This window comes from Arcobacter sp. LA11 (assembly GCF_001895145.1).
Classification (GTDB): domain Bacteria; phylum Campylobacterota; class Campylobacteria; order Campylobacterales; family Arcobacteraceae; genus Halarcobacter.
In genome coordinates this window covers 230,686-288,356 of sequence record NZ_BDIR01000002.1, presented here as the reverse complement: position 1 = coordinate 288,356, position 57,671 = coordinate 230,686, and the positions used below count along the sequence as shown (strand labels likewise).

The following is a 57,671-nucleotide window of genomic DNA, read 5'->3' as shown; positions in this document are numbered from 1 at the left end:
ATCATAGGCTTTTACTTTTGCTTCAGTAGTAGAGATAATAGTAACTTTTTTACCTTCATGAAAAGAGATAAACTCTTTTACATTTGCAGGGGCGATCTCTTTATAATCTTTTGCATTAAAAACTTGAGGAGTAGATAAAAATTTATCTTTGTTAATTCTTTTATCTTCAAAAACATATGCTTCATCTAATTCATCAAGAGCATCTTTTGTAATAAATGAATTTAAATTATGAGGTAAATATTCACCTAAATCATTTAAATACCAAAACCCTAAAGAGTGAATATCTTTTATGAAAGCATCAGACTCTACAGTTTCTATTTGTTCATTTATCTCTTCTAAAGATGATTCATCAAGTGCTAAAAAAGCAGGAGTTATTTTAAAACTTTCAATCTCTTCTTTCTCACTTTTTTGATCTTCAATATCAAACTTACGAATACTTTCAACCTCATCATCAAAAAGAGATACTCTAAAACCAGTTTCACTTCCCAAAGGACAAATATCTATAATATCACCACGAATAGAAACCTCTGCTTCTGAAGTAACAATATCCACAAAATAGTATCCCCAATTGAAAAGCTTATTTTTAAACTCTTCTATATTTATAGTATCAGCAAAATTTATTTCAAAAGAATCAAAACATTTCTCTTTTGGCATAGGAAAAGATATTGTTCTAATAGGTGAAATTAAAATTTTATTTTGTTTTTTATAAGAGTAGTAGCCATTTAAAGCTTTTGTAATATCTTGTAACTCAGTAGAAAAAGACAATAAATCATCGCCAAAATTTGCTCTAAAATCAGATAAAACAAAAGGAGTAAATCCTAAAAAAGAGACAATATCAGAAGCTTCTTGAGCTTGTTTATCATCATTTACTATTAAAAGTTGACATTCTTTTAATCTTTTCTCATCACTTAAATTTTTTAAAAATTCATAAATATTATTCACTATTTATCTTCTTTTGGCTCTTCAACTAGTTCAAAATCATTTGTATTTTTATCATAATAATAAGCAGGATAAGGAGTTTCGTTTAAAAGAAAAATAAGATTTGCATCACCTTGAAAATCTTGCTTTTGTAAACCTTTTTTAAATACTTCTAAAATATATGCTTTTGTAGAAAATGTTGTTGTTGATGATTTTGCAGTATATACAAAATTTTCTTCTTCAACTACAATAAAACCCTCTTTTACAACATGTTTCTCAAATTTTTCTTTATCTTCTAAACCTGCTACATCTAATAATACTAGTACCTCTAATTGATCCATCTATAATCCTATCTTTTATTTTATAACTAACGAACTTGCAAGTCCAATTAGTCCCCCAAAAACTGCACCCCAAATAACTAACCATCCAAGATGCTCTTTAATCATATTTTGTATAAGTTCTTTTACCATTTTTGGTGTAAGTTCATCAAGTCTTGCATTTACTATTGAACTTAATTTTTTATGAATATCATCTGAGAAATCATCAGATTTTAATGCCTCACTTAATATAACTTGAAAAGAATCACTCTTTGATATATCTACAATTGAAGCTTGTAATTTTGTAGTAAAAGGTTCTCTTAATGGTTCTAATGCAGCCTCTCCTCCAAACATACCAAGCATCCCACCAAAACTTGATTCCATAACTGCTTCTTTTAAAGAATTATATGCAGGAGTAAAGTCTGTCTTATTTAAAACTTTTTCAAAATCTATTGTATTTTTTGCACTACTTACTTCATCTTGGAAAAATCTCTTTAAATTCTCTGGAGTAAAAAATTGATTCATAAGTAAGTTATGTATAGATTCTTTAAATTGTTCAAACTTCTTTTCAATAACGCCCGAACCATAAAGATAAGGAACCTTCTCAAAAAGCATATGAATAGCAAGTGTATTTGTAACTGCTCCACTTAATGCAAAAAGTCCAACCATAAAAATTACGTTATTATCATTTGAGTAACCAAATGCCATTATTAAGACTGTTAATAAATTTGTAATATCTGTTTTAGTCATTTGAAAAAATCCTTTTTTAAATAAAAAAGGATTTTATCATAAGTTTTGTAAAAAAATTTACTTAATGTTTAATAGGAGTTATCCCTGTAGATTTATCTATTTCAAGTTCTTTATGTACTGTTTCATCTAAAGGTTTAATATGTGCATCTTTTCCATAAATATAACTTTGCTCATCAACTATAACTTTATATGCTTTATTTAACGTTATAGCTCTACTAACACTTGGATAGATTAAATAAGTAATATCATCTTTTATTTTTTCTACTTCACTATTTATTAAAGCTCCACTTCCATCAAAAAACTTTGATTTTATTTCATCATTAGCTCTAAATTCATCACCTGCTTTATTTTGTTCAAGATAGTAAGCAAATTCACCTTTACCATTTTTTAAAATTCTATCTTTAAGTCCTACTAAATCTTTTTGACTCCAATGATACCAGCCCTGATTGTGGTTATTGTCTTTTCGTGGAAAAGCAAAAGTAGAATCTGTAATTGCACCAATTCCAGAATGACAGCCAATACATGATAATGTTTCTTCATATGATTGAGGTCTTAAATTACCTTTAATATCTTCTATAAAACCTTGATATACCCATCCTAAACCTGTGTCTAAACCATTTTCACTATTCCCTGAAATAGTTCTTAACCTATCAGGAAAAGCATCTTTTTCTTTTATCTCAGCATTAGCTGCATTATTTAGTTTTGTATAATTATTCCAAGATGTTTTCTTAGCATATCTTAACTCTTTCATTCTATTTGCTAATTTAATACCAGATTTATCATCTTTAATACCTATATATCTAACAGAGTGTAAAAATTCCGTTCCATTTGGATATAGCCCTGGAGAGATATGGATATTATTTATTTCAAGTTCTTTTTTTGCAAGTCCAACATAATAGTTTTTATATATAACCTTGGGATAAGAGCTTAATGTATCAGGAGTATTCCATTTAAATACAATTTGTGTAGTTTTTTCTAAAGTTCCATTATGATTTAAATCAACTCCGTAATCATTTTCATCAACTTCATCTATTGTAATATCTTCTTTTTTTATCATTGATTCAACAATTGCTAAATTTATTTTATATATTTCTTTAGAAAAATTACCATCAGAATCTTGCATCATTGAAGAAGGAAGTCGAATAAGAACATCATCAGTACTTCCATTTGTTGGCCAAAAAGTTCCTAAAAATGGAGTATATCCAAAAGCTCTCCAACCCGTATAATTTCCATTTTTATCTTTATCAAAACCTTCATCATCAAAATTGAAATAACAATCAGGAGTATATCCATTCCATTTACCATCTTTACTTCCATTGTATGAGAAATCCCACTCTTTAGGTAAATCATATTTCAATTTATTTTGTAATATAATATTTCCGTTTCCATCTTTATAATTATCTTCATTGATATAAGATAATATTTCTTCATCATTTATTTTAGCAACTAAAGAAGTCCTATCTTTAAAACTATTAGTAAATGGATTCTTTTTACTATTTTCACTAAAAGCATATGACTCTTGTAAATCAAAATCATCTATAAAATTTGGAGCTTCAGAATTGATATGACAGGAATAACAAGGGTTATGTACATTTTTATCCATATCTTCTGTTTTAGTATAACATTGAGCAGAAATATATGCACTTTTTAAGTTTACAATTGTTTTAGATGTAATATCGGGTCCTGTATATTTAGGAAGATTTAAAGTTGTATCCTTTAATGAACTAATATTCTGAACTATTTTTGATTCATGAAGTTTTAAAAACTCTTCTGGTGTTAAATTTGCATACTCACTACTAGTTAAATCTACTCCAATAAACTCTTCTTGAATATTTAATTCATTATTATCTATCTTAGTTAACACTTCAGATGGTTCTAAACTATCATCTAACTGTAACTCTTTAAAAATTAAATTAGATAATAAAGCAGTTTTTTTATCTTTTGAAGGCATCAATAATAAATCATCTGATGAAATCGAAAATTTTTCACTAAGATTTTTTATATTTGTATCTCTAATTGTTTTACTAGGATTTGCAATAATTGTTGAAAGCAATGTAATCGTACTACCTTCATATGTAGTCAAAAGAAAATCTAAATCTAAATCATCACCATTTTTAATACCATTTCTATCAATATCAATAAATCCACCAGATACTGTTACTGGATATGTAACTTCATTAGCAAACTCATATTCATTTGTATTTCCTATAGATGTTGCAACTTGCCCCTTGGCATCAGTAACTACAGCATTTATAACTGCACCTCTTTCAACTGTAAATATTGAACTAACAGAAGAGGAACTAGAAGAACCCCCTCCTCCACAAGCTATAAATAACACTACAATAGAACTAATTCCTAAAATAAAAAAAACTTTTTTAAGCATTTTTTTTCCTTTAAAATATTTAAAAAAATCTATTTATAAAGAAGTGGATAAGCCACTTCTTTATATTTTCAATTACTTAATTTCATATGCTACAGTAGAGCCACTAACTTCAAAAGCAACTAATAATAGTGCATTTCCAGTAGGACTGTCTTCTTTAGAGATAAACTTCATACCTTCAGGAGAGATATCTGCAGTTTTTGTATCTATATATCTAACAAACTTTGCATTCTCAGGAGTTGATATATCGTAAATAACAATTGCACTTTGTCTTTCTAATCCAACAAAAGCATAAGTTTTATCATTTACTTCACCTACGGCTAAAGCCTCAGGTTCAACACCTTTATTTCCACTTCTTCCATCTTTTTCTCCATCATCATGGTTAAATAATTCAGGTTCAAATTTAGAAGTTAATTTTGCTAATTCATTTTTACTATCAAATACTAAAGCACCCATTTCATCCCAAATTGAAAATGATCTTGCTCCAAATGTATATAATTTAGTATATGAATCATTAACTTTTCCTAGCTCATTATTTACTTTTAAATCGTTTTCATCAGTATATGCAGAAGCTATTGAAGAATCTAAACTTAATTTAGAGATTTTAGTTTCATTTTCATAATCACCATATTCTCTTCCATCACCCTCATTTGCAGTAACTAAGTATGTTTTAGTTCCAATTTTATATGAATCAATTGAATCTGGTTGATACATTCCATAAAGACCTGTATATGTTTTTAAAAGCGTTTCACCTTCTTCTTCAATATCAATTGAATTTTCTTCTAATGAATGATCCTTAAATCCTAAAGAAACAACAGAATCAACACTATTTGTAGAAATATCTACTATTGCTAATGCATTATTTTCTTGAAGTGTTACATATGCTTTAGTTCCTGAAATTGTGATATATTCAGGTTCTAAATCTAAAGAAGCATCAACACCATCTTTTAGAACAACCTCAGCAGGAATAGTCACTCCATCAAAACCAATATCAGTATAGGCATAGTCACTTGCAATATCAATAACACCAACTGTTCCAACTGGATCATAAGAGTAATCTGAATTTGGTTCACCTTCATTTGCAACAACAATTTTTGTACCATCTTCATTGAAAGTAACCATATCTGGTAAATAACCAGCTTCCACAGTTTTAAGATGTGTTCCTGTAGTATCAAATATTACAACTGAACCTTTTAATTGCTTTGAATCATCAACTGAATCAACTTTTTCAACAGCAACTGCAACTTTTCCATTTGAAACAGCAACAGAATTTACACCATCTCCATAAGTTGATAAATCAATTGAACTTACTTTTACAATAGTTGTAGCTTTTGTTTCACTATTATAAGTCAATGTTGAGATATCTAAAGCATTAGCATCACCATTTGTTGTATATACTTTATTTGAATCTTTATCAAATGCTACAATTTCACTTCCACCTTCTACTGAAGTTTCATATGAAGCAATTTTATTGATAGAATTAATCGAGTTAGATTCTTTTAAATCAGCTAAGTTTTTAAATGGTCCAACATATCCAATTGCAGATTCTTTATCATCATTATCTGGATGTTGTGTAACAACTGACATATATCCAAATCCATTTTTTAAATCACTATACCAAAATGGTGAAGTAGTCTCTGCCCCAGTTGGAGTTGTAAATGTTCTAGTTAATTCTTTAGTTTTAACATTGTAAGCCCAAACAACATTATTTTCATGTTTTGAAGTATCCTCTCCAATCATCAAAATATCTGAGTTATCTAAAAATGCAACATTATCTGGATTTGAAATTCCATTTACATCACAAGAGTTTTCTGCATAAATAGAAGTATCTGCATATGATACAGGAGTACCTTCAATTATTGATTTCATATTCTTAACAACAAAAGAAGAAGATATAGTATTATCATCTGTATCCATTGCAGTTTGAGTATTTACATCTAAAGCATAAACAGCTCCACATTTGTTGTACTCAACTTTAATATCATTATTTCCACCAATATCATATTTAGTATTATCTACACCACTTTTTTTATTATCTTCCATACCTCTTTCAACTGAACTCATAGCAACATATAATTTTCCAGAGTTTTTATCAAAAGTGATACCTTCTTCTTTTCTAAATTCAGTAGTAGCTCCCATAATTGCTGCGTATCTTCTAGTTTCTAATCTAGACGCTGCTTTTTCCATTCCAGTCTTAACCTTTAAACATTCATCATAATTTGAGCTTGTATTAACTGCCGTATAACCAGTAGCACACGTTCCACTTGACGGTTCTACAGTTTCAAAGATATCAGAGAACACTAAAGCATCATTCGTTGAAATATCATTATCAGGATCTAAGTAAGCTCTAATCTCAGTATTAGTTGCATGACCTAAATTAATCCAAGTAATATTTGCTTCTCCAGCTCCTACTCCAATTTCTGAAACTTGGTTCCATTTTGCTGCATATAGTGTTCCTGTACTTAAATCTTTTGCTGTATCTGCAATAAACATAAAGAAACCTACATTTGTTCCATCATCTGATAAATATACAGTTTTTTCATCTGGCATCACATATGATAACTCATGAGAAAATCTACCCATTGAATAATGCTTAGAGTATTGAGCATTTCCAGATGAATCAATTTTTACTTCAGGAGTCCAACCATAATAATATGGAGACATTAATGTTGCATCGTTTTTCCAAAACTTTGCAGTTTCATCATAATATTTACTTCCAGTTACACCATTTTCATCGGCATCTTCTTCAACACCTCTTGCATCTGTCTCATACTCTTCTGAACCTAAATGAGATTCCCAAGGAGTTTTTTGACCAGCACAATGAACAAAACCACCAAATTCATCTTTTTGAGAAATAAATTTTAGAGTTCCTTCTTTAGCACTTAATGCACCAGTAGTTGCATTTTGTTCTAACTCTGTCATATACATTGCACCAATTTGACACTCAAACTGAGATACCATATACAATTTATCATTTACATTTAAAAATGAAGAATAATCAAGACCTGAACCAACTCCATCATTTGTTCCATTACAAATATATGGTGAATTATCACCTTCAAATGTAATTGCAGCATCTGTGTAATCTTTAACTAAACCAAAGATTTCACTATTATCAGTATCTCCTGTTTTCATAATAGTCGTATAACCAATTGATTGTTCCGTACCATTAATAGTTGCTTTACTAGATGCTTGTTGTGTTGTTTTTGTTTCTTCTGTAGTTGGTGTTGCAATTTCTTCAAATTTTACTTCTACTTTATTTGCAAACTTAGTTCTAATATCAAATTTAACAGTCTCTACTTTATCTTTTAAATCAGATGGTAAATCTTCTATTAAACTATCCATAGAAGTAAAATCTAAAGGACTTCCAGTATCACCTTCAATATCTTCTGGCAAAGTAAATGTATCAGGAAGATTATTTATATCATAAGTCTCTCCTGATTTTTTACTCATTTTAGCAATAATATATGCAGCAAGTGCATCACTTGATACATTTTCATTAGCTTCTGCAATTTTTTCAATTGTTAAATTAGAACTAGGTGTTGCACTTAACTCTAATCCTCCAATTGTAAAAGTACAAGTATCTCCTGATTTATAACTATATTCACCATTTGTTCCTGTAACACCAGAAATACTTCCACAAGTATAATCAATATTTGCAAGATTTGGGTTAAGACTTAAAGTTCCTGAAGAAGTTGAAGAAGATGAAGAACCAGAAGAACTCCCTCCACAACCAACAAACATAAAAGTTGCTAAAACAGCACATGCACTAAGACTAAGATACGATTTCTTCATTTAGATTTCCTTTTATAATATTTTCTTATAACGTATTATTAAAAATACGTATGATTTGGGAATTATAAAAGTGAAAAATTACAAGTTGGTAACATTAAATATTATGGTTACCAAAGCTGTCACTTAAATAATTCATTGCAGCTTTCAGTATATAAGGAGTTTAAAAAATTAATAATTTTCAAAAAATAATTATTAATTTTCTTCATATTATTTTTAAATCTCTTTCATATTAATAATTGGCAATATGTAACTTAGTTGTAATACTCTTTTTCTAAAATTCAATATTTAAGGAGTAATAATGATAAATGTGCAAAAAGAGATAGAAAAAAAGTTCCCAAATATTGCTAAAAACCCGAACTTTTTGAATAAATCCCTCATAAAGCTTGCAAAAAAAGTGGTACATGAAAATTCAATCAATGATTTTTTAGAGAAAAATTCACATTTAAAAGGTTTTGAATTTGTAGATGCAGTATTAGATTATTTTAATTTTGATTATACTGTTTCAAGTAATAATTTACAAAACATACCTAGTTCTGGAAAAGTTGTAATCATTGCAAATCACCCTCTAGGTGGTCTGGATGCTTTATCTTTATTAAAATTAGTAGGTACAGTAAGAAGTGATGTAAAGATTGTTGCAAATGATTTTTTAGTTGGTATTGATGCTTTGAAATCCCTTTTTATTCCAATTGATAATTACAAAATGAGACAATCAAAACAAGATATAAAAAAAGTATATGAAGCCTTAAACAATGAAGAAGCTATTATTATATTCCCTGCTGGAGAAGTTAGCAGGGCTTCAGCAAAGGGAATTAAAGACCCTTATTGGAATAAAGGCTTTCTAAATTTTGCATTGCATTCAAATGCTCCAATTTTACCTATTTTCATTGGAGGTAAAAATTCTAAAACATTTTATACTATCTCAGTAATAAATAAAACATTTTCAACTCTTCTGTTATCAAATGAAATGTTCAAGAAAAAATCAACAAATATTAATATGAAAGTAGGAGAGATAATTCCAAATGAGCATATTAAACCAAGAGGATTAGATAAAAAATACATAATCAATTTATATAAAAAACATTTATACTCTTTAAAAAGGGGTAAAAAATCTTATTTTGTCACACAAAAAGCAATTGCCCATCCTCAAAAAAAAGATGATTTAATAAAAGAGTTAAAAAAATCTCAACTTATTGGTGAAACAGGAGATGGGAAAAAAATCTATTTATATGATTATGAAGATGATTCTGTAGTTTTAAAAGAATTAGGTAGATTAAGAGAGTTGTCTTTTAGAAAAGTTGGTGAAGGAATAAATAAAAAAAGAGATACGGACAAATACGACATCTATTATCAACATATTATTCTTTGGGATGAAAATGACTTAGAAATTGTAGGTTCGTATAGAATTGGAAATGGTGACTTTATAAATAAAAATATTGGAGTTAAAGGTTTTTATTCTAATACCTTATTTAAATATCATGATAAATTCAATCCTTATTTAAAAAACTCTATTGAGCTAGGAAGAAGTTTTGTTCAACCTAAATACTGGGGAACTAGAGCTTTAGATTATCTATGGTATGGAATTGGTGCATACTTAAAAAACAATCCAAATATAAAATATATGTTTGGTCCTGTATCTATTTCAGGGACGTTTCCTAAAATTGCAAAAGATATGTTGATATTCTATTATTCTCATTATTTTAAAAATGAAGAAGAGATGATTGAAGCAAAAATGCCATATCAATACTCTTCACATATTCAAGATTTAAAAGGAATTTTTGATTTAAATGATAGAAAAAAAGATTTTAAGATTTTAAAATCAAGTTTAAATAGTATGGGTGTTACAGTTCCAACTTTGTTTAAACAATACTCCGATATTTGTGAAGAAGGCGGCGTAAAATTTTTAGGATTTAATATAGACCCAGACTTTTCTGATTGTGTAGATGGTTTTATATTAGTAGATGTTACAAAAATAAAAGCAAATGCTAGAAAAAGATATATCGGAGATTAACTCTGATTTATCTTTTCTTTTTCTCTTTCAAAATCTAACATACACTCTTTTGTTTCATCAACAAGGGCACGTGCAACGATATCATCTTCAACAATTATATGTTCAAGATGAAGAGATTTCAATTCTTCTTTTTCAGAAAATCTAGTTACTTTTACTATAGTCTTTGTATTATGAGTTAAGTCATCTATTACTTCACAAATTAAATGTACTTTTTCTTGATTATCAATGGCAACTATAACTGCACAAGCATCTTTAATATTTACAGATTCTAATATATGCTTATGGGCTGCATTTCCAAAAATTATAGGCTCATCAGCTTTAAATCCCATTTCAAAATATTTTAAATTATGTTCAATAATTACATACTCATGTCCATCGAGTCTAAGATTATGTGCAATTTCTTGTCCTAAATGTCCAAACCCAAGAACAACAATATGTCCTTTTGTATCCTTTTCTATATTATGATTACTTGTAACATTCATTTTATCTTCAGGGACTAATTTTGCCGCAAGAGGAGAGATATTTTTAAGTACAATAGGAGTTAATATCATTGATATTACTATTGTTACTATTAAAATTTGAGAATGAGTAGGATCTACAAGATCATTACTTCTAGCAAGTTCTAAAATTGCAAGTGAAAACTCCCCAATTTGAACTAAAGACAGCGCAGTTTTAAAAGCAACTCTTTTTGTATCATCAATTCTTACTAAACTATAAATTATAATATATTTTAAAATTAAAAGGATTGGTAAAAGCAATAATATCATAAAAATATTTTCTGCAATAACAATAAAATCTATTTGCATACCAACTGTTATAAAAAAGACACCTAGTAATAAATTCCTAAAAGGGGTTAAGTCAGCCTCAACTTGATGTTTAAATTTTGTTTCACTAATCATCATACCGGCAACAAAAGCTCCAAGTGAATATGTAAATCCAAAATAATGAGCCAAATATGATGCACCAACAGCTATTAAAAGTACTGAAGCTACAAATAATTCATCAGACTTTGAACGTGTAACATGTTCAAAGAAAGGTTCTAATAGATATTTTCCAGAAACATATAAAAGTGCTATTAATATAATAGCTGCAATTGTAGTTTCAAGAATTAGACTGAATACACTTTTTTCATCACCCATTGTAAAGAACGATATCATAAGTAATATTGGGATTACTGCAATATCTTGCATAATCAAAATACCAAGAACTCTTTGCCCATGTCTTTTCTTAATATCATTTGTTTCATTATAAGTTTTCAAAACAATTGCAGTTGAAGATAAAGATAAAGCAGCACCAATTATCAATGAAGTTTTAAAATCAAAACCTATTACAAGAGTACAAATTGTTACTACAAAAACTGTAGTCACTAAAATTTGTAAACTTCCTGTAAAAAATACTTCCATTCTCATTTTCTTAAGATGCTCAATTGAAAACTCTAATCCAATTGTAAACATCAGAAAAACAACACCAAATTCAGCGATTTCTTTTAACTCATGATTATGAACAGCACTATGTAAACCAAAAGTATAAGCAATAATGGTTCCAGTAAATATATAACCAATAATCGTAGGTAAATGAAATCTTTTTAATAAGAGATTAACAACTATCGCAATAAGCAAAGTCCAAACTATAATTCCTAACATTTTTTCCTCTTAAAATTTTAAATATAATGCATCTGCTTATAACCTTCAACTCTTTTTTTGTAAGCTGAATTTAGCATTGCATTTTTATAATCAAGAAAATCAATTGCTAAACACTCTTGATTTCCCCTGCCTATTCTTCCTAAATATTGAACTAATCTTCCATAATATGAAATTGGTGTCGCAAAAATAATTGTATTTAAGTGTGGAAAATCTATACCCTCACCAAAATATGAAGTTGTAGCTAAAATTAGCTCTTTACTTTCAACCAAATTCATCTTTTCTGTTTGTTCTTTTTTATTCATACTTCCATGAATAGAAACAAAATCAAAGTTTTCACTCTCTAACATTTTTTCTAAAACATTTATATGTTCAATTCTATCGGTTAAAACTAAAATTTTCCTGTCATTATAACGTTTAATATATTTTATTATTTGATTATTTCTATTTTTATCAACACAAAGTTCATTAATTAGTGTCGCATAATTATCTGCGTTACTTATAAACTCTGTTTTTACAATTTCCAATTTATTGTTAAACGTTTTTTTCTTTTTATATTCATAAGCAATTTTTCCTAATTGTTGGAAAAGGATTGGCTCTAAACCATCTTTTCTATTAGGAGTTGCACTTAATCCTAGAATATATTTACCAAAAAACTGTTTTACTATCTGCTCAAACGTTATTGCAGGAATATGATGACACTCATCTACTATTACAAAAGAATAATTATTTATTATATCAGGATTATTTTTTAAACTTTGCATTGTTGCAATATCTATTTTACCATTTAATTTATTATCACCTTTTCCTAAATAACCAATATCTTTTTTCGTATATCCAAAATAATCAACAAACCTATCTATCCATTGATTTAAAAGCATATTTTTATTTACTATTATTAAAGTAGAACAAACCCTTAATTCAAACATTTTTGCACCAATTAAAGTTTTTCCAAACCCAGGTGGTGCAACACAGATACAAAAATCATTTTCCATAATTCTATCTATAGCAACTTTTTGTTCATCTCGAAGATTAAATTTTACCTTTTTAGTTTCTACTCGCTCAAAAAAAGTTTTATTTTGAAGTTCAAAAGAGAGACTATTTTCTAAAAAGAAATCTTCCAATTGATATATTAATCCTCGTGGTAATTTTAAATATGTTTCATCTTCTTCAAAATTCTTAATAACTCTTGGAGTATTATATAAAGGTTTACGAAGACTTAATAAAATTTTAATTTGAGGGTTATCAAAAGTTGCAAATGATTTTAATTTGTTTATAAATGATTTTGATAAATTTTCTGTAGGAATATATAAATAATCATATACTTTAATAGCCAATTTAAATGTTGGAAAATCAATATCCTCAAATATTAAATTTGTTCTATTTACTTTTTCAAACTCAATATATTTTTCTACTTCTTCTTGTGTAACTTTTTTTATATTTTGTAATATTTCCCATTGATTTTCAAAAATTTTATCTGTTTTACTATCAAAAAAAACTGTTTTATTTTCATCTCTAAATTTCCAATGTAAAGGTAATTCTATCAAATCACCTAAACTTGCATTTGTCACAAACTCTTTATTCGGATAGATTTTTGCACGAGTATTAGATTTTTTTATTATATATTCTGCAAATTTTTTAAGTTTTTTTGTTTCTATTACTTCTTTAAAAAACACCCAAACTAATATGGAGTTATATGAACTATATTCAAAAAGAGCATTTATTGATAATTCTTGAAAAGCTTTATTTAATCTATTTTTATCTTGTTGAGTAATTTCAAAAACTATATATTTTGATTTATTTTCTTTATTGATTAAATATGAAGCAAGTTGTATTTGTCCTCTTAAATGTAACTCTATATCTTTATTAGTTATAGGTATAAAGTCATTCCCTTTAAAAGTTTGTGTTACAGGATAAAAACCTTGTTTAGTTCCATCTTTGCTAATCCATTTCTTAGCAAAAATATCTTCTCTTGAAACAAATAGAGTTTTAAATAACTCTATTTTTTCATCTTTTGTTAATTGTTTATTCTCTTTTTTTTGAAGTTTTGATTCAAGTTGTTTTATCTCTATTTCAATTTTTTGTTTTTGAAGATAAAGTTCTTTTAATCTATCATGTATCTGATTCATGCTCAATTTGATGTGATGGAGTTACTAAGATATTACTAATTTTATTTTCAATTTCATCATATCGGCTTTTTAGTTTAGAACCTTTTCTAACACCTTGGCCTTCAAATTTACCCTCTTCTTCAATAATAAGCTCATTGTATTTCATATTTCCAATAACTTTACCATGAGGTAAAATTTGTACTTCATTACAATCTATTTTTCCATCTAAAAGACCGCTTACTATTAGATTATTTGCTTTTATATCCCCTATTACTTCACCTGTTTTACCAATTGAAATAACATCAGCTTCAAGAATTACACCTTCAAACTTTCCATCTATATGAACTGTACCTTCAGTGCTTATTCCACCAATTATACAAGTCCCTTGTGCTATTACTGTTGCACCATTTTGTGCTGTTCGTTTATTAGCTTTACCAAAGATTCCCAAGGTACTCTCCTCTCTTTTTTTAATATTCTATCATAATTACCAAGCTGCCACTTTATAAATTCTTTTGGATTCAATAATTTTGAGCCATATCTTAACTCATAATGTAAGTGTGGAGCAGTACTTCTTCCACTATTTCCTGTTAATCCAATTAATTGATTTTTCCTAACAATATCCCCTACTTTAACATTTGTTTTATTTAAATGTGCATAAAGTGTTTCAAAACCAAAGTTGTGTTGAATTTTAATCAATCTACCAAAATCACCTCTATTTTTAGGTTGCACAAAACTTACGATACCATCTGCTGGGGCATACAATGGTGTTTTTCGTGCTGCTTTTAAATCAATTCCCCTATGAAACTTTTTCTTTTTTGTAATTGGGTGAATTCTATATCCATAATTTGATGTAACTTTTGTACTTTCTAAAGGAGCACCATTTGGAATTGTTGTTAACATATACATTTTCATTTTCTCATTAATAGAGTCTAATGTTTCTTTTGTTATTTCTTCTTTTTTCTCTTCTTCATTTTTTAGACCAATCATCTCTTCAATATGATCAAGTTTTGAACTAAGAGCCTCAATATCTTGTACTTTTCCTTTTATTTGCATAGAGTAAAATTGATTTTGTGCTTGGAGTTTTTTCTCTTTTTCACCTAATGCATCAATTTCTTTCTCTTTTAACTCTATTTCTCTCTCTTTTTGAATTCGTAAAGAATCCATTCTGTCATTTAATTCAGAGATAAACCATGAGCCTCCACCAATAACTAGTATCACAAATAAAATAATACCTACAATTAATTTTTTCGCTATTTGATGTACATTGAATGCTCTTGTGCCATGTACATCTGAAACAGTAATAATTAATCTATTTTTCATCAATCCCCATATCTTTTATAAATTTTTCTACAACTAAAAATGAACCAAATACTAAATATTCTTCATTTTCATTAATTTTTTCTAATTTAGTTATTATTATATTTAAACTTTTACAAATATCTAATAAATTATTTTTATCTACTATTCTTTTATCATCAATATCTAAGATTGTTATTTGTTTAATAATAGGTTTTAAAATATTTAAAACCTTTTCATAATCTTTATCTTGATACGAATTATAAACCAAATGTATTTTTTTATCCTCAAACTCTTTCAGTAAAACAGAAGCTGCCAAAGGGTTGTGCCCAACATCGATAGTAATATTCTTTTTAATTCTTTGACATCTACCAAAAAGCTCAACATCATCAAATAATTCTAAATCTATTTCGATATTTAACTCTTTTAAACACTCAATTACTAAATGTAAATTAGTTTTCAAATATAATGCAAATTTCTTATTTAATTTATATTTATCAAATACTTTTACATTTTGTATAATTATTTCTTTATTGAATTCTTTTTTTAATTCTTCTTTTACAATTTCTGCTGTTTTTAAAACTTCCTCATGAATTTGATAACCAAGAAGCATTTTATTATCCACTGAACGCATTTTTGTTCTAGCAATTTTTTCTACAGTATTTCCTAAAAAGCTTTGATGATCTAGATCTATAGTTGTAATAAGAGAAAGATTATTTGGTACAACATTTGTTGCATCAAACTCTCCACCAAGTCCTGCTTCTAAAACTAAATAATCTAATCCATCTGACAAAACTATCGCAAGTAGTGTTGTATACTCAAAATATGTTAGCTTTTCTAAAAGCCCTATATCTAATAATTTTTGAATCTTTTTATGTGCAAAATTTAATTCATCATCACTTGAATCTTTTCCATTTATCCAAATTCTTTCATTAAATTTTAAAATATGAGGAGAACTATAATGTAGAGTCTTAAAAGATTTTTTTACTAAATAATGAGACAAAAATCTTCCCGTACTTCCTTTTCCATTTGTTCCTACAATATGTATTACATATGGAATTTTAATATTTGAAGAGAGAATATCCCATGATTTTTTAACTATAGAGAAATCAATTTTATCATAATACATTGTCTTATGATTTAATAATTTCTCTAAAGAAGCACTTTTAAAATCTATCATTTATTACTTTATTTTTTAAAAGAGTTCACAGCCAACTTAGAAATAATTTCTTCTAAAGCCTCACTTGCAGCATTTTTAATAGCTTCAAATCTTTTTGTATCAGTAATTGTTGTTCCATTATCAATAGAGAAATCATAATCCCCTGAAACAGTAAATGATTTTTTTCCTTTTTCATTACTATAATCAACAAGAACACCTACAACTGCTTTATAAAGTTTATTATAACCTTGGGCATCATCTTGTAAAACTTGCATACGTACAGAATTTAGTTTTACATTCATTACTGTATCGGCAAGTTTTCTATCATATACTATTTTTGAATCTAGTCTATGAACTATTAATTCATTCATTGCATCTTTAATTAAAACTGCATTTCTTGGATCTTCTAAATCTATAATTAGATTTACAAAGATTTTACCATTTAATTGTTCTTTTGCATAATGACTTGAAGGTTTATATCCACAAGCTGTAATTGTAAAGATTAATACAATATGAAAAAATAGAAGACTTAATTTCATTTTATCCCTTTATTACTAGGTTAACTAATTTATTCGGTACAACAATCTCTTTGATGATTTCTTTACCTTCTATCCACTTTTTAGATGCTATTTTAGCTTCTGATAAAATTTCATCTTTAGACGCATCAGGAGTAACTTCAATTTCACATCTTTTTTTACCATTAATAGTAACAGCAAGTGCAATAGAATCTAAAGCAAATACCTCTTCTTTGATTTTTATATTATTTTTAAAATTCTTTCTTTTAAATAAATTATCTGCAATTTCCCAAGATAAGTGAGGGATAATTGGCTCTAAAATATTTGTTAAAATATAATAACCTTCTGCCCATACTAAATCGTTTTCTTGTACTTGTAAAGCATTCATAGCTTCCATAGAAGATGCAATTAAAGTATTAAAAGCATATGTTTTATTAAATACATCATTTGATTTTTGTAAAGCTTCATAGACTTTTCTTCTAGCTTCTTTCTCTTTTTTATCTAAAGATGAATGGTCAATATTTTCAAAAGAGTTTACAGCCTCTTGTGTAACATGAGAAGCTCTTTCATTAAACTTTCTAATAAATCTAAATGCACCATCAACAGCTGAATCATTCCATTCTAATTCTTTTGTAGGAGGAGCAGCAAAAAGCATAAATAATCTTGCAGTATCAGCTCCATATTTTTCCACAATAGAATCAGGATCTACTACATTCCCTTTTGATTTAGACATCTTTGCACCATCTTTTAAAACCATACCTTGAGTAAGAAGTCTTTTAAACGGTTCTTTAGAATTTGTATAACCTAAGTCATTTAATGCTTTTGTAAAAAATCTTGCATATAAAAGGTGTAAAATAGCATGTTCAATTCCACCAATATATTGATCAACATCCATCCAATAGTTACTATCAGATTCATTAATTCCTTCTTTGTTCCATTTTTTAGGATTTGTTGCATATCTTAAAAAATACCAAGAAGATTGTACAAAAGTATCTAAAGTATCTGTCTCTCTTATAGCATCTTTCCCACACTCTGGACATTTACAATGTTTCCAAGTAGGATGAGTATCTAAAGGATTCCCTTCTCCTGTAATTTCAACATCTTCAGGTAATGCGATTGGTAAGTTTTTAGTTTTTTCAGGAACTAGTCCACAATCATCACAATGTACAAAAGGAATAGGAGCACCCCAATACCTTTGTCTAGAAACACCCCAGTCTCTTAATTTAAAATTGATTTGTTTTGTTCCAAAAGAATTTTGTTCAAAATGATAAATAATAGCTTTTTTTGCTTTTGTATTTTTTATATTTGTAAAACTTTCAGAGTTAATTAAATCACCTTCACCAGTATAAGCTTCAGTCATTTTTTCAATCAATCCATCTGGTCCTACGATTACTTGTTTTATAGGTAAATCATACTCTCGTGCAAACTCAAAATCTCTTTGATCATGAGCAGGTACGGCCATAACTGCACCTCCACCATAAGAACTTAATACAAAGTTTGCAACCCATACAGGAATTCTCTCACCTGTTAATGGATGCATAACTTCAAGTTCTAAAGAAACTCCTTCTTTAGGCATAGTAGCTCTGTCTCTTTCACTAACTTTTTGCATAGCTTTAATTGCATTTAGTTTTTTATCTGAAAGTAATTTATTGTCTACAAGATATTGAACAATTGGATGCTCAGGAGCAAGTGCTGAATAAGAAATTCCATAAATAGTATCTGGTCTTGTTGTAAATACTTTATATGAAGCAAATTGTTTATCAAGTTTATATCTTGATTCTTTTGTTAATTCAAAAGTAAATTCTAAACCTTCACTTCTACCAATCCAATTTTCTTGCATAGTAAGAACCTGAGATGGCCAATCGTTTTCTAAACCTTTTAAATCATCTAATAAATCTTGAGCATATTTTGTAATAGCTACATAATAACCTGGCATCTCTTTTTGTTCAACAGGAGTATCACATCTCCAACAACAACCCTCTTCTACTTGTTCATTTGCTAGAACTGTATGACATGGCTCACACCAGTTAACTGTTGTTGATTTTCTATAAAGAAGTTTTTCTTCATACATCTTGATGATAAACTCTTGTTCCCATTTTGTATATAATTCATCAGAAGTAGCAAATTCTCTAGTTTGTGAAAAAGACAAACCTAAAGCTTTTAATTCATCTCTCATATAGTCAATATTTTCATAAGTCCATTTTTTAGGATGAAGTTTATGTTTTATAGCTGCATTTTCTGCTGGCATTCCAAAACTATCCCAACCGATTGGATGTAACACATTGAAATTTGCTTTTCTAAAAAATCTAGCAAATGCATCACCTAAACAATAGTTTCTTACGTGTCCCATATGAATTCTACCACTTGGGTATGGGAACATACTTAAAATATATTTTTTTTCTTTTTTATAATCATCATCTGGTTCAAAACTGTCATTTTCAATCCAGTATTTTTGCCATTTAGCTTCTATTTCCTTTGGAATATATTCCATTCTAGTAATCTTCCTTATCTTGACTTTTCGCACTCTCAATCAATGCTAATGCAATTGAGAATATATTTGCAACAACTGCTCCAATAGCTAAAGATGTAGCCATAGGTTCATCGCCTATAAAAGTTAAAACCATAAATGCAGGTATTAGGTGTAAATCTGCAACTAACGAACTTGCTAATAATTCAGCCGCCAATAAATTTTTAACACCAATTTTTAAAATTGTAGAGATTACGTTTACTCCCGCTGCTAAAAAAAGTGCAACTGCATTTGGTTCATATAAAAACCCCGCTGTTGTAGTTAGAGACATAAGTGAAAAGAATATATAAGTTACCTTACCCCAATCCATGATTATCCTTTTGTTGTTTTCTTAAAGCATAGATTTTATCTAATATATGCTAAAAAATCACTTTTAGCATACAATTTATAAGTTAAGATTTATACTCTATTTTTCAAACTGATTATAAGTTGATAAATTAAGTAAGCAATTAGTAGTTTAAAAAAGAATTCAACAAAAAATATAAAACCAAACTCTAAATCAAAAAAATGAAAAGGGTCTAGGTTCTGAAGTAAAAATTGAAGAGTAAAATCACTTGTTATGATGAAATAAAGCCCAATCATACTGAAAATGGCTAATCTAAATAAATTGTTTTTATTTTCATAAATTATATTCCAAATAAAAAACCAAACAAATAGTGTAACCATAGAAGCAACTAGTAATTCAGTTAAGGGAGTATGAGGAATAGAAACTGAAAAATCAACTGATTTGTCTACATAGAGGAATTCTATAATAGAAGCTATAAATTCAAAAACTATAATCCAAAAAAGTATTAACTTCCAATTTGTAGCATTTTGTGATGTTATTTTATCAAAACCATTTTTTGCTTTTAATAATCTATTTTTGTTTTCTGCACTCATATCGTCCTCGATATAAAAAATGTATTATATTAATTTAAAAAAATTATTATATCATATTTGTATGTCAAAGATATGTAAAAAGTGTGACTTTATTGTGACTTTTGTTCGTTTAAAATGGTTATTAACTACTTTTTTATTGAAAAAATAGTATAAAAAGTAACCAATCATATTGTTAAAAGAAAAACTTCCCTATGATTTAATATTTAAAAGTTGTATTTAGCATTGAAAATATATTTTCAATGCTAAATACATTTAAAAGATGATGTAAAGAGAACTTTTAAACAGTTCCTTGTTCGTACATCGCTCTCATCTTATCTTTCTCTTTTTGTCTTTTAACTTTTTCAGCTTCTTTTGCTCTAAAGTTTGCAATCGAGAATTTTAATTGTACTAAGAATGATGCCGCTACAAATATAGATGAATAAGTACCTACTACAACACCTACAAGCATTGTAAATGCAAATCCGTGGATAATCTCTCCACCAAATAAGAATAAAGTAATAACAACGAAGAATGTTGTTAATGAAGTAAGAGTAGTTCTTGATAAAGTTTTACTTACTGAATCATTTACTACTTTTTCTAGTTCTGCTTCTTTTGATGTATTAACACCTTCTCTAATTCTGTCAAATACAATAATTGTATCATTTAGTGAATATCCTAAAATTGTAAGAATTGCAGCTAAAATATCTAAGTTTACTTCTACTTGAAATAATGAAATTGCACCAAGTGCAATAATAACATCATGTGCAAGGGCAAAGATTGAGGCAACTGCAAATCTCCACTCAAATCTAAATGATACATAAACTAGAATTACTATTAAAGATAAAGATAAAGCCATAATACCTTTTTCTCTAAGTTCTCCCCCAACTTTTGGTCCAACAATATCAACTCTTCTTACTTCAAAGTCTCCTGTTGATTTAAGAAGTACATGCATCTCATCACCAATATCATTTGCTAAATCTGATGAAGAACCAGTAATTCTTATAACTACTTCTTCAGGACTTCCAAATTCTGTGATTGAAGCATTTTTGTATTGTGTAGCTTTTAATGTGTTTCGTATATCATTGATAGGTGCTTTTTGTTCATATTTAACTTGAACAATAGTACCTCCTGCAAAGTCAATACCAAAGTTTACACCTTTTGATAAAAGTAATACTAAAGAAGCTATAACTAATAATGCCGATAATCCTAAAAATGGGATTCTTTTTCCCATAAAATCATAAACTCTACCGCTTTTAAAAATTTCCATTATTTAATCCCAAACCATTTTCTTAAGTTTTTATCTTTTTGTATCTTTGGTAATAAGGCTTCGTAAATACCATGTGTACCTAAAATAGCCGTTAACATTGAAGCTAAAATACCAATAGAAATAGTTACAGCAAAACCTTTAATAGGTCCTGTTCCATATGCATATAAAATTACAGCAACTAATAGTGTAGTAATATTTGCATCAAGAATTGCACTCATTGCATTTGCATATCCATCTTCTATTGATTTTGGTATCGAGACTCCTTGCTTAAGAAGTTCTCTAATTCTTTCGCCAATAATAACATTGGCATCAACGGCCATACCGACAGTTAATACAATCCCTGCCATACCAGGAAGTGTTAAAGTTGCTCCAAACATTGCCATAACAGAGATAATAATGAATATATTTGTCACAAGTGCAATATTTGCGATGATACCTGCATTTCTATAATAAACAATCATAAAAATAAATACAATTAAAAATCCAGATACAAGTGCAATAGTAGAGGCTTTAATAGAATCAGCACCTAAAGATGGTCCTACACTTCTTTTTTCTAATAACTCAACAGAAGCTGGTAAAGCTCCTGATCTTAATGCAATAGCAACATTTCCAGCTTCAACAGTAGTAAATCCACCAGAAATTTGTCCAGAACCACCACCGATTCTCTCTCTAATATTTGGCGCAGAATAAACTTTTCCATCTAAAACAACAGCAAGTCTTTTTCCTACACTTTTAGCAGTAAAATCACCAAAAATTCTTGCACCACTTGAGTTAAGTGTGAAGTTAATAATAGCTTGATTTGATTGGTCAAACGCAACTTGTGCATCTATAACTTGTGAACCATTTAAAATAGGAATTTCTTTTACAAGATATTTGATACTTGGATCTTTTGTATCTTCTAAAATAACATCACCATATTCAGCCGCTGCGCCTTTGCTTAAAGTATAAACTTGGTCAGCTCTTTCTTCATCAACTGCCATTAACTCTAAGTTTGCAGGTTTAGAAATAAGTTCTCTTGCTGCTTTTTCATCTTCTTGTGTTTTAATACCCGGTAATTCAACAACAATAGCAGTAGGACCTTGTCTGATAACTGTAGGCTCAGATAACCCAAATTGGTCAAGTCTATTTCTGATTGTTTCAACAGCTTGAGATACAGCTAGGTCTTTTGTTCTAGCAGCTTCTTCTTCAGTTAAATTAATTCTAAAGTCTAAATCATTTTTAACAATATTTAAACCTTTGATTTGTTCCAACATTTTATCAACTTTTGGAATTTCATCGCCATCTAAAACAGTAAAAACAACACTATCATCTCTAATTCCTAAATCTTCAATCAATACATCTTCATCGTCTGCAAAGTATTTGATAGAAGTAGCAATAGATTTAATCTTTGATGTTACAGCTTCGTCGGTTTTAACACCTAAACGCATATGTAATCCACCTTGTAGATCAAGTCCCAATGATATTTTTTTTCCTGAATCTGTTTGTAAAAAAGATGGAACTGAAAAAACAACTCCAAAAATAATACTTAATATAAATATAACTAGTCTATAATTAAAGATTTTCAATCTTAGTCCTTAAATGTAAGTGTAAACATAGAAATTTAAAACATGTAAAGATTACATGTTTTAAAAATTTTTATTAGTCTAAAAGTTTTGCAACGAACTCTCTTGCAAGCTTCATTTCAGAATCACCATGGTTTTTAACAATTAGATATTCTTCTTCAACCTTGATAATTTCAACCATTAAGCCACCATTTGTTACAATCTTATCGCCTTTTTTTAATTCTGCAACCATTTCTTTATGCTGTTTAGCTTGTTTTTGTTGTGGTCTAATAATTAAAAAGTAAAAAATAGCGAATAACGCAACTAGAGGTAGTAATGAGCTTATTAAATCTGCACTTTGACCTTCCATCAAATTTCCTTTTAAAAAGTATTTTTCTATGTTTTTAGTAAAACGCGATAATTTTAACAAAATTTATATAATAAAAGGCTTGATGACTGCCTTATTATTAAGTGCCTTCATATACTTAGCCTACTTTGATATTGAGTATAAACTTTTAAACACTATATTAGGTTTAGTTTCTCTATATTTACTTCTAAAAATCGAAAGACCAGCTCTGTTTTTTACAGGTTTTTTTACTGGAGTATTATGGTTTTATTGGGTAGGTATTAGTTTTCAATATTATGATTTAACAGTTTTAGGTCCACTTATTGTTTTAGCTTTTGGATTAGGTTATGGTCTAATTTTTCTTTTAATTGCAATTTATGACAAAATCTTTTTTAGAATAATCATAATTTTTTTACTATCATATATTCAACCTTTTGGATTTAATTGGTTTATCCCTGAACTTATTTTTATTGATAGTTATCTTCCAACTTCAAAAGAGTATTTTGCATTAATCTTAGCTTCTATATTTATGTTTACACAATTAAATAAAAAGTTAAAAGTTTTAGCTTTAGTTCCTTTATATATAATATCTTCAAATACAAGTTCAAATATAAATAATCCAAATATAAAAATTTCAATGCCTCAACTAAACGTTAGTCAAGAGCAAAAATGGGTAAAAAATAATATCTCAAATATTTTAGAAGAAAACCTAAAACATATTGACACTGCAATACAAAAAGGCAATGAACTTATAATTTTGCCAGAAACAGTTTTTCCTGTGTTATTAAACAAAGAAAATTTTTTAATGCATCAATTAGAAGAAAAATCGCGGGAGATAGATATCATTGCTGGTGCTTTATACTTAGAAAATAAACAGTATTACAACGCAACTTTTCATTTTTCAAAAGGAAAATTAAATGTTGCAAAAAAAGTTGTATTAGTTCCTTTTGGAGAAGAGATACCTCTTCCAAAGTTTTTTGTAGACTTGATAAATGACACTTTTTATAATGGTGCACAAGACTATACAAAAGCAAAAAAACCAACAGATTTTAATATCTATGGTACAAAATTTAGAAATGCAATATGTTATGAGGCTACAAGTGAAGAAATATACCAAAACCTTGGCGATGTAAAGTATATGATTGCTACTTCTAACAATGCCTGGTTCACGCCATCAATTGAACCAACTTTACAAAAATTGATTTTAAAATATTATGCTAGAAAATATGATGTAACTATTTTCCATTCTATAAATGGAAGTGAAAACTACATAGTTCGACCTTAAATATTGTTAACTATAATTTTAGATGCTTTTGATATAATTTGCAAAATTATTATATCAAAAGGATAGTATATGGAAGAATACATTTCACAAGCAATGAGCCTAGCAGTTGAATACTCGCCAAAACTTGCACTCGCAATAGTTACATTAATTATTGGATTATGGGTTATAAGTGGTGTTGCTAATATTTTAGAAAAAGCATTAGTTGCATCAAAGACAGATGAAACACTTATTCCATTTTTAAAGAGTCTGACTTCATGGGGATTAAAACTATTACTTTTTATCTCTGTTGCTTCTATGGTTGGAATTGCTACTACGTCATTCATAGCTGTGCTAGGTGCTGCTGGTTTGGCAGTTGGTTTAGCACTACAAGGTTCTCTTTCAAATTTTGCAGGAGGAGTATTACTTCTAATCTTTAGACCATACAAGATTGGAGACTTGATTGAGTCACAAGGACAATTAGGAATCGTAAAAGAGATTCAAATATTTAATACAATTCTAACTACTTTCCAAAACAAGACTGTTGTTCTACCAAACTCTGCTGTATCTTCAAACTCTATTACAAATATAACAGCAAATGGAACGATAAGAGTAGATATGGAAGTTGGTATTTCATATGATAGTAATATAGATGATGCAAAAAGAGTTATTTTAGAAACTATTGCAAAAAATGATAAAGTACTAAAAGACCCTGCTTGTGCAGTTGGAGTAAATGCTCTTGCGGATAGCTCAGTAAACTTACTAGTTATGCCTTGGTGTAATACAGATGATTACTGGGATGTTTATTTTGGTGTTAGAGAAGATATCAAAAAAGCTCTAGATGCAAACAATATCACTATACCATTTCCACAAAGAGATGTTCATATTATTAATCAATAATATATAAAGCTAGAAGTAGTCTTTTTTAGAGACTACTTTTACTTCAATCATCTATTTATAATCCTAAGTCACCTTTATATTTTATTGGAAACTCATCTGAATTTAGTTGTAATTCATAGCCTTTTTTTATTGTTTCATTTGGAATTTTCATTTCTTCTTTTAAAACTCTTAAAACAGAAGATTTAGAGTATTTTGTATCTATCACTGCTATTGCGTATGCACTTGCTTTTATATTATCATTTAACCCTTCATGATAAAAAGTTGCTATATTTTGATATGATTCTAAATTACCTTCTTTTATAGCTTTTTTATACCAAACTTCTGCCTTTTTATAATCTTTAATTTTTGAATATGAATATCCTAAGTTGTTTGAAGCTTCAGGAAGTTTTTTTTCATATGCTTTTTTGTAATAATCAATTGCTCTTGCATGTTCATTAACTTCATCGTAGGCACTTCCTAATCCAATTAATGCCTCATCACTCCCAAGCTCAATAGCATTTTTACACCATTTTAGAGCTTCTTCATACTCTTTTTTCATTTGATAGGCATAGCACATATAGTTTGAGTTTTCAGCCATTGGTTTCATTGAATTTGAGTATTTATACCATTCTATTGCTTTATCATAATCTTTTAACTCTTCTGAATAGGTGTATCCTATTTGTGTTGCTGGTATTGGGTCTTTTTTTCCATCATGGGCTAATCCTATCAATCCCATATTTGATAATCCTTTTGTACTAGGCATAGGTAAAGTAGCTTCATATCCTATTTCTTTTTTATTGTCATTACATGCGGTGAAAAATATAGTTAATGTTAATATTAGTAATATTTTTATTAATTTCATTATTTAGTTTCCACTATTTAATCTATATTTAGAAGAGTTTTTTATATTATCCAAATCCATTTGTATTTGTTGATAAGTCATTTCTTCTTGTTTTTGATTTTTTTGGACAAAATATCTTATCGAGAAAAAAAGTATAAGAATTATTATAATCGCTAGTGACTTATTCATTTTATAATCCTAAGTCACCTTTATACTTTATTGGAAATTCATCTGAGTTTAGTTGTAGTTCATAGCCTTTTTTTATTGTTTCATTTGGAATTTTCATTTCTTCTTTTAAAACTCTTAAAACAGAAGATTTAGAATATTTTGTATCTATAACTGCTATTGCGTAAGCACTTGCTTTTATATTATCATTTAATTTTTCATTATAAAGAGTAGACAAATTTTTATAAGCTTCATAATCATTATTTTTTACTGCTATTTTATACCATTTTTCTGCATTTTTATAATCATTTATTTTAGAATATGAATAACCTAAGTTAATTGCGGCATCAGGATTGTTTTTTTCATAAGCTTTTTTAATCCATAATATTGATTCATTATATTCATTTAGTTCTGTATATGCATTTCCTAAAAGAAGTAATGCCTCATCACTTCCAAGCTCAATAGCATTTTTACACCATTTTATAGCTTCTTCATACTCTTTTTTCATTTGATAGGCATAGCACATATAGTTTGAGTTTTCACCCATTGGTTTCATTGAGTTTGAGTATTTATACCACTCTATTGCTTTATCATAATCTTTTAATTCTTCTGAATAAGCATATCCTATTTTTGTGGCTGATATTGGGTCTTTTTTTGCTTTTAAATATGTACTTAACTTGTAATATTTATTAATATCACTTTCTTTCACATTAGGCATTGATAAAATAGCTTTATGCTCCATTTCTTTTTTATTGTCATTACATGCAGTGAAAAATATAGTTAATGTTAATATTAGTAATATTTTAATTATCTGTTTTTGTTTCATTATTTAGTGTCCTCTTTTTTTTCTATTAATTTTTCTAGTTCTTCCACATCTTGTAGTGTAAAACTTGATTGTTCAAAATTTAAAGCAAATAAGTAATTTAAATCTTTATAGCTATAAACAAAATCATACTTTAACTCTACTTGTGATGAGATAACTAGTATAGATGCTTCTTTATAATTTATCGTTTTTAATTCATCTAAATTTGTAAAGTTTTGATTAAATAAATCGTAAATATTGTAATCATTTTCAAGTATTAAGCTACTTTTTTTGATAACTTGATATTTACCATCAGATTCAAATATAAATTTAAAATCTTTATCATCAGCAATTATTTTAGGTATCTTAACAAAAGTTTTTTCATAAAGAGTCACATCTACATTATACTTATTTTTTAATTTTTTTACTCTTTTTGTCTCATCTAGTAGTTCTAGTTTATATCCAAATATAGATGATTTAAAAAAGCTTAGTTCATTTCTTAAAGATGTGTCAAAGTATTTTTCATTTCCTTTGTAGTTCTCTCCTATAAAGTTTACTAGTTTTTTTGGAGTATTAAAGCCATCACTTGATATAGTTTTTAATTCTTTTTTTTGATTTGTAGTTTCAAAAAGATATGGAGCTTGATATTTTTTATCTTGGGCTATTCCTCTTAGGTTTTTCCAAATAGAAAAATCTATTGTTTTATATAGAAGTGATTTTTTTAAATATATATCTAAATCACTATCTATGATTTCATTTAATATAAGTCCTCCTATGATAGCTACTATTGCTCCTAGGATTATCGCTGGGGTTGCTGGTATTGTTAGTATAAGAGCTAAACTTACTCCTGCTAGTGCTGTTGTTACTACAAGAGCATCATAGTCTTCTCTTTTATATAAGGTTACTACATCATAGGCTGTTGTTATTACTATAGTTATGACTGCTATTTTTGCCACTGCTTTTTGTTCTATAAAATTAAGTAATTTTTTACTAGATAGTTTTATTCCTCTTGCAGTATTTGTTTTTAAAAATAATTCTAAAACCTTCATCGGAGTTCTCGGGTATTTACCTACTAGTAATCCTAAACTTACTGTTACAGCAGTTAAGTCATTTACAAAACCTATATGAGTTTTTATATTTTTTTTACTATCATCAAAAAATAAATAATCACTTACTTTAGCTATAGCTATAATATTTCCATAGGTTTTTAATCCTGAGCTTAAATATGTTGCTGATTTTTGAGAAATAGATATTCTTTTTGTCTCATCTTTAGTAAATTCTACAAGTATTTTATCAATATTAGAAGTATTCCCTTCTATATTTTTTAAAGCTTCATAATATTCTCTTTGTAAGCTTTTTATATTTTGGTCTTGGTCATGGATATATTTATAGTTTATATCTTTTTTTGTATCAGTTTCTACAGCTACTTTGAATTTTTCTATAAACTTAAGTGCTTTTTTCTTTGAGTTGGAAAATATTATATCATTTAGTATTAGATTCATTTGCATTGAAGAATAAGTTTCAGATACCTGATACTCAAACCTTAAAGTCTCTTTTTGTTTATCACTTAAAGCTATTTTCTTTTTTGTCATATCTACTACAAAATCATAGATATGAGTTAACTCATCATTAAAAAAAGAGTTTATATCAGTTTCTTGGTCTAAATATGTTCTAGGAGCACTTAATAAATATATAATATTCATAGCAGAGACAACATAATTTAGTTTATCCGTATTTTCAATACCCTCATATATTCTTAAAAGTTCTTTTAGTTTTGCATCTTTTAGTTTTACAGCAATTTTTTTCATAATATCCATTGGTTTTTCAATATCATTTTTATAATAGTTTATATCTTGACTGTAAATATACTTTGATTTAAAACTAACTTTATCTCCCTTTTGCTCAAAAGATTTTATACTTTTTACATAGTCCAAATCTTCATACTCTTCAAGAAACTTATCTCTAAAACTTTGAGGTTTTACCATTATATCATGGTAAATAGTTTGCTTTTCAACTACATCTTGCATATCTTCTATAGATTTGTCACTGATGTTTGGTTTTGGTGCAATTCCTCTTAGTTTTATCAAAAAGTTGTTTCTTAATTTATTTAGTTTTGAATATGCACTTGTAGACTTTAACTCTTTCTCAAACTTCTCACTATAAACTAAAGAAAATAATACATGAGCCAAAACATGTGAAGCGTTATTTTTTATCTGTGTATAGTCATCATTTGTACTATTAAATTCTAAAGGTTTCATCCCACTTCTAGACATATTAGCTACATACCTTCTATTTGTCTTTCTGATACTATCTGTTAGATATACATATCTATTGGCCGTCCTGAAGTTTGTTTTACTGTAATATACACTGTTTTTATTTTCATATCTATCTTTAAAGAAATCTTTTTTCAAAAATTGTATTTGTTGAAAATATGATTGGGCTACTTTCTCTATATCTTTTTCAAGTATTTTTGAAATATCTTTTTCTACTGTTAAAAGATTCGTTAGTTCAGTATCAGATAATAATAAAGAAATCATATCATTATAAATTATTTTTAACTCTTGGATAGAGTCTTTATAAGTTTTTGTTTCATCTTTTGATACATAAAAATAATCTACCATATTTGCTATTGTATAAGTATACAAATTATTCTTTTTTATATCTTCAATAATAGAGTGATTATGTGCATAGGCTAGTTTATAGTTGTTATAGTATTTGACATACATATCTTCTATTTCACCTAATATATCTTCTATGATACAAAGGATATTTAATCTTTTTTGTTTTCCATCATTACTTTGTTTAAACTTTTTTTGTGTTTCTAAAGTCTCTTTAGTGATTTCATTGTCATTTATTCCTTGAGCATCTTTAAGGTAGAAATAATCTTTTTGATCAGGTTGTTTAGGATCTATGCTTAGTCTCTTTAACTTTACTATATCTTTTTTATCTTGTAATTTTATACTACTATATGAGATATCAACTTTAGTATCTTTTTCTAATGGAATATAGGTATATTCTACATTTGTTTGCGTATTTTTAAAGAAAATTTCTTTTAATTCTTCACTATATAATGTCCCTTTACTTATTACTTTGTACTCTATTGTTTTATTTTCTTGAGTTATATAAATATAGGCAAAGGTATGCACATGGATATTATCCTTTATATCTAAGGTTCCATCTTTTGAAAGGAAAGTTTCATCTGCTTTTATAAATTCTCTTGTTGGTCTAAGGGGTTTATATACATCTTCACTTTTTCGTAGGAAATACAGGGCATATTTTCTTTTATATTCTTTCTTTTTTTCTTCTCTTACTACTTTTTCAAGAGGTTCATCTTCTTGTACAACTAGATTTTCTACACTGGGAACTTTAGCAATTTTTGAAGTCCCTTGTCCAGGATTAGATAAAATTACGGCTCTACCTTTGTCTGTAGTAAATCCATCAGTTCTTAATAAAAAGTATTCACTCGTTGAGCAAACATTTGATTCTGTACCTGCCATTGAGATTGAGGCTACTACGGAACATTTGTTTTTACTTCTTGGACAAGCTACGGGTGCACCTATTATATCATTTAAATATAATGGTTTTTCACCTGCAATTCTTTCAACTTTTGCAGAAGAAGTTAGAGAGACTTTTCCACCACAAGCACATTTTATAATAGCTTTTTCAATTACATTGTATTCATTGCCCATTTGATAACCTAATTTTATTTAAGGTATTCTATTCAAATATAATTTAACGGGTTATAAAAAAATACTATTTTCTTAGATTTTTTTTGATATTTATTAAAATTTCTTCTTTATTTAGATTTTCTTCTATTTGCAAGTTTAATGCATACTCTAGAATATCTTTAAACTCTTTTGAGGGGTTCATTCCTAAATCTATCAAATCTCTGCCTTGAACTAATGGTTTTAATCCTTCATTAGAGATATTCATTTCTCTTGCTTTTTCTAAAAGCCAAGATACAGCCTTATCACATTTATCTTTATCTGGGATAGTCCTACCTTTACAATCTGCAAGGCAAACTATAGATAAATCTTCGATATTACATTTTAAAGAGAGTCTTTTTACTGCTTTGATTGAAGATTCTGCTTTATATAGTTGAAATGGAGCTAAATGATTTTTTACAAGAGGAATGATTTTTTCTATAAATCTTTTTTCATTTGTGATTTTTGAAAGAAAACTGATAGTTGGTTCAATACCTAGTGATTCGTGTTTATGTGAAGTGATTCTTCCTTCAATCTCTTTTGTACAAAGTGGCTTTCCTAAATCATGACAAAGAAGTGCATAAAAAAGATATAAATCTCTATAATCATCATCTGTTTTATATTTTACCATCTCATCTAAAGTCATAAGGGTATGAACCCATACATCACCTTCAGGATGGTATTCTTTGTCTTGCTCACATCCTACAAGTAGAGCAAGTTCAGGAAAATATTTTAAGATACCTAACTCTTTTATAAGTTCAAATCCATATGAGGGTTTTTCTGATTTTAAAAACAGTTTTTTAAACTCTTCAAAAACTCTCTCTTTTGGAAGTTCAACTAAGTCATTTTTCTCTACCATTTGTCCACATAAACCAAATGTTTTTTCATCTAATTGAAGATTAAATCTTGAAGCAAATTGAACAGCTCTATAAACTCTTAATGGGTCTTCTATAAAAGTTTCATCTTTTATATGTCGTAAAGTTCTATTTTTTAAATCTTCTATTCCATTATGAGGGTCTAAAAATTGTTTTTTAGAAAAGTCATATCCAATTGAGTTAATTGTAAAATCTCTTCTTAAACTAGCTTCTTCATATGATAAGTTTGCTTTTGTAGTAACTTCAAAACCTGTATGTCCTGAATCTATTTTTTTCTCAGTTCTTGCTAATGTAAAATCAAAATCAAAATCTTCAATTCGTAAAGCTAAAACACCAAATGATTTACCTACTTCTTTAACTCGGCCAAATTTTTTAAGTGATTTTTCTATAGTTTCTAAAGAATCAATATTGAAAATTTCAATATCATAATCTTTTGATGGAATATCTAAAAAGCTATCTCTTACACATCCACCAACAAGTATTGGCAAAGCGCCAATACTTCTTAAGTCAAGAAGAATCTCTTCTAAGACTTTAGGGATATTAATCGTTGTTGTAGTGATGAACATCCTGTTGAGGGTAAGGAATTGAAATTCCTTCTTTATCAAATGTTGTTTTTATAGTTTCAGTTAGACCAAATTTAACATCCCAATAATCAGGAGTATTAACCCAAGCTCTAACAACAAAGTTAACTGATGAATCTGCTAGTTCAGAAACTGCAACTGTAATACCTTTGTCTAAAAGTACTTTATCATTTCCATTTACAATAGAAGTTAGAACTTCTTTTGCTTTCTTTATATCATCATCATACCCAATACCAACAACTAAATCTACTCTTCTAGTAGGTCTTGCATTAATATTTGTAATTGATCCGGCTGTAATTGCACCATTTGGAACAATCATTTTTTGGTTATCTGGAGTAATCATAACAGTATTGAAAATAAATACTTCTTCTACTTTTCCTGTAACTCCAGCAGCTGTTATAACATCACCAATTTTAAATGGTTTGAACATTATAATCATAACACCAGATGCAAAGTTTCCTAAAGAATCTTTTAATGCTAAACCAACAGCAAGACCTGCTGCACCTAAGATTGCGAAAAATGAAGTTGTATCAACACCTAACTGTTTTAATGAAGTTAAAATAACTATTACCATTAAAACATAATAAATAATATCATCAATAAAATTTACTAATGTTTCATCCATTCCTTCTTTTTTTCTAAGTAACTTAGCTGCTAATTCAGTAATTTTTTTAGCAACCCACTTACCAATTACAAAGATTACAATTGCAACAGCAATGTTTAAAGCATATAAACCAACCATATCTGTAACAGTTTGAACACTATCCATTTTCTCTCCTATAAAAAGTTTTCGTATTATACTATTTTTTTCTTATGAATAAGAATAAATATTATTTAATTTTTGAATATAGTTTTTCTGTAACTCTTTTGATATCAACTTCTTCTTTTTCTAAAGTTTTTCTATCTACAATTTCAACTATACCATCTTGTAGTTTTTTACCAACTACTACTGCATATGGGAATCCTATTAATTCAAAATCTCCCATTTTAAAACCAAATCTCTCTTTTTTTCTATCATCTAAAATTGTATCTATACCTAAAGCTTTTAAATCTTCATATATTTTTATACCAGCTTCAAGTTCTTCTTCTTTCTTTGCATTTGAAACAATAACATCTACTAAAAATGGTGCAGTCTCTTTTGTCCAAATACAACCTTTTTCATCATGGTTTTGTTCGATTACAGCTGCAACTAATCTAGAAACACCTATTCCGTAACATCCCATAATAAAAGCTTGGGCTTTTCCATTTTCATCTAAAAATTTAGCATCCATAGCTTCAGAGTATTTTGTACCCAATTGGAAAATATGTCCAGCTTCAATTCCTTTTGTGTAATATAAATCTCCACCACAAGAAGTACATTTGTCTCCTTCTTGAACTGCTATTAAATCAAAATATTTAACATCTTTTAAAGTAGATAAATCAGTACCTGTATAGTGGTAATTTTCTTCATTTGCACCACAAACTAAACCAATCTCATTTTCTAATTCATTATCAACTACAAACGTAATTTCTTCTGGTAAATTAAATGGTCCACAATATCCAGCACAAAGTCCAACAGCAGCGATTTCTTCTTCTGAAGCATCAACTAACTCTAAACAATCAATTGCATTTGTAGCTTTTGTTTCTTCAAGTTCATCATCTCCTCTTACAAAGAAAACTACAATTTTTGAAAATTCTTCATAAACAGCTTTTTTTATAACTGCTTTAATTGATTGTGCTTTTGGAGTACTTAAAAAGTTTGAAACATCTTCAATAGTTTTCATACCTTCAGTTAAAACTTTTTCCATTTTTACTACACCATCAGTCAATTCATGCCATTTTTTAACTTCTTTTTTAGCTCTTGTAGCTGCTTCAATATTTGCACCATAATCACAATCAGGACATACAACAATCGTATCTTCTCCTGAATTTGCTAAAACCATGAATTCTTTTGAACCTGAACCACCAATTGCTCCTGAATCTGCATCAACAACTCTAAATTCTAATCCAAGCCTTGTATAAACTTTTTTATAAGCTTCTTCCATAACATTGAATTCTCTAACTAAATCTTCATTTGTTGCATGGAAAGAGTAAGCATCTTTCATTAAGAATTCTCTACCTCTCATTAACCCAAATCGTGGTCTTGCTTCATCTCTAAACTTTAAGTTTATGTGATAAAGATTAACAGGTAAATTTTTATAAGAAGTGATTCTATTTTTAACCATATTAACAACTGATTCTTCATTTGTAGGACTTAACACATACTCAGCATTTTTTCTATCTTTAAAACGTAATAATTCATTTCCCATAGTAATAGAACGTCCTGATTCATCCCAAAAAGATTGAGGTGTAACAAAAGAACATAACATTTCATTTGCTCCTGTGTTATCCATCTCTTCTTTTACAACTGCTCTAATTTTATCTAATACAATTTTTCCTAATGGCATAAAATCATATAAACCTGCACCACTTTGAGATATAAATCCACCTCTTATTAAGTATTGATGAGAAGGTAGTGTAGCATCGCTTGGAGTCTCTTTTGTTGTTGGCATAAACATTTGAGAAAATTTCATTTAATTTAATCCTATTTTTTAATTTTCATTTGTATGATCACATTTATACTTATTTAGCATATTTGAATCAGACTTTAGTCCAAATACAGATTGAACTGTTCCTACAATAATATCACACTCCATATCTTTTGAAATACATTTTAATTTCTTTGATGGCTGATGTAAATATTCTGTAATAACTGTTTGACAAAGTTTTCTAATATTTTCTTCATCAGAAGAACTTATAAAACCTTTTTTTATAGCAGTTTTAACTTTTTTGTCAATTATCTCATCACCTTTTAAATACATATGTTTAATCACGGGTTCTACTTCAAGTGATTTTAACCATTCAAAAAATTCTAAAGACATTTTATTTACAATTGAGTATCCTGTTTTAGCCTGATTTGCTCTTAAGCTCATATTACTATCAACAATATCTTGTAAATCATCAACAGAATAAATTTCTAAATCTGGAGATTCTATTTCATCAATATCTCTTGGAACTGCTATATCAAACCAATATCTATCAAAATTACACTCTTTTGTCATTTCTTGTGTAATTATTGGATATGGTGCCGCTGTTGCAGTAATCATAACAGGAATTTGGCTTAAAAGTGTTTCCAAATTTGAATACTCTTCTACTTCTACATGTTCTTCATAAGTATCAGCTAGTATTTGTGCTTTTTTAGTATCTCTACTTGTTAAAACTACATCAAATCCAGAAGATAATAAATGCTTAATTGTAAGTTCACTCATCTCTCCTGCACCAATTACAAGTGCTTTGACTCCACAAGTATCACCTATAATTTCTTTTGCTTTTGCAACTGCTGTTGAAGCTACTGAAACAGAACCTGTTCCTAATGATGTAGCATTTCTAACTGCTGCTGCACACTTAAAAGAATAGTGTAAAGCTCTAGGAAGATTTTGTTCACAATACTTTTTTGCTAATGAAAATCTAAAAGCATCTTTTAATTGCCCAACAATTTGTGTTTCCCCAATTACAAGAGAATCAAGAGCAGAAGCTACTGAAAAAAGATGGTGAATAGCACCATCATTTTCATAAATATCTGCTCTATCATATAGGTTTTCAAAATCAATTCCTGAATAAATACAAAGTTTTTTGATAATAGTTTTAGCAGCTAAATCTGTATTTATAACAGAAGCTATAATCTCAACTCTATTACATGTAGATAATAAAATTGCTTCATCAACTAATTCTTCATCAAGTATTTGCTTTAAAAATCTATCTTTATTTTCCTCACTTGGAAATGCAAGTTTTTCTCTAGTTTGAATATCTGTATTTTTATGTGAAAAACTTATACTTAAATAACTCATATTTTAAAACTCTCTTTCAATCATCGCAGCCATAATCTGAACAAGAGATTCATTCTGTTCATCTTTAACTGCTAAGATAGCTTCTTTCCCTAATTTTTGTGCCTCTAATATGGAATCTTGTAAGGCGTTTGTAGAAATCATTTGTTCTTTAATCCAAGAACTCTCATCACTACTTAATGGTTTTTTATATAAAGATTCTAATCTTTTTTTATCTTCTATTCTTTCATGTAATAATAAATATGGAATAGTTACTTTTCCTTCAACAAAATCAAGCATTGCAGGTTTTCCTAAAGTTTTACTATCTTGTGTAATATCTAAAATATCATCAATCATTTGAAATGCAAGACCTAGATTTTTTCCATATAGTGCATATTTATCTTTATCACATCCAGCAAGTATTGCAGCAGATTTTGCAGAAGCTTCAATAAGTGATGCAGTTTTTTTATAAATCATATCAAGATACTTATCGTATGAAGTATTAAAAGTCTCAGTTAAATCTACATCTAACATCTCTCCAATACTAAGAAGTGTTACTGCATTTGAAACTGTATATGCAACTTCTTTATCCATTTTTGTAAGCTCTGTAAATGCTTTCGAATATAAAATATCTCCAAACATGATTGAAGTTTTATTATCAAAAAGTGCATTTATAGAAGGTTTTCCTCTTCTTGTATCTGCTTCATCAATTACATCATCATGGAGAAGAGATGCAGCATGAATCATTTCAACTATTGCACATAGTTTAATCGTTTCTTGATTTATACCTGCAATTTTTAAAATCAATTTACTTCTTAACATCTTTCCTGTTGCTAATAAATCAAGAAGTTCTAAACTTTTTTTATCATCACATTCAATAACAAAATTTTTAATCTGTTCTTTTACTTGTTGTAACTCTTCCACAAAAAACCTTACGAATCTAATCTACAAACAATATCACCAGCAAGCTCTATGTATAGACCTTTTTTCATTTCCGCTATCTCTTCTGAATTTTCAAAAGCATATTGTTTAACTACTTTATTAATATCAAAGTCTACATCTTTACCTTCAGATAGAAGAGTTTCCATTACTGCAAGTTTTTCTAATAATTTATCAAACTCATCTTCAACTATTTCATTGTTAGCTTGATTTGCTATATCAAAATATTTTGACTTAGGACTTCCTGTAAAAATATCATCTTCATCTTCTAAAAACCAATCTTTACTCATAATTATTTCCCTTCTCTTAATCTAACTCTAACTGATTCTGCATGAGCTGTTAAACCTTCTGTATCTGCTAACAAGGCACAAGCTTCACCCAACTCATCAATTGCATCTTTTGAAAAGTTAATAATTGAACTTTTCTTCATAAAGTTTTCTACATTTAACGGACTATAAAATTTAGCAGTACTTCCTGTAGGTAAAGTATGATTTGGTCCAGCAATATAATCACCAATAGGTTCAGGCGTATTTTCACCTAAGAAAATTGCACCGGCGTGTTTAATTTTTGATAAAAGTTCAAATGGATTTGAAGTCATTACTTCTAAATGTTCAGGAGCAATTTCATTCATAAGAGTAATTGCTTCATCCATATTTGAGGCAATAATTATTGCTCCTCTTTCATCAATAGATTTTTTAGCAATTTCACGTCTTGATAAAGTTTCTAAATATTTATCTACCTCAACAGAAGTTTTATTTGCAACTTCTTCATCAATTGTAATCATAATTGAGCTTGCCATTTCATCGTGCTCTGCTTGTGATAATAAATCAATTGCTAAATATTTAGGATTTGCAGTGCTATCACTTAAAATTCCAATTTCCGAAGGTCCTGCAATCATATCAATATTTACTTCACCAAATACCAACTTCTTAGCAGTTGCAACAAAAATATTCCCAGGTCCAGTTATAACATCAACTTTTGGAATAGTTTGTGTTCCATAAGCTAAAGCAGCAACAGCACTTGCTCCTCCAACTTTATATGCTTTGCTTATATTACAAATATGACATGCTGCAAGAAGTAGTTCATTTATTTCATTATTTGGCGTTGGTGTACAAACGATAATTTCTTCAACACCTGCAACAATTGCTGGAATTGCATTCATTAAAAGTGAACTTGGATATGCAGCTTTCCCACCAGGAATATAAAGACCTGCTTTATCTACAGGAGTTACTTTTTGTCCTAATACTGTCCCATTCTTTTCAAAATCAATCCAAGATTTTGGAAGTTGTTTTTCATGATATATTTTAATTCTATCGTAAGCAATATGTAAAGCATTTTTTAAATCTTCACTGATATTGTCATATGCAGCTTTCATTTCATCTTGTGAAATCATTAATTCTTCGTCAGATTTAACTTCCCATTTATCGAACTTTTCTATATGAGATTTAAGTGCTTCATTTCCATCTTCTACTATCTCATCTATTATATTTGTAACAATTGCAGATACTTCTTTTATATCTGTTTTTGCACGTGCAAGTATATTTTCAAATTCTTGTTCAAAATTTGCATCTGTAGTATTAATTATTCTCATTATATATTCCCTAATATATCTTTTATGATATCTTTCATATCCCTATTTTCAACACATATTGTAACATCAGAAACTCTTTTATAGTCTTGAACTCTTTGTTCATAAAGTTTTTTTGCTTCTTTTAAATTTTTAAGTAAAGGACGTTTTTTTAATTTTGCTTTTGCATTTGGAGCACTTTTAATTCTATGTAAAATACCTTCAAAACTTGACTCTAAATAGATTATTTTTCCTATTTTGTGGATATTTTCTTGTTTAAAGAATCCTCCACCTGTAGAAATAATAGTATTATCTACATTTTTTTCAAGCCATTTAGAACATTTTTTTTCAAGGTTTCTAAAATAAGGTTCACCCTCTTTTTTAAAAATCTTTTTTACTTTCCTATTTTCCATGCTTTCAATTAAATCATCAGTATCTATAGCAAAGTAGTCAGAGGATTTTACTAATGCCCTAGCAACAGTACCTTTTCCAACTCCCATAAAACCAATTAAAATTATATTACTTTTTTTACTCAATTTAAGTTTCCTAATATATGTTATAAATGATAAATCCGAAGATTATATCTAAATTTAGGTAAAACTTTTAATGATTAAAATCAAATTAATTTTTATAAAGGAAGTTTAATTATAAATTCTGCACCAGTGAGTTTTTCTTTTTCATAATCATAGGTATTATTTTCAACTAAAATAGAACCTCTCATATGATTTTCAATAATTTGATGAGTCATATATAAGCCTATTCCTGTTCCCTGAGATTGATGTTTTGTTGTAAAATATGGCTCAAAAATATTTTCAATAATATCTTTATCTATTCCAGCTGCACTATCCCTTATTTTTAGTTCAACATCTTGCTCATTAATACCTAAATTAATAAATATATATTTATTTTTAGTTTTATTTTCCATCGCATCTTTTGCATTGTAAAAAATATTTACCAGTGCTTGAGTAAACTCATTTTCATAATTACTTATAATTACATCTTCTTGTGTTTCAAAAACTACTATAATATTATTATCTTTAAATATTGCATCTAAAAGAAATAGACTTCTCTTTATTGCATCTAAAACAGAAAATCTTGTCATCTCTTTATCTGATTTAAAAAAGTTTCTAAAATCATCAATTGTTTGAGACAGATGTTGTACTGTATTATTTATTTTCTTTAAATCATTGGTACTTTCTTCTTTATTGGAAATATCTAATTGTATTTTTAATTCTAAGCCTGTTGATACACTACTAATCAAACTTAAAGGCTGTCTCCACTGATGAGCAATATTATCAATCATCTCACCCATTGAAGCCATTTTTGATTGTTGAAATAACATTTTCTCTTTATATTTCATTTCACTAATATCCACAACAGAAGAAATTCTTACTTTTTTACCATTTATAATAGTATTAGTTCCTTTGACCATAATATCAAAGACCTCACCATTTTTCCTAATACCATGTACTTCATAAGGAATAACATTTTTTGAAAATTTCTTTTTTATTTTTTTCAAATCTTTTATATATGCAAATTTTTCTATACTTTTTCCAATAACCTCATCTTTTGATTGGTATCCAAACATTTCTAACATAACATTGTTTGCATCAATACAAATCTCATTTTCAAAAACAAAAATAGCTTCTGCAAGGGAATCTAAAAGTATTTCAAAATCATTAATAGAAGACTCCAACCTCTTTTGAGTTACATGTAATTCTTTATTAGAATTATTTAACGCTAATTGTTGTTCTTCTAAAACCTCATTATGTTTTAAAAGTTGACGATGTCTGTATAAACCAAAAAGAATTATCATAGAAATGATAAATAAGCCTTGATATAAAAACTTATAATCAAATCCTTTTTCAAACTTTACTGATATATATTTATTTAAAATTTCTTGTTTTGTTGCCTCATCAATTGATTGTATAGCTTTTTCAAAAAGTTCAAAAAGAATTGGATCATCATTACGAACACCTATTCCTAACTCTAATTTCCTATCAAATTTTCCTGCAATTTTCAATTCACTTATATATTTGTGTTGTAAAGTATATGCAACGGTAGGTAAAGCATCTAAAAATCCAAATATCTTACCTTCTAAAACCATTTGCATTCCAGCATCAACATTTGGAACATCTACTATTTTATGATTTGGATATTTATTTTTTAAAATTTCACCTATAGCGTAACCTTTTACTATACCAATTTTTTCTTTTGTAATAATGCTCTCTGGATTTGGAATAAAAAGCTTATCCATACTTGTTGATATTACTAAAGGAAAAGAAATATACGGAATAGTAAAATTCATATACTTTAATCTTGAAGCTGTTGGCATTGCAAGAGAAAAAATATCACATCTTCTTTTTTTAGCAAACTCGATTGACTCGGACCAACTTTTTGTTAAAACTAACCTAATATTCAAACCAATTTGTTTACTTAAAAGAGGGATATAATCAGATGTCATTCCTATATATTTGTTATTGTGTATTTTCTCATAAGGCATCCAATCAGGGTCAATACACATTGTGACTTCTTTTTTATTTTTGATATAATCTCTTTGTCTTTTTGTAAATACTAAATCAAAAGATTCATCTTTTTTTATATCAAAAACAATATTTTTTAAATTGATTTCAGTATCTAATAAACCTTCTTTCTTAAATTCTTTTAGATTTTTTTGAAGTAAGTTTTTATTTACTTCCCCAATATTATAAATATTAGGCATTATAAGTTTTTCAGTCTCTTTTGCTTCAAAAAGTAAAGCCTCTTTTGATTTTCTTTTTGAATATTTATCATAAATTAAATCGACTATCTCTTCTTTGTTTTCTAAAGCATAAATCCAGCCTTTATTTGTCGCATTTATAAATCTTCTAACTCTTTCTGGATTATTTATTGTTTCTAATTTTGAAGTAAATACATTTACCCCAGAACCATATATTCCATATGATAAAGGGTCAATAATAGTATAAGGTTTTTTAGATTTTTTTATATAATAAAGTTCATTTGAAATATATGCACTTATCACATCTACTTTTCCATCTATAAAATCTTGTGCATCAAAACTATGTTTTACTAAATTATAGTCATTTTCTTTAATATCAAATTTCTTTAATAATGTATTTAATGTTGAAGAAGCCATCTGTGAAGGTTCAGCCATTATAGTTTTGTTTTTTAAATCTTCAGGAGTAATAACATCTTGAGTTGCTATAAATATCAAAGCAGAACGTTTAAAATAATTTGCAATAAGTTTTATTGAGCTTTCTTTATTATCAAAAGAGAGTAAAGATATATCATATACACCATAAGTTGCATTACCAGATTCTATTTCATTAAGAACATCTAGATTATTAAATTCTTTTATTTCAACATCTAAGTTTTCATCTTTATAATATCCCTTCTCTTTTGCTGCTAGGAAGCCTGCATATTCGAACTGATATTTCCAATTTAATTGTAAAGATATCTCTTCTAAATCTTTTGATGAAGAAAAAGAATAAGTTAATATAATTAAACTTAATAGTAATATTCTAATCATGTTAATATTCTAACTAAGTTAATATTAAAATTTATATTTTCTTTTATATCTTTCTATCATTGTTTCATTACCTAAAATTCCCCCTTGATGAATATATAATATCTCCTTATTTTGTAAATAAGTAGAGTTTTCTAAAGAGATAAAAGCTAAAGGGTCATAGAGTAAATCAAATTCAATTTTCGTTTCATTTTTAACTTCTTCCCAAATTTGATAAAACTCTTTGTATAATTTTCCAAAATGATATTTTTTTGATGTTTCTAAAATAGTAGGATGCATTTTTTCATCTTTTTCTAGATGAAAGAATTGCTTTTTTAAATATTCACTTCCCCCTACACAAGCTACTGTTAAAACTTCAAAAGAAAGATTTTTTTGTAAAAAAAGAGCTGTAGTCCCTGTTCCACTTGGTAATATAATTTTCAAATCTTTTATTTTATTTTCTAAAGCCCAAGTTTTTATCTCATCAGCTAATATTTTAATTCCAAATTCTGCCTCTTTGATTCTTCCACCCTCTTCTATAAAAAGTGTTTCCTCATTAAGTAGATTTTTTTCTATATATTGTTGAATATTTTCTTCATCTTTTTCAATTATATTTGCACCATTTTTTAATGATTCTTTATAATTACCTTGCGGATTTTGTTTTAAAAATGAACTAATATGATTTACATAGAAGTCTAACTCTAAACCTTTTAGCTTTGATAATACAGATAATGAATACAAAGAATTAGCTTGTGCAGAACCGTAGCTTATTATCTTTTTTATGTTAGGAAAATCATTTACTAAAAAATAATAAAACTTTCTTGCTTTATTTCCAGAAAAGTCTTCATCTAATAAATCATCTCTTTTAACATATATTTTCTTGTCTCTAAATTTTATATCTGTAATTGGTGAGTTTATATATTTATTTATATCTTTCATTAACTTTATTATACTAAAATACTAAAAAATTTAATAAGAGGTTTTATGGATTTATTAGAATATATAGAAAAAGGCGGAATTATCGTCTATATTTTAATCTTTTTAAATATTATAGGTATTACAATAATTATATGGAAGTTTTTAACAATACCAAGAAAAAGGGCTATGGTTAAAAGAATTGAATCAAAAGTAGATACAACAAATATTAAAACTTTAGAATTTCAAATAGAGTATGAAATAAAAAGACTAGAAAGTGGTTTAACTTATATTAAAAATATTGCTTCTATTGCTCCTTTATTAGGACTTTTAGGAACTGTATATGGAGTATATAAAGCTTTTGAAGTAATTACACAAAAAGGTTTAGGAGATCCTACTATATTCTCAGGTGGTATTTCTATTGCACTTATAACAACTATTGCTGGACTTATTGTTGCAATTCCTCATCATATTGCATACAACCATTTTATTTCTATGATTGATACAATTGAGATAAAAGCTAAAAAAGAACTAATTGGTAAATAATGAAAAGACGAGAACCATTAGGGATTGATTTAACTCCTATTATAGATGTAGTTTTTATTTTACTAATCTTTTTTATAGTTACCTCAGTATTCAAAAAAGATGAACTTGCACTAATACTTGATTTACCAAAAGCAGATGCAAAAGCTACGGAAGTAAAAGATGATCAAATTTTTATAGAATTAAATGAAGATAAATTAGCTATAAAAGGAATTGAAGTTTCATTTATATCTTTAGAAGATAATCTAAAAGAAATTAAAGACAATAAAAAAGCTGTGATAGTACGAATAGATAAAAATACAAAATATGAAAGAGTTGTAAAAGTTTTAGATTTACTTCAAAAGTATAATTTAAATAATCTAGCTTTAGTTACTGAAGAAAATAAAAACTAAGCAAAATGCTTAGTTTTTATTAATAGAACAAAGGTCAGAAAATGCAGTTTCAAGTCTAGCTATCATAGCTTCTTGCCCTGCTCTTAACCATTTTCTTGGATCATAATAACCTTTATTTGGTTTATCATCTCCATCTGGATTTCCAATTTGACCTTGTAAATAGTCATGGTTTTTAGATTCAAAAGCTCTTACACCATCCCAAAATGCCCATTGAGTATCTGTATCAATATTCATTTTGATAACACCATAATCAATAGCTTCTCTAATTTCAGAAAGTTCAGAACCTGAACCACCGTGGAATACAAAATCAACTGGCTCAATTTCAGTTCCATGTTTTTCAGAAATGTATTTTTGAGAGTTATCTAAAATTTTAGGACTTAATACAACATTTCCTGGTTTATATACACCATGTACATTTCCAAAAGATGCAGCAATTGTAAAGTTTTCTGATATTTTTTTTAATTCTTCATATGCATAACATACTTCTTCTGGTTGAGTATAAAGTAGAGCATTATCAACATCAGAGTTATCAACTCCATCTTCTTCTCCACCTGTAATTCCTAACTCAATTTCAATCATCATATCAAGTTCGTTCATAGTTTTAAAATACTCAACACAGGTACCAATATTTTCCTCTAAAGGTTCTTCTGAAAGGTCAAGCATATGAGAAGTATATAAAGGACGTCCTGTTCTATTAAAATGCTCTTTACCTGCTTCTAATAAACCATCAATCCATGGTAATAATTTTCTTGCAGCATGATCTGTATGTAAAATAACTGGAACACCATATGCTTTTGCCATTGTATGAACATGCATAGCTCCACTTACTCCACCTAAAACAGCAGCATCTGCTGTTTTAAGTCCTTTTCCTGCAAAATATTGTGCTCCACCATTTGAAAACTGAACAATAATTGGAGAGTTAACTTTTGCTGCTACTTCTAATACTGCATTTACAGAATCAGTTCCAACAACATTTACAGCTGGAATCGCAAATTTATTCTCTTTTGCATAGGCAAAAAGTTTTTTTGCCTCACTACCACTTAATACTCCAGCATTTACAATATCTAATACAGCCAAATTCTACTCCTTACTTAATTACTATTTTTGCATTTTTTCTTAAAGCATCTGCTTGTTTTTTGATATGTGCTCTAAATTTTTGTTGTAATAAAGCTTGGTTAATTTTATCTTTAACTTTGTCATATGCCAAAGCTTTTGAAGCAACTTTATCTTCTAAATAAATAACATGATAACCAAATTGTGTTTTAACAGGAGTCTTAGAGTATTTACCTTTACTTAAAGCTTTTGCAGCTTTTGAAAATTCTGGTACCATTTGAGTCTCTGGGAACTTACCTAAATATCCACCTTTAGGACCACTTGGACCAACTGATTTAGTTTTTGCTAAATTAATAAACTCATCTTTTTTCTTTGAAGCTTTATCTAATTTCTTAATAATATCTTTAGCTTCTTTTTCTGTTTTAGTTAAAATATGTCTTGCTTCTAAAGTTGCAGGAACTTTAAATTTCTCTTTATTCTTATTAAAATAGTCTTTTTTCTCTTTTTCAGAAACAGTAACTTTTTTATACTCTTTTTGCATCCAAATTTCTAAGGCTAAATCTTTTTTTAATTTTGCTAAAGCATCTTTGTACTGAACGTCTGCATCTACTCCACTTTTCATAGCTTTAGTACTTAACAGTTTCTTTTCAATTACTTGATCTAAAACTTGATTTTTACTCTTTTTTGGTAAAGAATTAAAATCGATATTTGGGTTTCTTAAGATAACTGCAACATCTTGCTTTGTAATATTTTCACCATTTACACTTCCATAAGATTCTGCTGCATTTAATGTAGCAGAAGAAATTGCTAAAGTAGCAATAAGACTTGAAACTAATTTTTTACTTGTAATTTTAATCATTATATTCCTTATTAATATTTAATAAGCGATATTCTATCCTTATTTTGTTAACAAAAGGTTAATTTGATAAAAATAAGCTTCTTTAAACTGTTAAAATTAAGAATATTTTTATTTTAAAAAAATCTTAAAAATTACTTAATAATCATAAAATGTAACATTTTTATATCTTATTTCCTTAAATTTAAACCATTTTAGCACTAAAAATAGGTGAAATTTAGAAAAATTTTAAAATTTAACTTAAAAAACCTTTAAATTTTACTATATTTGTGATATAATGCCGACAAAATTTAAACTTAACTTAAATTTAAGCTAAGTAATAAAAAGGGATATCTATATGAGAATATTAATTATTGAAGATGAAATTACATTAAATAGAACACTGCAAGAAGGGTTAACTGATTTTGGTTACCAAGTAGATGCTGCTGAAAATTATAAAGATGCAGAGTACTTCATTGATATTAGAAATTACGATTTAGTTTTAACTGACTGGATGTTACCAGATGGTGACGGAATTGAATTATGTAAAATTGTAAAAAACAGAAGCTCAAGAACTGCGGTTGTAATTCTTTCTGCTAGAGATGATAAAGACTCTGAAATTGAAGCTTTAAAATCAGGTGCTGATGACTATATTAAAAAACCATTTGATTTTGATATTTTACTTGCAAGAATTGAAGCAAGATTAAGATTCGGTGGAACAAATGTAATTGAAATTGAAGATTTAACAATTAATCCAGATGAAGAAAAAATTGAATATAACGGTGAAGAAATTGAATTAAAAGGTAAACCTTTTGAAGTATTAACTCACTTAGCTAGACATAGAGATCAAATTGTTTCTAAAGAGCAATTATTAGACGCTATCTGGGAAGAACCAGAATTAGTAACTCCAAATGTAATTGAAGTTGCAATTAACCAAATTAGACAAAAAATGGATAAACCATTAAATATTTCTACTATTGAAACTATCAGAAGAAGAGGTTACAGATTTTGTTACCCTACAACTGATGAAGAAAACGCTTAATATTAATTAAGGCAGAATAATAATGCAAGTGAAGAGTATATATAAACAGTTTTACCAAAAACTAATTCTTGCTACTTCACTTCTTATTATCATTTTATCTTTTATTTTTTATGGATATACTAAATCTACTATCTATGAAGAACTAAAAGACTCTTTACTTGCTGATGCAGAACTAATATCAAAAATTAGCAAAAATTCAAATACAGATACTGCAAATTTTAATGTAATCACTCATAATGGAATAAACGTAGATATTGTTACACTTGAACATGTACCTCAAAATCCATTTACAGCATATAAAATTAAAGATAATAATTTTATGCAAATTTTATATCCATTTGAACCAAATAAAAACCAATATATAAAAATTTCTAAAAATATTGATTCATCTATTCAAATGCTAAATAAAATATTTAATAATCTATTTTTAATTTCACTAGGTGGTTTGATTATGGTTATTCTATATGCATTTACAGTTTCAAAAACATTATTAAAACCTATTATTCAAATAACAAAAAAACTATCAAATATGGATGAAAACTTTTTAACACAAATTAATAAGAATAATCTACCTATAGAATTTCATCCATTAGCAGATTCTATTAACTCTCTAACAACAAGAATTGAAACAAATATTAGATTTAAAAAAGAGTTATTTATTGGTGTTGCCCATGAGTTAAAGACTCCACTTGCGGTGATGAAACTAAAAAATGAAGTCACACTAATGAAAGATAGAGAAGCTGAAAAGTATAAAGAGACTTTAAAACTAAGCGTAGATCAAATTAACGATATGAATAAAATGATTAGTTCTATTTTAGATATTGGTCGTGCAGAAGGTGCTCAGTTTGAAAAAGCTGAAGAGCTTGATTTAGTTCAATATTTACAAAGAAAAACAAATGATTATAGAATGTTAAGTGCAAAGAAAAAGATTATTCTAACTTTCTTTTCTAACGTTAATCACCATGAAGTATTTGTGCAACCAACACTATTAAATCAGATTATTCAAAACTTTGTACAAAACGCTATAAAATTTACTCCTGATGATAAATCAATTGCATTAAGATTAGAAAAAATAAAAGATGTAACAACAATAAGTATTACAGATGAAGGTTCTGGTATTGATGAAAATATCGACCTTTTTGCTCCATTTAAAAGAATGGGTGAAGAGAGTGGTGCAGGACTTGGGTTATTCTTAGCTAAAAATGCAGCCGATGCTCTTGGTGCTGCAATATTCTTAAAAAATAGAACTGATGGAAAATCGGGATGTGTTGCTACAATTGTATTAACAAACACACCCAACTGTAAAATTAGTTAATAAAGAGCGTTATGCTCAATCTTAGTACACTTATTTTGTACTACTTTCATTCCGGCCTCTACTGCTTTTTTAGCAGCTTCATTGTTTACTAAACCTAATTGAGTCCATACTGTATCAATATCGCCTCGTTCAATTGCTGAGTCTATTACAAGACCAATTACATCTGGTTTTCTAAAGATATCTACCATATCTATTTTGAAAGGAATTTCTTTTAAACTTCTATATACTTTTTCACCTAATATTTCATCCTCTTTTGGATATACAGGAACTATTTTAAAACCTGCATTTTTTAGATAATTTGCAACTCTATTACTTGCTTTTTCTTCATTTGGTGAACAACCAATAATTGCAATTGTTTTTGTATTTTCAAATATCTCTTTGATTTCTTCATTATCAGAATTAACTGTTGCAAATTCACATTCCATAGTATTTTCCTTTTACTTTTTATAAATTTTACTTAATTTTTTTAAATTAACACTTAATTTATAAAAGGGATTATAAGTACAGCTTATTTTTAATTATTCATTTATTGATTGTTATCAATGTAATTAACTTCTATATGTTTTATACTTACTCCAAATATATAGAAAAAGGATTTGAAATGAGTCTACTTCCAAGTGATGCTAAAAAAATTGAAATTGAAAATTCTACAGTTGATTTTTTTGAATTTGTTGAAGATGGTTCAACTGTTTATTATTTTGATTCATCAGAATGTGCACCACCAGAACCAATGATTAATGCAATGTTAGGATTACAGCTTTTAAAAGGTGCAGATAAAAAACTTATAATGATTAACCATAAAGCACCAAGTGGATTATTCCCTAAAATTGAAAATGATTTTAATTTTGAAGTAAGTAATATTGAAGATGATAAAGTAAGAGTTGAATTTAATTCTAAAAATTATTCAACTACAAATACAGATTTTTCACAAAATTCTTGTCAGTAATATAAGCAAATGGTACAAGTTTCTCAAGATTTTGCACCACCTTTTAAATTAATAGCCCCTTATTTTATAATAGGAGCTATTTTTTTCCTACTTAGTACATTTATACCTCTTAGTATAAACTTAGAAAATTTACACTATATGGATTCATCAATCTTAGCCTGGACACATATTTTATTGCTTGGCTTTGTAATGATGATAATATTTGGAGCAATGGCTCAATTAATACCTGTTACCCTAGAAGTAGGTCATTTTAGTGTAGAGTTTTATTATATTATATGGCCATTACTTTTAATTGGTACAATTCTTATGTCTTTAGGCTTTTTCTTTTATAGTGCCCTATTACCATACGGAGGTACGATTGTTCTAATTTCAATGTTTATATTTTTAGCAGAAGTATTTTTAACAATTAAAAAAGTGGAAAAATTTAATAATGTAATAAAAAGTCTTATTGTTTCAAATGTATTTTTATTTTTAGGAGTTATAGTAGGAATAGTTTTAGCATTAACTTATGCTGGTGCTATTAGTGCAGATATTACACTTCTATTAAAAGCTCATGTTTTTGCAGTAGTTGCAGGATATATATGTATTACTTTGATGGCATTATCACTTGTCCTTCTTCCGATGTTTGGCTTATCTCACAATTTTTCACAAAAACCTATGAATTTAGCTGTAATAATTATGACAATAGCTGTTAGTTTAGTTTTCCTATCTGGAGTATTTAATCTTGCTTCATTAGATTATTTAGGTTATATCTTATCTATGATTTCTTTGGGATTATTTATCTATGAAGTATATTTGATATATAAAACTAGAGCTAGAAAAGAAATTGATATTTATGTAAAATCTTTATTTGTCTCTTTTGGTTCGCTATTTTTAGCAATATTTTTAACAATTGCATATTTTATTACTTACTATCAACCATTGATTTTAACCATTGGGTGGCTTATGTTTATGGGATTTTTTGCGTTTATTATTAGTGGTCATATCTATAAAATTGTTCCTTTTTTAGTTTGGTTTGAAAAATTCTCACCACTTGTAGGGAAACAAAAAGTGCCCATGTTAGCAGATATGCTTCCTGACACTGCTTCAAAATTTCAATTCTGGTTCAGTCTTGCAGGATTAGTTTTATCAACACTTGGATTACTATTTACTAGTAATGACTTATTTAAAGCAGGTGCTTCATTTTTTATTATTGGAGCAATTTTTCTATTTAAAAATTTAATATATATGATAAGGTATGAATAATGTATACAAAAGAAGAAATATTTAAAGCAGTATCTACAGTAAAAGATCCCGAAGTTGGATTTAACTTAGTCGAGATGGGATTAATATATGATGGTATTTGTAATGAAGAAGGTGATGTAAAAGTTATTATGACTCTTTCTACAAAAGCTTGCCCATTACATCAAATGATAGTTCAATGGGTTGAAGAAGCTGTCTTAAGAGAGTTACCAAATGCACAAAACGCTGAAGCTGAAGTTGTATGGGAACCTGCGTGGAATATTACTATGGCAGATGAACATGTAATGAAAGCTCTATCTGGAAACTAAAACTTTGAAGAGTTTTCTCTTCCTAAGTTTTATAAACTATCTAGTTTTTTTTGTATAAATTCTTTTACTACTTTATAATCAATAGTCTCTTTAAAATCTTCAAATCTAGCTCCTGAAGCATTTACATGTCCTCCCCCATTTGCTAGTTTTTGGGCAATTAAAGATACATCAACTTTTCCATCCGCTCTAAAGGAAGCATTTCCTTTTTTACTAATATCAATAAAAAAATCATAATCAGAATTTGCTTTTAAAAATGCATTTGCAGGGATAGAAATAGAACCTAAAGTATAAGTAAGTAATCCTTTATGTTCTTTATATGTAACTGTTAATTTATCTTTTAATTCCTCTAAAGAATTAACTAAATATTTTGCACTTAAATTATCAATTGTATTATCATTTTCATCTTGCTTTAAAAAGCTCTTCTTTATAGAGTGTATATCATTATCTAATCTAATATTTCCATCTATTTCATTTAAATATTTCGAAGCTTCTTTTAGTAAATAAAGTCTAAATTCTCTATTTAAATCTGGAAACAATACATTGTTTATCTCACGAACCTTACTTATCATACTAAGTAAAACTTTTCCAAACTCAAAATTCTTTTCTTCATGGTCAAGCCAAATATCAATTGCATTAACAGCATCTATTAATGGACTTAACCAAGAGGCTACTTCAGCAGAAAAGCTATTATATTTTTCAAGCATATAGTCATAAGTAATCTTTGCTGCACATCTTTTTGTATCTAAAAAATACCAATCATATGCGTCTGCACTTTTTTTACCAGTTGCATGATGATCAAGAAGTTGGAGTTTTATATTAAAACCTTCTTCTTTTAATCCATTTATATTCTTTTCTAAATCTTTTGATTCGTTAAATGTTAAGTTTAAATCAGTAATTAGAAAAAGAATTTCTTCTTCTTTAAATTCTTGTAAATCATTTAATATTTTTTTGATACTTAGTTTAACTTCTGTACCATAATTGGCATTGAAAAAAAATCCCTCTTTGAAAAATTCTTTTGTTATAAGTTGACAACTGTATCCATCTAAATCTGTATGAGATAAATGAAATAGCTTCATTGAGAGATATCCTTTAAAGTTAACTCTTCTAAAAATAGATTAATTCTTCCTTGTAGGTTATTAAGTAGAGGCCATACACTACATGCATTTCCAATATCAGAAGGACAAGAAGTTATTGAAGGAGAACATTCAAATACTGATGGTATTCTTTCTTCTGCAACTGTAGTTATTTCTAATATTGTAATTTCGTCATATGGTTTTTTTAATGCAAATCCACCATTTACCCCTCTGTGAGATACAACGATATCATTTTTTGCAAGGTTTTGCATAATTTTTGCTAAAAAAGATTTAGGAATACTTAACTCACGTGATAATACATCCACGTTTTTAGGGCTATCACTTTTCGCAATAGATATTAAAGACAGTAAAGCATATTCACTCTTTTTTGTAAGTAACATATATTTCCTAATTTAATTTTTAACTAATATTCTACTAGAAGATTAATTAATATTAATTATTTTTGTAAGTTAATTTATAATTTTATAGTTAAATTTAAAAAAAAAGGTTGCAAGAAAACTCTTGCAACCTTTTTTAAATAATCAAATGCTAGTAATTACTTAGCTCTGATTCCTAAATCTGCAACTAATGCTACGAATTTAGTATAGTCAGTTCTTCTTAAGTATTTAAGAAGTCTTTTTCTTTTACCAACCATTTTTAAAAGACCTAATCTTGATGAGTGATCTTTTTTATTTGTTTTTAAATGATCTGTTAATACTTTAATTTGCTCTGAAAGAATAGCAATTTGTACTTCTGCTGAACCTGTATCTTTTTCTTCTCTTCTGTGTTTAGCAATTATTTCTGCTTTTACGTCCTGATCTAAAGCCATAATGACCTCCTAATAGGTATATTAATCTCACTTTATACAAAGTGGACGCGAATTATATATAAAACAACTTTAAAGCTTGTTTAAGTATGTTCTAGCATAATTTCATAAAATAAAGGTGGAAAATGAATATAATAGATTTTGAAAATATCCATGTGAGTTATGAAGTTAAGCCCATACTAGAAAATATAAATCTTAAAATAAATAGTGGTGAACATTGGGTTATTTTAGGAGCAAATGGCAGTGGAAAATCAACTTTAATAAAACTCATTTCAAATGACTTATATCCAAATACAAAGTACCCTTTTAAAAAGAAAATCTTTGAGAAGGAAAGATGGAGTATTTTTGATTTAAAAAAGAACCTTGGAATTATAACTAATGATTTACATAACTATTTTGAAAAACATGGAAATTTTTTGAGTGCTTATGAAGTTGTACTTAGTGGATATTATAGTTCAATTGGAATTTTCAAACACCAAGACTTTACAGAAGAACAGCACAAAAAAGCACTTGAAGTTTTAGATTTTTTAGAAATTTCTCATATAAAAAATAAAAAAGTACAGCACATAAGTACAGGACAAATAAGAAGGTGTGTAATCGGTCGTGCCTTAATTCATGAGCCAAAAGCTTTTATACTAGATGAGCCTACAGTTGGCTTAGATATTAAGGCACAATATAGTTTTATAGAACTAATTAGAAAACTTTCTTATAAAGCTTCAATCATTTTAGTAACTCATCATGTAGAAGAAATATTTAAAGAGATTTCTCATATAGCACTAATGTATAATCAAACTATCTATAAACAAGGATTGAAAAAAGAACTTTTAAATTCAAAGAACTTATCAGAAGTTTTTGATATAAATATAGAACTAGAAAATAAAAACGATAGATACTTTATAAAAAGTATAAATGAGAAGGATTAATAAATGCAAAATTACATTTTAGAAAAAGGCTTTGGATATAAACTATTTATGTTATTAGCATTTTCTATATTTTCATCGGTTATGTATCAAGGTCATATATCACAACAAGGAATATATAGTATTTTATTTTTTGCTTCTCTTGCACTTTGTGCTTTCCAAATAGCATCAATATTTTATGTTTTATTAGTAAAAAGGAATATTGAGTTGCATATTAATGAAGAGAATATATCTTGGAAAATATATGATAATAATAAACTATACAAAGAGAATTCAGTTAAAAGAAAAGATATAAAAGAAGTTCATACAGAGGTGAATTATTTAACAGGAAATATCTATTCATCTTTTCAAGTACTATTTAAAATGAATAATGAAGAAGAAGTTATCCTAACAGATGGACTTTTTTATGATTTTGGATTAAAAAAAGCAGAAGATGTTTGTAAATTTTTACTAAACAATAATTTAGGAGATACACAAGATATAAAATTTGCAAAATTAACAAAAGAGTTGGATATTGATTTAACAAAAGAGCAAATCTTTACTAAAAAAGATTCTAAGTCATTTTTTGTAGGTGTTATTTCTAAAAATAAAAAAGAGTTTTTAAGCTTAAGACTTCAAATAGAGAGTCTATATCCAGAGTATAAAGATGTACAAAAAAATGCAAACAATGAGTTTCTTGTAAATTCGGATACTATAAAAAATAGTTTTATATACTTACGTTCAAATGCAATTGGATATATAGTTGAATTTTATAATGTATCAAGAAAAGAAGATTTAAAAACTTTAAAACAAATGGGAAAACGTAATAAAATAGGTTTTTAAAACCTATTTTTTATCCACCAGTCTCATAAAATGCCCTTGCAGAAGTTTCAGTATCTTCAGACCATTTATTTTTTTCAGGTTTATTTGCTAACACATCTTTAAGTATTGCTGCAGCTTTATCAATTTGATTATTTTGAATTGCTTCTTTAATACTTTGAGAATCTTCAAAATATAAACATGGAATTAAAACTCCACTTGCAGTTAATCTAATTCTATTACATGTGGCACAGAAGTCATCTTTATGCGGCTCAATTATTCCAAATACATAACCATCTTCTGTTTTATAATCTTGAGAAGGAGAGCTTCCTGTTCTTTCAAGTTTTTCAAACTTATATTTTGCTTTTATTATATTTTGTATTTGAATTGAAGTATAACCTTTGGCACCACTAAGAGCATGATCATTTTCCATAAATTCAATAAATCTAACAGGGTAATTTCTTTCTTTACAATAATCTAAAATATCACAAAGTTCACTATCATTTACACCTTGCATAGGAACACAATTTACTTTTATCTTAAGTCCTGCATCATCTGCTGCTTGAATTCCTTTTAAAACTGTTGCTAAAACATCTTTTTGTGCAATTTTTTGTGCAACTTCAGGGATAAGGCTATCTAAAGAGACATTTATTCTCTTTAATCCTGCATCTGCAAGCTTTTGTGCAGCTTTTGGTAAAAGGTAAGCATTTGTAGTTAAAGCAAGGTCAATATCATCTTTATATTCTGCAATCATTCTTACAAAATTCTCTAAACCTTCTCTTAAAAGTGGTTCTCCACCAGTAATTCTAACTTTTTTTACGCCTTCATCAATTGCAACTTTTATAAATTTAAATAAATCTTCATATGATAGTAAGTTTTCTTTAGGAACCCACGAAAAAGGCTTCTCAGGCATACAATATTGACATCTAAAATTACATCTTTCTGTTACTGAAACTCTTAGATAATCAACTTCTCTTCCATATCCATCTACTAACATATCATCCTACTTAATTAAAAATTTCGTTAGCATATTATAAAATCCCTTAAACAAAAAATATTTTGAGGTGTGAGATTACAATACAAGATACGATTAAGTCAATAGATTTTTTTGATGAACTAGATGAAGGACAGATTGAACAGTTAACTTCAATATCTACTGTTGTTTCATATCCTAAAAAATCTATTTTATATTATGAGAGTGATTCAAATACACAAATATTATTTTTAGTATCTGGTCTTCTTAAAATATATAAATTAGATAAGTTTGATAATGAAATTTTCCTTTACCATGTTTATAATAATTCTATGATTTCGGAATTAACAAGATTAGATGATGAATCAATTTATTGTTTTTCTAACGCAGAATTTACGGAAGATTCATCTGTATTATCAATTGATTATAAAAAGTTCAAAGAACTATTTTTAAATAAAAACATTTTAACAATAAAACTAATGAATACTTTACTTGGTAAAACACACCAATTACAATGTATAGTAAATAGAGAGCTTGTATTTGATGCAACTGCAAAAGTTGCATTTATGCTAAACCAAGACCTTGATATGTTCAATAAATTAAAAAGACAAGAAGTCTCTTTTATGTTACATATACAACCAGAAACATTATCAAGAGTTTTAAAAAGACTTACAAGAAATGGCACAATTGAAATAAATGAAGGAAAAATAAATATATTAAATGAAGAGATGCTTATCTCTACATTTAGAGGAGTAGGAGTATGACAACAAATACTATTAGAGCAAAAATTCAGGTTATTGGTGCTTTTTTTGTAATTCTTATGCTTTCAATAGTTGGAACAACTATATATCTGAATGCAAAAAATAAAAAAGATGCATTAATTATAAATGTTGCAGGAAAAGAGAGAATGTTAACACAAAGAATCTCTAAAAATATTTTTTACTTGTACCATAATAACTCAAAAGATACTACAGAACTTGATTCAGCAACAGAAGAGTTCATCTATAGTTTAAATTCTTTAAAAGATGGTAATACATTAACAGGTATTCCAAAAGCTCCAACAGATAAGATTGCAGCTCAAATATCAAAAATTGAAATTTTATGGAATAATTTTTACAACAATATACAAAGATTTAAAGAGCTTTTAATAGTAAGAGATAAAAATGAAAATGAATTGATTATTAAAAGTACTGTTAATTCTGTTTATAATACAAATAATAATCTACTGCAAGAAGTAGATAATCTTGTAACAATGTATACTAATCATAGTGAAAATAAAACAGAATATATTAAATATTTCCAATATGGGTTTGGATTTATGATTATAATTTTAATTCTATATAGTTTATCTCAGTTAAAGACAATGGAAAAAAATGCTAAAAAATTCTTTGATTATTCACAACAATTAATACAATCTGATGTGGATCATTTAAAGCCAATTCAAATAGAAGCTGAAACTGAAATTGTTCAAGCAACTGATACATTAAACTGTTTTATTGATAAAGTTAATTCCGCTATGGATTATTCTGCTGAAGCAATAGAACACTCTAAAAATGCTTCACTAAAACTAGAAGAAATTACAGACGAATTTGATAAAGTAATTGATGACTTAAATAATTCAACTGATATCTCAAGACAATTAAACAAAAGTGAAGATATGGTAATTCAATCTACTGAAGATTTAATAAATTCAACACAAAAACTTCAAGAATTAAAAGCAGAACTTGATAAATTGATTCTTAGCTGTAAAAGCAGCTAAGAATCACTCTTTTTACTATTTTTTTCTAACTTTTTATTTTCAAACTTTCAAATAAAAAACCCTATTTCTTAAAAATATCTTTAAAAATTGATATAGGTCATTTTTTTTAATCATGGTTTAGACTAAAATTTTTCCATAGTTCTTAATATTTACAAAAAAGAGGAGTAACGAAGATATGGAACCAATTTTAATTGTAAGACCAGAGATTGCACTTGATGATTTTTTACCAATATTTTTGGCTTCTTCATTTGTGCTGATATTTGGACTTTTTTACGTAGCAATTTATACGCTAGTAAAAATGGAGAAGCTGAAAAGCATATACCAACCTTTTGCGTATGTTTTTTG

The 57,671-nt window shown here is 27.6% G+C and carries 53 protein-coding genes (2 of these 53 only partly in view); 15 read left to right on the top strand and 38 right to left on the bottom strand.

Going from position 1 to position 57,671, the window contains the following annotated elements:
- The 5 genes from mfd to BT997_RS03365 all read right to left on the bottom strand — a co-directional run.
- A protein-coding gene (mfd, locus tag BT997_RS03385) for a transcription-repair coupling factor (RefSeq protein WP_072680031.1) crosses the window boundary here: on the bottom strand, positions 1-942 show its 5' portion. 2,046 nt of this gene lie to the left of the window's left edge; only the first 942 of its 2,988 coding nucleotides appear in the window; the start codon lies at positions 940-942; the stop codon falls past the left edge of the window.
- The gene (locus BT997_RS03380) at positions 942-1,259 is read right to left on the bottom strand and encodes a hypothetical protein (RefSeq protein WP_072680030.1); all 318 of its coding nucleotides are present in this window, start codon (positions 1,257-1,259) and stop codon (positions 942-944) included. The genes mfd and BT997_RS03380 overlap by 1 nt, the downstream gene beginning before the upstream one ends.
- A gap of 15 nt (positions 1,260-1,274) precedes the next feature.
- Positions 1,275-1,985, bottom strand: a complete 711-nt coding sequence (locus tag BT997_RS03375) for a DUF445 domain-containing protein (RefSeq protein ID WP_072680029.1) — start codon at positions 1,983-1,985, stop codon at positions 1,275-1,277.
- Positions 1,986-2,046: 61 nt separating this feature from the next.
- Positions 2,047-4,368 (bottom strand): hypothetical protein, encoded by a 2,322-nt coding sequence (locus BT997_RS03370; RefSeq protein WP_258239412.1) that lies wholly within the window; start codon positions 4,366-4,368, stop codon positions 2,047-2,049.
- 72 nt (positions 4,369-4,440) lie between these two features.
- Complete coding sequence (locus BT997_RS03365; protein ID WP_072680028.1) at positions 4,441-8,160, bottom strand: choice-of-anchor I family protein; 3,720 nt, start codon at positions 8,158-8,160, stop codon at positions 4,441-4,443.
- A 298-nt stretch (positions 8,161-8,458) separates the two neighbouring features.
- On the opposite strand from BT997_RS03365, the gene BT997_RS03360 reads away from it, so the two are divergent.
- Complete coding sequence (locus BT997_RS03360) at positions 8,459-10,168, top strand: lysophospholipid acyltransferase family protein (RefSeq protein ID WP_072680027.1); 1,710 nt, start codon at positions 8,459-8,461, stop codon at positions 10,166-10,168.
- Here BT997_RS03360 and BT997_RS03355 read toward each other — a convergent pair.
- The 12 genes from BT997_RS03355 to yajC form a co-directional block, all read right to left on the bottom strand.
- Positions 10,165-11,811 (bottom strand): cation:proton antiporter, encoded by a 1,647-nt coding sequence (locus BT997_RS03355; protein ID WP_072680026.1) that lies wholly within the window; start codon positions 11,809-11,811, stop codon positions 10,165-10,167. The two genes, BT997_RS03360 and BT997_RS03355, sit on opposite strands and share 4 nt — an antisense overlap.
- Positions 11,812-11,828: 17 nt before the next feature.
- A complete protein-coding gene (locus tag BT997_RS03350) occupies positions 11,829-13,937 on the bottom strand; it encodes a DEAD/DEAH box helicase (protein ID WP_072680025.1) in 2,109 nt (702 codons plus the stop codon).
- On the bottom strand, positions 13,921-14,364 hold the full coding sequence (locus BT997_RS03345) for a polymer-forming cytoskeletal protein (protein WP_072680024.1): 444 nt from the start codon (positions 14,362-14,364) through the stop codon (positions 13,921-13,923). Before BT997_RS03345 ends, BT997_RS03350 begins: the two co-directional genes overlap by 17 nt.
- Positions 14,310-15,236 carry a M23 family metallopeptidase gene (locus BT997_RS03340; protein ID WP_072680023.1) on the bottom strand — a complete coding sequence of 309 codons (927 nt, stop codon included), beginning with the start codon at positions 15,234-15,236 and terminating at the stop codon, positions 14,310-14,312. The genes BT997_RS03345 and BT997_RS03340 overlap by 55 nt, the downstream gene beginning before the upstream one ends.
- Positions 15,226-16,392, bottom strand: coding sequence for a folylpolyglutamate synthase/dihydrofolate synthase family protein (locus BT997_RS03335; protein WP_072680022.1), 1,167 nt, complete (start codon positions 16,390-16,392; stop codon positions 15,226-15,228). Before BT997_RS03335 ends, BT997_RS03340 begins: the two co-directional genes overlap by 11 nt.
- 8 nt (positions 16,393-16,400) lie before the next feature.
- Positions 16,401-16,910: an LPS assembly lipoprotein LptE gene (gene lptE / locus BT997_RS03330; protein ID WP_072680021.1), complete on the bottom strand. Its 510-nt coding sequence runs from the start codon at positions 16,908-16,910 to the stop codon at positions 16,401-16,403.
- A gap of 1 nt (position 16,911) precedes the next feature.
- Positions 16,912-19,377 carry a leucine--tRNA ligase gene (gene leuS / locus BT997_RS03325; protein ID WP_072680020.1) on the bottom strand — a complete coding sequence of 822 codons (2,466 nt, stop codon included), beginning with the start codon at positions 19,375-19,377 and terminating at the stop codon, positions 16,912-16,914.
- A 1-nt stretch (position 19,378) separates the two neighbouring features.
- Positions 19,379-19,723, bottom strand: a complete 345-nt coding sequence (locus BT997_RS03320; protein WP_072680019.1) for a DUF6394 family protein — start codon at positions 19,721-19,723, stop codon at positions 19,379-19,381.
- 89 nt (positions 19,724-19,812) lie between these two features.
- On the bottom strand, positions 19,813-20,292 hold the full coding sequence (locus tag BT997_RS03315; RefSeq protein WP_072680018.1) for a hypothetical protein: 480 nt from the start codon (positions 20,290-20,292) through the stop codon (positions 19,813-19,815).
- A gap of 277 nt (positions 20,293-20,569) precedes the next feature.
- On the bottom strand, positions 20,570-21,538 hold the full coding sequence (secF, locus tag BT997_RS03310; RefSeq protein WP_072680017.1) for a protein translocase subunit SecF: 969 nt from the start codon (positions 21,536-21,538) through the stop codon (positions 20,570-20,572).
- Entirely contained in the window at positions 21,538-23,103 is a 1,566-nt protein-coding gene (gene secD, locus BT997_RS03305; RefSeq protein WP_072680016.1) for a protein translocase subunit SecD, read from the bottom strand. Before secD ends, secF begins: the two co-directional genes overlap by 1 nt.
- A 73-nt stretch (positions 23,104-23,176) precedes the next feature.
- A complete protein-coding gene (gene yajC / locus BT997_RS03300) occupies positions 23,177-23,449 on the bottom strand; it encodes a preprotein translocase subunit YajC (protein ID WP_072680015.1) in 273 nt (90 codons plus the stop codon).
- 28 nt (positions 23,450-23,477) lie between these two features.
- Between yajC and BT997_RS03295 the strand changes: the two genes are divergently transcribed.
- Positions 23,478-24,710, top strand: coding sequence for an apolipoprotein N-acyltransferase (locus BT997_RS03295; protein ID WP_072680014.1), 1,233 nt, complete (start codon positions 23,478-23,480; stop codon positions 24,708-24,710).
- A 69-nt stretch (positions 24,711-24,779) separates the two neighbouring features.
- Positions 24,780-25,586 (top strand): mechanosensitive ion channel family protein, encoded by an 807-nt coding sequence (locus BT997_RS03290; RefSeq protein ID WP_072680013.1) that lies wholly within the window; start codon positions 24,780-24,782, stop codon positions 25,584-25,586.
- A 55-nt stretch (positions 25,587-25,641) separates the two neighbouring features.
- On the opposite strand, the gene BT997_RS03285 is transcribed toward BT997_RS03290, so the two are convergent.
- The 14 genes from BT997_RS03285 to BT997_RS03225 form a co-directional block, all read right to left on the bottom strand.
- A complete protein-coding gene (locus BT997_RS03285) occupies positions 25,642-26,427 on the bottom strand; it encodes a tetratricopeptide repeat protein (protein ID WP_072680012.1) in 786 nt (261 codons plus the stop codon).
- A gap of 3 nt (positions 26,428-26,430) precedes the next feature.
- Positions 26,431-26,595 (bottom strand): hypothetical protein, encoded by a 165-nt coding sequence (locus BT997_RS15500; RefSeq protein ID WP_174247186.1) that lies wholly within the window; start codon positions 26,593-26,595, stop codon positions 26,431-26,433.
- A 1-nt stretch (position 26,596) separates the two neighbouring features.
- Positions 26,597-27,397: a tetratricopeptide repeat protein gene (locus BT997_RS03280; protein ID WP_072680011.1), complete on the bottom strand. Its 801-nt coding sequence runs from the start codon at positions 27,395-27,397 to the stop codon at positions 26,597-26,599.
- Entirely contained in the window at positions 27,397-31,062 is a 3,666-nt protein-coding gene (locus BT997_RS03275; RefSeq protein ID WP_072680010.1) for a hypothetical protein, read from the bottom strand. Before BT997_RS03275 ends, BT997_RS03280 begins: the two co-directional genes overlap by 1 nt.
- Positions 31,063-31,126: 64 nt before the next feature.
- Entirely contained in the window at positions 31,127-32,518 is a 1,392-nt protein-coding gene (locus BT997_RS03270) for a CCA tRNA nucleotidyltransferase (protein ID WP_072680009.1), read from the bottom strand.
- Positions 32,493-33,302: a mechanosensitive ion channel family protein gene (locus BT997_RS03265; RefSeq protein WP_072680008.1), complete on the bottom strand. Its 810-nt coding sequence runs from the start codon at positions 33,300-33,302 to the stop codon at positions 32,493-32,495. Before BT997_RS03265 ends, BT997_RS03270 begins: the two co-directional genes overlap by 26 nt.
- Before the next feature lie 61 nt (positions 33,303-33,363).
- Positions 33,364-35,085, bottom strand: coding sequence for a proline--tRNA ligase (locus BT997_RS03260; RefSeq protein ID WP_072680007.1), 1,722 nt, complete (start codon positions 35,083-35,085; stop codon positions 33,364-33,366).
- 18 nt (positions 35,086-35,103) lie between these two features.
- A complete protein-coding gene (gene hemA, locus BT997_RS03255; RefSeq protein ID WP_072680006.1) occupies positions 35,104-36,399 on the bottom strand; it encodes a glutamyl-tRNA reductase in 1,296 nt (431 codons plus the stop codon).
- A 3-nt stretch (positions 36,400-36,402) separates the two neighbouring features.
- A complete protein-coding gene (locus BT997_RS03250; protein WP_072680005.1) occupies positions 36,403-37,299 on the bottom strand; it encodes a polyprenyl synthetase family protein in 897 nt (298 codons plus the stop codon).
- A gap of 8 nt (positions 37,300-37,307) precedes the next feature.
- Positions 37,308-37,604 (bottom strand): DUF2018 family protein, encoded by a 297-nt coding sequence (locus tag BT997_RS03245; RefSeq protein ID WP_258239411.1) that lies wholly within the window; start codon positions 37,602-37,604, stop codon positions 37,308-37,310.
- A 2-nt stretch (positions 37,605-37,606) separates the two neighbouring features.
- A complete protein-coding gene (gene hisD, locus BT997_RS03240) occupies positions 37,607-38,905 on the bottom strand; it encodes a histidinol dehydrogenase (protein WP_072680003.1) in 1,299 nt (432 codons plus the stop codon).
- Positions 38,905-39,381: a shikimate kinase gene (locus tag BT997_RS03235; protein WP_375537748.1), complete on the bottom strand. Its 477-nt coding sequence runs from the start codon at positions 39,379-39,381 to the stop codon at positions 38,905-38,907. Before BT997_RS03235 ends, hisD begins: the two co-directional genes overlap by 1 nt.
- A gap of 128 nt (positions 39,382-39,509) precedes the next feature.
- Positions 39,510-42,410, bottom strand: a complete 2,901-nt coding sequence (locus BT997_RS03230) for an ABC transporter substrate-binding protein (protein WP_072680001.1) — start codon at positions 42,408-42,410, stop codon at positions 39,510-39,512.
- A gap of 24 nt (positions 42,411-42,434) precedes the next feature.
- Positions 42,435-43,325 (bottom strand): 1-aminocyclopropane-1-carboxylate deaminase, encoded by an 891-nt coding sequence (locus tag BT997_RS03225; protein ID WP_072680000.1) that lies wholly within the window; start codon positions 43,323-43,325, stop codon positions 42,435-42,437.
- 45 nt (positions 43,326-43,370) lie between these two features.
- On the opposite strand from BT997_RS03225, the gene BT997_RS03220 reads away from it, so the two are divergent.
- Together BT997_RS03220 and BT997_RS03215 are read left to right on the top strand one after the other, a co-directional pair.
- A complete protein-coding gene (locus BT997_RS03220; protein WP_072679999.1) occupies positions 43,371-43,847 on the top strand; it encodes a MotA/TolQ/ExbB proton channel family protein in 477 nt (158 codons plus the stop codon).
- Positions 43,847-44,236 (top strand): biopolymer transporter ExbD, encoded by a 390-nt coding sequence (locus BT997_RS03215; RefSeq protein WP_072679998.1) that lies wholly within the window; start codon positions 43,847-43,849, stop codon positions 44,234-44,236. The genes BT997_RS03220 and BT997_RS03215 overlap by 1 nt, the downstream gene beginning before the upstream one ends.
- A 9-nt stretch (positions 44,237-44,245) precedes the next feature.
- On the opposite strand, the gene fbaA is transcribed toward BT997_RS03215, so the two are convergent.
- Both fbaA and BT997_RS03205 read right to left on the bottom strand, forming a co-directional pair.
- Positions 44,246-45,313 carry a class II fructose-bisphosphate aldolase gene (gene fbaA, locus BT997_RS03210; protein WP_072679997.1) on the bottom strand — a complete coding sequence of 356 codons (1,068 nt, stop codon included), beginning with the start codon at positions 45,311-45,313 and terminating at the stop codon, positions 44,246-44,248.
- Between the two features lie 10 nt (positions 45,314-45,323).
- Positions 45,324-46,148, bottom strand: a complete 825-nt coding sequence (locus BT997_RS03205; RefSeq protein ID WP_072679996.1) for a peptidylprolyl isomerase — start codon at positions 46,146-46,148, stop codon at positions 45,324-45,326.
- Between the two features lie 334 nt (positions 46,149-46,482).
- On the opposite strand from BT997_RS03205, the gene hsrA reads away from it, so the two are divergent.
- Complete coding sequence (gene hsrA / locus BT997_RS03200) at positions 46,483-47,166, top strand: homeostatic response regulator transcription factor HsrA (protein WP_072679995.1); 684 nt, start codon at positions 46,483-46,485, stop codon at positions 47,164-47,166.
- A 22-nt stretch (positions 47,167-47,188) separates the two neighbouring features.
- Complete coding sequence (locus BT997_RS03195) at positions 47,189-48,481, top strand: HAMP domain-containing sensor histidine kinase (protein ID WP_072679994.1); 1,293 nt, start codon at positions 47,189-47,191, stop codon at positions 48,479-48,481.
- Here BT997_RS03195 and BT997_RS03190 read toward each other — a convergent pair.
- Entirely contained in the window at positions 48,478-48,906 is a 429-nt protein-coding gene (locus BT997_RS03190) for a CoA-binding protein (protein WP_072679993.1), read from the bottom strand. The genes BT997_RS03195 and BT997_RS03190 overlap by 4 nt on opposite strands.
- A 176-nt stretch (positions 48,907-49,082) precedes the next feature.
- Between BT997_RS03190 and BT997_RS03185 the strand changes: the two genes are divergently transcribed.
- The 3 genes from BT997_RS03185 to BT997_RS03175 are packed head-to-tail and all read left to right on the top strand — an operon-like array spanning position 49,083 to position 50,977.
- Positions 49,083-49,427 carry a hypothetical protein gene (locus BT997_RS03185; RefSeq protein WP_072679992.1) on the top strand — a complete coding sequence of 115 codons (345 nt, stop codon included), beginning with the start codon at positions 49,083-49,085 and terminating at the stop codon, positions 49,425-49,427.
- A gap of 9 nt (positions 49,428-49,436) precedes the next feature.
- Positions 49,437-50,672 (top strand): LPXTG cell wall anchor domain-containing protein, encoded by a 1,236-nt coding sequence (locus BT997_RS03180; RefSeq protein ID WP_072679991.1) that lies wholly within the window; start codon positions 49,437-49,439, stop codon positions 50,670-50,672.
- Positions 50,672-50,977, top strand: coding sequence for a metal-sulfur cluster assembly factor (locus BT997_RS03175; RefSeq protein ID WP_072679990.1), 306 nt, complete (start codon positions 50,672-50,674; stop codon positions 50,975-50,977). Before BT997_RS03180 ends, BT997_RS03175 begins: the two co-directional genes overlap by 1 nt.
- 29 nt (positions 50,978-51,006) lie before the next feature.
- Here BT997_RS03175 and BT997_RS03170 read toward each other — a convergent pair whose 3' ends face one another.
- The 3 genes from BT997_RS03170 to rpsO all read right to left on the bottom strand — a co-directional run bounded on the left by BT997_RS03170 (position 51,007) and on the right by rpsO (position 52,879).
- Entirely contained in the window at positions 51,007-52,053 is a 1,047-nt protein-coding gene (locus BT997_RS03170) for a DHH family phosphoesterase (RefSeq protein WP_072679989.1), read from the bottom strand.
- Complete coding sequence (locus BT997_RS03165; RefSeq protein WP_072679988.1) at positions 52,050-52,451, bottom strand: Rrf2 family transcriptional regulator; 402 nt, start codon at positions 52,449-52,451, stop codon at positions 52,050-52,052. Before BT997_RS03165 ends, BT997_RS03170 begins: the two co-directional genes overlap by 4 nt.
- Before the next feature lie 155 nt (positions 52,452-52,606).
- A complete protein-coding gene (gene rpsO, locus BT997_RS03160; protein ID WP_072679987.1) occupies positions 52,607-52,879 on the bottom strand; it encodes a 30S ribosomal protein S15 in 273 nt (90 codons plus the stop codon).
- 122 nt (positions 52,880-53,001) lie between these two features.
- Here rpsO and BT997_RS03155 point away from each other — a divergent pair, with 122 nt between their 5' ends.
- Both BT997_RS03155 and BT997_RS03150 read left to right on the top strand, forming a co-directional pair.
- Positions 53,002-53,799 (top strand): ABC transporter ATP-binding protein, encoded by a 798-nt coding sequence (locus BT997_RS03155; protein ID WP_072679986.1) that lies wholly within the window; start codon positions 53,002-53,004, stop codon positions 53,797-53,799.
- Between the two features lie 3 nt (positions 53,800-53,802).
- Complete coding sequence (locus BT997_RS03150) at positions 53,803-54,618, top strand: hypothetical protein (RefSeq protein ID WP_072679985.1); 816 nt, start codon at positions 53,803-53,805, stop codon at positions 54,616-54,618.
- 10 nt (positions 54,619-54,628) lie between these two features.
- On the opposite strand, the gene moaA is transcribed toward BT997_RS03150, so the two are convergent.
- Positions 54,629-55,591: a GTP 3',8-cyclase MoaA gene (gene moaA / locus BT997_RS03145; RefSeq protein WP_072679984.1), complete on the bottom strand. Its 963-nt coding sequence runs from the start codon at positions 55,589-55,591 to the stop codon at positions 54,629-54,631.
- Positions 55,592-55,665: 74 nt separating this feature from the next.
- Between moaA and BT997_RS03140 the strand changes: the two genes are divergently transcribed.
- From BT997_RS03140 to BT997_RS03130, 3 genes are all read left to right on the top strand, one after another.
- Positions 55,666-56,331: a Crp/Fnr family transcriptional regulator gene (locus tag BT997_RS03140; protein ID WP_072680123.1), complete on the top strand. Its 666-nt coding sequence runs from the start codon at positions 55,666-55,668 to the stop codon at positions 56,329-56,331.
- Complete coding sequence (locus BT997_RS03135) at positions 56,328-57,326, top strand: type IV pili methyl-accepting chemotaxis transducer N-terminal domain-containing protein (RefSeq protein ID WP_072679983.1); 999 nt, start codon at positions 56,328-56,330, stop codon at positions 57,324-57,326. The genes BT997_RS03140 and BT997_RS03135 overlap by 4 nt, the downstream gene beginning before the upstream one ends.
- A gap of 175 nt (positions 57,327-57,501) precedes the next feature.
- Positions 57,502-57,671: the 5' portion of a hypothetical protein gene (locus BT997_RS03130; RefSeq protein ID WP_072679982.1), read on the top strand. 157 nt of this gene lie beyond the right edge of the window; only the first 170 of its 327 coding nucleotides appear in the window; the start codon lies at positions 57,502-57,504; its stop codon lies beyond the right edge, outside the window.

Bases quoted from the DNA above. Each gene is read 5' to 3' on its own strand.
- BT997_RS03380 (WP_072680030.1), bottom strand. From the start codon at position 1,259: ATGGATCAATTAGAGGTACTAGTATTATTAGATGTAGCAGGTTTAGAA.
- BT997_RS03375 (WP_072680029.1), bottom strand. From the start codon at position 1,985: ATGACTAAAACAGATATTACAAATTTATTAACAGTCTTAATAATGGCA.
- BT997_RS03370 (WP_258239412.1), bottom strand. From the start codon at position 4,368: ATGCTTAAAAAAGTTTTTTTTATTTTAGGAATTAGTTCTATTGTAGTG.
- BT997_RS03365 (WP_072680028.1), bottom strand. From the start codon at position 8,160: ATGAAGAAATCGTATCTTAGTCTTAGTGCATGTGCTGTTTTAGCAACT.
- BT997_RS03360 (WP_072680027.1), top strand. From the start codon at position 8,459: ATGATAAATGTGCAAAAAGAGATAGAAAAAAAGTTCCCAAATATTGCT.
- BT997_RS03355 (WP_072680026.1), bottom strand. From the start codon at position 11,811: ATGTTAGGAATTATAGTTTGGACTTTGCTTATTGCGATAGTTGTTAAT.
- BT997_RS03350 (WP_072680025.1), bottom strand. From the start codon at position 13,937: ATGAATCAGATACATGATAGATTAAAAGAACTTTATCTTCAAAAACAA.
- BT997_RS03340 (WP_072680023.1), bottom strand. From the start codon at position 15,236: ATGAAAAATAGATTAATTATTACTGTTTCAGATGTACATGGCACAAGA.
- BT997_RS03335 (WP_072680022.1), bottom strand. From the start codon at position 16,392: ATGATAGATTTTAAAAGTGCTTCTTTAGAGAAATTATTAAATCATAAG.
- lptE (WP_072680021.1), bottom strand. From the start codon at position 16,910: ATGAAATTAAGTCTTCTATTTTTTCATATTGTATTAATCTTTACAATT.
- leuS (WP_072680020.1), bottom strand. From the start codon at position 19,377: ATGGAATATATTCCAAAGGAAATAGAAGCTAAATGGCAAAAATACTGG.
- BT997_RS03320 (WP_072680019.1), bottom strand. From the start codon at position 19,723: ATGGATTGGGGTAAGGTAACTTATATATTCTTTTCACTTATGTCTCTA.
- BT997_RS03315 (WP_072680018.1), bottom strand. From the start codon at position 20,292: ATGAGTGCAGAAAACAAAAATAGATTATTAAAAGCAAAAAATGGTTTT.
- secF (WP_072680017.1), bottom strand. From the start codon at position 21,538: ATGGAAATTTTTAAAAGCGGTAGAGTTTATGATTTTATGGGAAAAAGA.
- yajC (WP_072680015.1), bottom strand. From the start codon at position 23,449: ATGGAAGGTCAAAGTGCAGATTTAATAAGCTCATTACTACCTCTAGTT.
- BT997_RS03295 (WP_072680014.1), top strand. From the start codon at position 23,478: ATGTTTTTAGTAAAACGCGATAATTTTAACAAAATTTATATAATAAAA.
- BT997_RS03290 (WP_072680013.1), top strand. From the start codon at position 24,780: ATGGAAGAATACATTTCACAAGCAATGAGCCTAGCAGTTGAATACTCG.
- BT997_RS03285 (WP_072680012.1), bottom strand. From the start codon at position 26,427: ATGAAATTAATAAAAATATTACTAATATTAACATTAACTATATTTTTC.
- BT997_RS15500 (WP_174247186.1), bottom strand. From the start codon at position 26,595: ATGAATAAGTCACTAGCGATTATAATAATTCTTATACTTTTTTTCTCG.
- BT997_RS03280 (WP_072680011.1), bottom strand. From the start codon at position 27,397: ATGAAACAAAAACAGATAATTAAAATATTACTAATATTAACATTAACT.
- BT997_RS03275 (WP_072680010.1), bottom strand. From the start codon at position 31,062: ATGGGCAATGAATACAATGTAATTGAAAAAGCTATTATAAAATGTGCT.
- BT997_RS03270 (WP_072680009.1), bottom strand. From the start codon at position 32,518: ATGTTCATCACTACAACAACGATTAATATCCCTAAAGTCTTAGAAGAG.
- BT997_RS03265 (WP_072680008.1), bottom strand. From the start codon at position 33,302: ATGGATAGTGTTCAAACTGTTACAGATATGGTTGGTTTATATGCTTTA.
- BT997_RS03260 (WP_072680007.1), bottom strand. From the start codon at position 35,085: ATGAAATTTTCTCAAATGTTTATGCCAACAACAAAAGAGACTCCAAGC.
- hemA (WP_072680006.1), bottom strand. From the start codon at position 36,399: ATGAGTTATTTAAGTATAAGTTTTTCACATAAAAATACAGATATTCAA.
- BT997_RS03245 (WP_258239411.1), bottom strand. From the start codon at position 37,604: ATGAGTAAAGATTGGTTTTTAGAAGATGAAGATGATATTTTTACAGGA.
- hisD (WP_072680003.1), bottom strand. From the start codon at position 38,905: ATGAGAATAATTAATACTACAGATGCAAATTTTGAACAAGAATTTGAA.
- BT997_RS03235 (WP_375537748.1), bottom strand. From the start codon at position 39,381: ATGGGAGTTGGAAAAGGTACTGTTGCTAGGGCATTAGTAAAATCCTCT.
- BT997_RS03230 (WP_072680001.1), bottom strand. From the start codon at position 42,410: ATGATTAGAATATTACTATTAAGTTTAATTATATTAACTTATTCTTTT.
- BT997_RS03225 (WP_072680000.1), bottom strand. From the start codon at position 43,325: ATGAAAGATATAAATAAATATATAAACTCACCAATTACAGATATAAAA.
- BT997_RS03220 (WP_072679999.1), top strand. From the start codon at position 43,371: ATGGATTTATTAGAATATATAGAAAAAGGCGGAATTATCGTCTATATT.
- BT997_RS03215 (WP_072679998.1), top strand. From the start codon at position 43,847: ATGAAAAGACGAGAACCATTAGGGATTGATTTAACTCCTATTATAGAT.
- BT997_RS03205 (WP_072679996.1), bottom strand. From the start codon at position 46,148: ATGATTAAAATTACAAGTAAAAAATTAGTTTCAAGTCTTATTGCTACT.
- hsrA (WP_072679995.1), top strand. From the start codon at position 46,483: ATGAGAATATTAATTATTGAAGATGAAATTACATTAAATAGAACACTG.
- BT997_RS03195 (WP_072679994.1), top strand. From the start codon at position 47,189: ATGCAAGTGAAGAGTATATATAAACAGTTTTACCAAAAACTAATTCTT.
- BT997_RS03190 (WP_072679993.1), bottom strand. From the start codon at position 48,906: ATGGAATGTGAATTTGCAACAGTTAATTCTGATAATGAAGAAATCAAA.
- BT997_RS03185 (WP_072679992.1), top strand. From the start codon at position 49,083: ATGAGTCTACTTCCAAGTGATGCTAAAAAAATTGAAATTGAAAATTCT.
- BT997_RS03180 (WP_072679991.1), top strand. From the start codon at position 49,437: ATGGTACAAGTTTCTCAAGATTTTGCACCACCTTTTAAATTAATAGCC.
- BT997_RS03175 (WP_072679990.1), top strand. From the start codon at position 50,672: ATGTATACAAAAGAAGAAATATTTAAAGCAGTATCTACAGTAAAAGAT.
- BT997_RS03170 (WP_072679989.1), bottom strand. From the start codon at position 52,053: ATGAAGCTATTTCATTTATCTCATACAGATTTAGATGGATACAGTTGT.
- BT997_RS03165 (WP_072679988.1), bottom strand. From the start codon at position 52,451: ATGTTACTTACAAAAAAGAGTGAATATGCTTTACTGTCTTTAATATCT.
- rpsO (WP_072679987.1), bottom strand. From the start codon at position 52,879: ATGGCTTTAGATCAGGACGTAAAAGCAGAAATAATTGCTAAACACAGA.
- BT997_RS03155 (WP_072679986.1), top strand. From the start codon at position 53,002: ATGAATATAATAGATTTTGAAAATATCCATGTGAGTTATGAAGTTAAG.
- BT997_RS03150 (WP_072679985.1), top strand. From the start codon at position 53,803: ATGCAAAATTACATTTTAGAAAAAGGCTTTGGATATAAACTATTTATG.
- moaA (WP_072679984.1), bottom strand. From the start codon at position 55,591: ATGTTAGTAGATGGATATGGAAGAGAAGTTGATTATCTAAGAGTTTCA.
- BT997_RS03135 (WP_072679983.1), top strand. From the start codon at position 56,328: ATGACAACAAATACTATTAGAGCAAAAATTCAGGTTATTGGTGCTTTT.